Source organism: Serratia sp. CY76391, from assembly GCF_052166695.1.
Lineage (GTDB): Bacteria > Pseudomonadota > Gammaproteobacteria > Enterobacterales > Enterobacteriaceae > Serratia > Serratia nematodiphila.
Window position 1 is genome coordinate 57,031 of the sequence record NZ_JBJNOJ010000013.1, and the last position, 57,671, is coordinate 114,701.

The 57,671-nt window shown below is 57.7% G+C and carries 50 protein-coding genes and 1 tRNA gene (2 of these 51 only partly in view); 33 read left to right on the forward strand and 18 right to left on the reverse strand.

The window, feature by feature from the left end:
• Together ACJ8PN_RS21165 and ACJ8PN_RS21170 are read right to left on the reverse strand one after the other, a co-directional pair.
• A protein-coding gene (locus tag ACJ8PN_RS21165; RefSeq protein WP_442535197.1) for a DUF4214 domain-containing protein crosses the window boundary here: on the reverse strand, positions 1-2,727 show its 5' portion. The gene continues 426 nt to the left of window position 1, outside the view; only the first 2,727 of its 3,153 coding nucleotides appear in the window; its start codon is at positions 2,725-2,727; the stop codon falls past the left edge of the window.
• 219 nt (positions 2,728-2,946) lie between these two features.
• Positions 2,947-3,555: an HD domain-containing protein gene (locus ACJ8PN_RS21170; RefSeq protein ID WP_033632167.1), complete on the reverse strand. Its 609-nt coding sequence runs from the start codon at positions 3,553-3,555 to the stop codon at positions 2,947-2,949.
• A 183-nt stretch (positions 3,556-3,738) separates the two neighbouring features.
• On the opposite strand from ACJ8PN_RS21170, the gene trhA reads away from it, so the two are divergent.
• On the forward strand, positions 3,739-4,413 hold the full coding sequence (trhA, locus tag ACJ8PN_RS21175) for a PAQR family membrane homeostasis protein TrhA (protein ID WP_021505704.1): 675 nt from the start codon (positions 3,739-3,741) through the stop codon (positions 4,411-4,413).
• 150 nt (positions 4,414-4,563) lie between these two features.
• Positions 4,564-5,061 (forward strand): DUF2165 family protein, encoded by a 498-nt coding sequence (locus tag ACJ8PN_RS21180; RefSeq protein ID WP_413713671.1) that lies wholly within the window; start codon positions 4,564-4,566, stop codon positions 5,059-5,061.
• A gap of 38 nt (positions 5,062-5,099) precedes the next feature.
• On the opposite strand, the gene ygfZ is transcribed toward ACJ8PN_RS21180, so the two are convergent.
• Positions 5,100-6,092: a tRNA-modifying protein YgfZ gene (gene ygfZ / locus ACJ8PN_RS21185; RefSeq protein WP_015378968.1), complete on the reverse strand. Its 993-nt coding sequence runs from the start codon at positions 6,090-6,092 to the stop codon at positions 5,100-5,102.
• Positions 6,093-6,412: 320 nt separating this feature from the next.
• Here ygfZ and sdhE point away from each other — a divergent pair, with 320 nt between their 5' ends.
• Both sdhE and ACJ8PN_RS21195 read left to right on the forward strand, forming a co-directional pair.
• Positions 6,413-6,679 carry an FAD assembly factor SdhE gene (gene sdhE / locus ACJ8PN_RS21190; protein WP_004931679.1) on the forward strand — a complete coding sequence of 89 codons (267 nt, stop codon included), beginning with the start codon at positions 6,413-6,415 and terminating at the stop codon, positions 6,677-6,679.
• Complete coding sequence (locus ACJ8PN_RS21195; protein WP_004931681.1) at positions 6,660-7,082, forward strand: protein YgfX; 423 nt, start codon at positions 6,660-6,662, stop codon at positions 7,080-7,082. Before sdhE ends, ACJ8PN_RS21195 begins: the two co-directional genes overlap by 20 nt.
• A 63-nt stretch (positions 7,083-7,145) precedes the next feature.
• Here ACJ8PN_RS21195 and fldB read toward each other — a convergent pair whose 3' ends face one another.
• The gene (gene fldB, locus ACJ8PN_RS21200) at positions 7,146-7,664 is read right to left on the reverse strand and encodes a flavodoxin FldB (protein WP_442535198.1); all 519 of its coding nucleotides are present in this window, start codon (positions 7,662-7,664) and stop codon (positions 7,146-7,148) included.
• A gap of 106 nt (positions 7,665-7,770) precedes the next feature.
• Between fldB and xerD the strand changes: the two genes are divergently transcribed.
• The 6 genes from xerD to ACJ8PN_RS21230 all read left to right on the forward strand — a co-directional run bounded on the left by xerD (position 7,771) and on the right by ACJ8PN_RS21230 (position 14,166).
• Positions 7,771-8,670 carry a site-specific tyrosine recombinase XerD gene (gene xerD, locus ACJ8PN_RS21205; protein WP_004931685.1) on the forward strand — a complete coding sequence of 300 codons (900 nt, stop codon included), beginning with the start codon at positions 7,771-7,773 and terminating at the stop codon, positions 8,668-8,670.
• Between the two features lie 26 nt (positions 8,671-8,696).
• A complete protein-coding gene (gene dsbC, locus ACJ8PN_RS21210; RefSeq protein ID WP_004931688.1) occupies positions 8,697-9,413 on the forward strand; it encodes a bifunctional protein-disulfide isomerase/oxidoreductase DsbC in 717 nt (238 codons plus the stop codon).
• A gap of 6 nt (positions 9,414-9,419) precedes the next feature.
• Positions 9,420-11,153, forward strand: coding sequence for a single-stranded-DNA-specific exonuclease RecJ (gene recJ, locus ACJ8PN_RS21215; RefSeq protein WP_015378966.1), 1,734 nt, complete (start codon positions 9,420-9,422; stop codon positions 11,151-11,153).
• Between the two features lie 166 nt (positions 11,154-11,319).
• A protein-coding gene (gene prfB / locus ACJ8PN_RS21220) for a peptide chain release factor 2 (protein WP_442535199.1) occupies positions 11,320-12,418 on the forward strand; the annotation gives its coding sequence in 2 pieces (ribosomal slippage) (positions 11,320-11,394 and positions 11,396-12,418; 1,098 coding nt in all).
• Positions 12,419-12,427: 9 nt separating this feature from the next.
• On the forward strand, positions 12,428-13,945 hold the full coding sequence (gene lysS / locus ACJ8PN_RS21225; protein ID WP_004931697.1) for a lysine--tRNA ligase: 1,518 nt from the start codon (positions 12,428-12,430) through the stop codon (positions 13,943-13,945).
• A gap of 147 nt (positions 13,946-14,092) precedes the next feature.
• Positions 14,093-14,166: transfer RNA gene (locus tag ACJ8PN_RS21230), tRNA-Gly, on the forward strand.
• A 201-nt stretch (positions 14,167-14,367) separates the two neighbouring features.
• On the opposite strand, the gene ACJ8PN_RS21235 is transcribed toward ACJ8PN_RS21230, so the two are convergent.
• Both ACJ8PN_RS21235 and ACJ8PN_RS21240 read right to left on the reverse strand, forming a co-directional pair.
• Complete coding sequence (locus ACJ8PN_RS21235) at positions 14,368-15,678, reverse strand: MFS transporter (RefSeq protein WP_171454692.1); 1,311 nt, start codon at positions 15,676-15,678, stop codon at positions 14,368-14,370.
• Between the two features lie 85 nt (positions 15,679-15,763).
• Positions 15,764-16,714: a 2-hydroxyacid dehydrogenase gene (locus ACJ8PN_RS21240; protein ID WP_442535200.1), complete on the reverse strand. Its 951-nt coding sequence runs from the start codon at positions 16,712-16,714 to the stop codon at positions 15,764-15,766.
• Between the two features lie 570 nt (positions 16,715-17,284).
• Between ACJ8PN_RS21240 and ACJ8PN_RS21245 the strand changes: the two genes are divergently transcribed.
• The 4 genes from ACJ8PN_RS21245 (at position 17,285) to ACJ8PN_RS21260 (ending at position 21,760) form a co-directional block, all read left to right on the forward strand.
• On the forward strand, positions 17,285-17,755 hold the full coding sequence (locus tag ACJ8PN_RS21245) for a YhcH/YjgK/YiaL family protein (protein WP_033639481.1): 471 nt from the start codon (positions 17,285-17,287) through the stop codon (positions 17,753-17,755).
• Positions 17,756-18,129: 374 nt separating this feature from the next.
• Positions 18,130-18,717, forward strand: a complete 588-nt coding sequence (locus ACJ8PN_RS21250; protein WP_154871753.1) for a sugar dehydrogenase complex small subunit — start codon at positions 18,130-18,132, stop codon at positions 18,715-18,717.
• A complete protein-coding gene (locus ACJ8PN_RS21255) occupies positions 18,714-20,366 on the forward strand; it encodes a GMC family oxidoreductase (protein ID WP_025304112.1) in 1,653 nt (550 codons plus the stop codon). The genes ACJ8PN_RS21250 and ACJ8PN_RS21255 overlap by 4 nt, the downstream gene beginning before the upstream one ends.
• Positions 20,363-21,760 carry a c-type cytochrome gene (locus ACJ8PN_RS21260; RefSeq protein ID WP_442535201.1) on the forward strand — a complete coding sequence of 466 codons (1,398 nt, stop codon included), beginning with the start codon at positions 20,363-20,365 and terminating at the stop codon, positions 21,758-21,760. The genes ACJ8PN_RS21255 and ACJ8PN_RS21260 overlap by 4 nt, the downstream gene beginning before the upstream one ends.
• A gap of 119 nt (positions 21,761-21,879) precedes the next feature.
• Here ACJ8PN_RS21260 and ACJ8PN_RS21265 read toward each other — a convergent pair whose 3' ends face one another.
• The 5 genes from ACJ8PN_RS21265 to ACJ8PN_RS21285 all read right to left on the reverse strand — a co-directional run bounded on the left by ACJ8PN_RS21265 (position 21,880) and on the right by ACJ8PN_RS21285 (position 26,307).
• Positions 21,880-22,872, reverse strand: a complete 993-nt coding sequence (locus tag ACJ8PN_RS21265; protein ID WP_031300612.1) for a LacI family DNA-binding transcriptional regulator — start codon at positions 22,870-22,872, stop codon at positions 21,880-21,882.
• A gap of 287 nt (positions 22,873-23,159) precedes the next feature.
• A complete protein-coding gene (locus ACJ8PN_RS21270) occupies positions 23,160-24,392 on the reverse strand; it encodes a cysteine desulfurase-like protein (protein ID WP_442535202.1) in 1,233 nt (410 codons plus the stop codon).
• On the reverse strand, positions 24,389-25,003 hold the full coding sequence (locus tag ACJ8PN_RS21275; RefSeq protein WP_243750840.1) for a 2OG-Fe dioxygenase family protein: 615 nt from the start codon (positions 25,001-25,003) through the stop codon (positions 24,389-24,391). The genes ACJ8PN_RS21270 and ACJ8PN_RS21275 overlap by 4 nt, the downstream gene beginning before the upstream one ends.
• A gap of 260 nt (positions 25,004-25,263) precedes the next feature.
• Positions 25,264-25,602 carry a hypothetical protein gene (locus tag ACJ8PN_RS21280; RefSeq protein ID WP_015378954.1) on the reverse strand — a complete coding sequence of 113 codons (339 nt, stop codon included), beginning with the start codon at positions 25,600-25,602 and terminating at the stop codon, positions 25,264-25,266.
• A 135-nt stretch (positions 25,603-25,737) separates the two neighbouring features.
• Positions 25,738-26,307, reverse strand: a complete 570-nt coding sequence (locus ACJ8PN_RS21285) for an HdeD family acid-resistance protein (protein WP_171454688.1) — start codon at positions 26,305-26,307, stop codon at positions 25,738-25,740.
• A 149-nt stretch (positions 26,308-26,456) separates the two neighbouring features.
• Between ACJ8PN_RS21285 and actS the strand changes: the two genes are divergently transcribed.
• Positions 26,457-27,212 (forward strand): amidase activator ActS, encoded by a 756-nt coding sequence (actS, locus tag ACJ8PN_RS21290; RefSeq protein WP_253718494.1) that lies wholly within the window; start codon positions 26,457-26,459, stop codon positions 27,210-27,212.
• 34 nt (positions 27,213-27,246) lie between these two features.
• On the opposite strand, the gene ACJ8PN_RS21295 is transcribed toward actS, so the two are convergent.
• Entirely contained in the window at positions 27,247-28,104 is an 858-nt protein-coding gene (locus ACJ8PN_RS21295; RefSeq protein ID WP_049240075.1) for an AraC family transcriptional regulator, read from the reverse strand.
• A 180-nt stretch (positions 28,105-28,284) separates the two neighbouring features.
• Here ACJ8PN_RS21295 and ACJ8PN_RS21300 point away from each other — a divergent pair, with 180 nt between their 5' ends.
• On the forward strand, positions 28,285-30,054 hold the full coding sequence (locus ACJ8PN_RS21300; RefSeq protein WP_411261770.1) for an ABCB family ABC transporter ATP-binding protein/permease: 1,770 nt from the start codon (positions 28,285-28,287) through the stop codon (positions 30,052-30,054).
• 15 nt (positions 30,055-30,069) lie between these two features.
• Here ACJ8PN_RS21300 and betI read toward each other — a convergent pair whose 3' ends face one another.
• The gene (betI, locus tag ACJ8PN_RS21305; protein ID WP_442535203.1) at positions 30,070-30,666 is read right to left on the reverse strand and encodes a transcriptional regulator BetI; all 597 of its coding nucleotides are present in this window, start codon (positions 30,664-30,666) and stop codon (positions 30,070-30,072) included.
• A 158-nt stretch (positions 30,667-30,824) separates the two neighbouring features.
• Here betI and ACJ8PN_RS21310 point away from each other — a divergent pair, with 158 nt between their 5' ends.
• Positions 30,825-32,369 carry a BCCT family transporter gene (locus ACJ8PN_RS21310; RefSeq protein WP_442535204.1) on the forward strand — a complete coding sequence of 515 codons (1,545 nt, stop codon included), beginning with the start codon at positions 30,825-30,827 and terminating at the stop codon, positions 32,367-32,369.
• Positions 32,370-32,375: 6 nt separating this feature from the next.
• On the opposite strand, the gene ACJ8PN_RS21315 is transcribed toward ACJ8PN_RS21310, so the two are convergent.
• The gene (locus ACJ8PN_RS21315) at positions 32,376-32,807 is read right to left on the reverse strand and encodes a VOC family protein (protein ID WP_171454684.1); all 432 of its coding nucleotides are present in this window, start codon (positions 32,805-32,807) and stop codon (positions 32,376-32,378) included.
• Positions 32,808-32,946: 139 nt separating this feature from the next.
• A complete protein-coding gene (locus tag ACJ8PN_RS21320; protein WP_171454683.1) occupies positions 32,947-33,864 on the reverse strand; it encodes a TIGR03571 family LLM class oxidoreductase in 918 nt (305 codons plus the stop codon).
• 669 nt (positions 33,865-34,533) lie between these two features.
• On the opposite strand from ACJ8PN_RS21320, the gene ACJ8PN_RS21325 reads away from it, so the two are divergent.
• Together ACJ8PN_RS21325 and ACJ8PN_RS21330 are read left to right on the forward strand one after the other, a co-directional pair.
• Positions 34,534-35,799, forward strand: a complete 1,266-nt coding sequence (locus tag ACJ8PN_RS21325; protein WP_442535205.1) for an MFS transporter — start codon at positions 34,534-34,536, stop codon at positions 35,797-35,799.
• 36 nt (positions 35,800-35,835) lie between these two features.
• Positions 35,836-36,645 carry a MoaF C-terminal domain-containing protein gene (locus tag ACJ8PN_RS21330; RefSeq protein WP_171454682.1) on the forward strand — a complete coding sequence of 270 codons (810 nt, stop codon included), beginning with the start codon at positions 35,836-35,838 and terminating at the stop codon, positions 36,643-36,645.
• 1 nt (position 36,646) lies between these two features.
• Here the strand turns inward: ACJ8PN_RS21330 and lldD are convergent, their stop codons facing one another.
• From lldD to ACJ8PN_RS21345, 3 genes are all read right to left on the reverse strand, one after another.
• On the reverse strand, positions 36,647-37,786 hold the full coding sequence (lldD, locus tag ACJ8PN_RS21335) for an FMN-dependent L-lactate dehydrogenase LldD (protein ID WP_033632193.1): 1,140 nt from the start codon (positions 37,784-37,786) through the stop codon (positions 36,647-36,649).
• Positions 37,787-37,828: 42 nt separating this feature from the next.
• The gene (locus ACJ8PN_RS21340; protein ID WP_442535206.1) at positions 37,829-39,412 is read right to left on the reverse strand and encodes an L-lactate permease; all 1,584 of its coding nucleotides are present in this window, start codon (positions 39,410-39,412) and stop codon (positions 37,829-37,831) included.
• A gap of 323 nt (positions 39,413-39,735) precedes the next feature.
• Positions 39,736-40,656: a LysR family transcriptional regulator gene (locus ACJ8PN_RS21345; protein ID WP_016929942.1), complete on the reverse strand. Its 921-nt coding sequence runs from the start codon at positions 40,654-40,656 to the stop codon at positions 39,736-39,738.
• A 425-nt stretch (positions 40,657-41,081) separates the two neighbouring features.
• Between ACJ8PN_RS21345 and ACJ8PN_RS21350 the strand changes: the two genes are divergently transcribed.
• The 14 genes from ACJ8PN_RS21350 to ACJ8PN_RS21415 all read left to right on the forward strand — a co-directional run.
• A complete protein-coding gene (locus ACJ8PN_RS21350) occupies positions 41,082-41,285 on the forward strand; it encodes a DUF4762 family protein (protein ID WP_171454680.1) in 204 nt (67 codons plus the stop codon).
• Positions 41,286-41,462: 177 nt separating this feature from the next.
• Positions 41,463-42,128, forward strand: coding sequence for a DsbA family protein (locus ACJ8PN_RS21355; protein WP_171454679.1), 666 nt, complete (start codon positions 41,463-41,465; stop codon positions 42,126-42,128).
• Entirely contained in the window at positions 42,128-43,072 is a 945-nt protein-coding gene (locus ACJ8PN_RS21360; RefSeq protein WP_351109336.1) for an ABC transporter, read from the forward strand. Before ACJ8PN_RS21355 ends, ACJ8PN_RS21360 begins: the two co-directional genes overlap by 1 nt.
• A 19-nt stretch (positions 43,073-43,091) precedes the next feature.
• Positions 43,092-45,215, forward strand: coding sequence for a peptidase domain-containing ABC transporter (locus ACJ8PN_RS21365; protein WP_351109334.1), 2,124 nt, complete (start codon positions 43,092-43,094; stop codon positions 45,213-45,215).
• Positions 45,216-45,255: 40 nt separating this feature from the next.
• Positions 45,256-46,383, forward strand: coding sequence for an efflux RND transporter periplasmic adaptor subunit (locus ACJ8PN_RS21370; RefSeq protein WP_351109374.1), 1,128 nt, complete (start codon positions 45,256-45,258; stop codon positions 46,381-46,383).
• Positions 46,373-48,331 carry an ABC transporter permease gene (locus ACJ8PN_RS21375; protein WP_351109332.1) on the forward strand — a complete coding sequence of 653 codons (1,959 nt, stop codon included), beginning with the start codon at positions 46,373-46,375 and terminating at the stop codon, positions 48,329-48,331. The genes ACJ8PN_RS21370 and ACJ8PN_RS21375 overlap by 11 nt, the downstream gene beginning before the upstream one ends.
• Complete coding sequence (locus ACJ8PN_RS21380; protein ID WP_253718492.1) at positions 48,328-49,707, forward strand: efflux transporter outer membrane subunit; 1,380 nt, start codon at positions 48,328-48,330, stop codon at positions 49,705-49,707. The genes ACJ8PN_RS21375 and ACJ8PN_RS21380 overlap by 4 nt, the downstream gene beginning before the upstream one ends.
• Before the next feature lie 2 nt (positions 49,708-49,709).
• Positions 49,710-50,963: a beta-ketoacyl-[acyl-carrier-protein] synthase family protein gene (locus ACJ8PN_RS21385; protein ID WP_033645646.1), complete on the forward strand. Its 1,254-nt coding sequence runs from the start codon at positions 49,710-49,712 to the stop codon at positions 50,961-50,963.
• Positions 50,964-50,974: 11 nt separating this feature from the next.
• Positions 50,975-51,217 (forward strand): acyl carrier protein, encoded by a 243-nt coding sequence (locus ACJ8PN_RS21390; RefSeq protein ID WP_033632204.1) that lies wholly within the window; start codon positions 50,975-50,977, stop codon positions 51,215-51,217.
• A 540-nt stretch (positions 51,218-51,757) separates the two neighbouring features.
• A complete protein-coding gene (locus tag ACJ8PN_RS21395) occupies positions 51,758-52,306 on the forward strand; it encodes a tyrosine-type DNA invertase (protein WP_004931783.1) in 549 nt (182 codons plus the stop codon).
• A 480-nt stretch (positions 52,307-52,786) separates the two neighbouring features.
• Positions 52,787-53,308: a fimbrial protein gene (locus ACJ8PN_RS21400; RefSeq protein ID WP_351109329.1), complete on the forward strand. Its 522-nt coding sequence runs from the start codon at positions 52,787-52,789 to the stop codon at positions 53,306-53,308.
• 97 nt (positions 53,309-53,405) lie between these two features.
• Positions 53,406-54,083: a fimbrial biogenesis chaperone gene (locus tag ACJ8PN_RS21405; RefSeq protein WP_033632205.1), complete on the forward strand. Its 678-nt coding sequence runs from the start codon at positions 53,406-53,408 to the stop codon at positions 54,081-54,083.
• Between the two features lie 106 nt (positions 54,084-54,189).
• A complete protein-coding gene (locus tag ACJ8PN_RS21410; RefSeq protein ID WP_351109327.1) occupies positions 54,190-56,739 on the forward strand; it encodes a fimbria/pilus outer membrane usher protein in 2,550 nt (849 codons plus the stop codon).
• A gap of 7 nt (positions 56,740-56,746) precedes the next feature.
• Positions 56,747-57,671, forward strand: partial view of a fimbrial protein gene (locus ACJ8PN_RS21415; RefSeq protein WP_351109325.1) — the 5' portion only. It continues 137 nt past the right edge of the window; the window shows 925 of its 1,062 coding nt (coding positions 1-925); its start codon is at positions 56,747-56,749; its stop codon lies beyond the right edge, outside the window.

Here is a 57,671-nt window from a genome sequence, read left to right on the forward strand (position 1 = left end):
GCTGCTGTTTTCGTAATCGTTAAAGGTGACCATGTTATCAATGGTACTGTGGCTGAATACCACCGTATCCGCGCCTTGGCCGGTTGCCAGACTTGTATTGCCCATTACGTTGTAGAGATGATTAGCCTGGATGCCGTTGGTCGTGGGGGCGTCGTTAGCGATCGACAGTTGGTAACCGGCCATTTGGGACATGATGGTAGCGTATCCCGTCAGTCCGCCTAATTGTTTTAGCACCTGATAGAACAACCCGCCGCCGGTTCCCCCTTGTTCCAGGGTCAAATTCAGTGGTGCGCTATTAGCCATGTGACTGGTGATAGATTTCAATTCTTCGCTGAAATTGTTTTTGATGGTGAGGTTAAGCGCCTTATCACCAGTAATGTTAATTTCACTGATATGGTTGTCATGGCCCTCAAGGCGTAGGGTATTTTCCGCATCCCCTTTAGATGAAATTTCCAAAAACTCTCTGACCTCCGGAATGTCAGAGTCAATATAGACAGTATCGGTTTTGAACGATAAGGTACCGGCATCAGCGTGAGTGATATTCTTTGCATCAAAAGTGATGGTCATCACTGGCGAAAAGTTTTTATAGCGGTAATCGGGAGCGTACTCAAAGGTAATATGGCTGTTTTCACCGGCATTACCGGTGATTTCCAGGGCGCGTTGGCTAAAAGGGGCATCCATAAATGAATCTACCGGCACATTAATCACCGTAACGTTATCGGCAAAGCCAGACAGCGCAAAACCGTATGAACCCGTAAAGCCGTTTGGCATTCCCCACGCAGGATCCCAAAGTTCGGGGGCTTTCAGGTCGGTGACATGCGTATAATCCTTGTTGTGTATGTTAGCGATAGAGGGATCGGCCAAGAGGCCTATATCAAATACATGCCTGCCCTCGTTGCCGACTAATTGTCCGTCAACGTAGATAGAACCCGTACCTCGATAACCCGCCAAATCGATCTGGGGAAAAAGCGTAAAGTTACCTACATTGGTGGCAATCGTGCCGGAAAGCGCACCATCGACACCCGTAGTGAGATAAACATTCTTGGTGATAAGGTTAGCCGCTAATACCGAGCCTTGATCATACCCCTTAATTTTGAACGTATCGCTAACGCTATTGGCGCCGTCATTGATGCTATTGCCTTGCCATTGCACATTGATATTTTTTGCAAAATTGAATCGAAGCACACCGGTGGCATGCACCATATCTGCATCTGCTGTGATGATGATGTTTTGATTGTTTCCAGTAATAGGACTGACCAAGGTGACATTCGGGTTTTTCAGGAATATATTAATATTATTGAGTGCTTGAGCGAACAACTTCAGCAAAACACTTTCAGTACCGTCGATGGTAAGAGTATGCCACCCATTGAATCGACTAATATCGATAGTGCCTGATTTTACGACGTTCAGCGTAATGTCATTCAGCATGGATAACTCAGCGTTGGAGATAATATGTTCGACGCCATGATTATTTATTATCCCTGTTAACTCTCCGTTTTCACCACTTTTTGTCAGTATGCCCTGTTTGACATAGTTTAAGTTGGCTCCGATCTTTTGTTCGAATTGTTGGACAGCATAACTGCCTGGTGCTCCGCCATTGCCTGCAATAATACTCTCATTAGCACGGAAGTGCGCCAATACAGCCAGTGTCGCCTTCAGTGCATCGTTGCCACTTTCGTTCATAATTGCGACAGACTCGGCTGTCGTCATGGGTCTTCCCCATAGGTTATTGAATATTATCTGGTACGAGGAGGCTTTGGCGAAAGCAGGTTGCTTAGAGAACATGGCGAGGATGTCACTCTCAGATCGCCCAGCGGCTAATTGCTTACTGTAGGTATCCAATGCATTGGCATCAATATAATAACCGGCAATGCTCAAGTATATTGCAGTTATGGCTTCCTGATACTTCGGTGCGGGTAACTCTCCAGCAGCATAAACATGAGTGTTAGCCAAAAAAATTGCTTTAGCATCAGCATGAACGCTGGTTTCATCATTGCGGATATCATTAATCATGCGTACTATGACATCACCACGGCTTTCCGTATTGATATTTAATTCGGTAATATATTTTTGTAGTTGGTCGTTATCGGGGGCTGATCCAAAAATATTTTCATAGATTTTGATGACGAAATCATTGTCGCTAAGGTTAGACAACGTTTTTTTACCTTCGACAAACTTTTGTGCAATCAAATTTAACTGTTCAGGGTGACTGTTTATCACATTACCCCAATAGTTTATGCCATCGGACGTCATCGTGGATTTCACTGCATAATAAAAACCTTGCACCCATTCAGCCCCGTCTGATACTGAGCTGTTAAAAGAGGGGAATAGCGTTTGATTAACGGTTTCAATCAACGCAGTTTGTTGTTCTTGCAAGAGGCTTTCTTGCCCGGAGTAGTGCAGAAGATCGTTGCTCATGTAAGCGGCAAGGCTACCGAGATCACCTCTTCTCTCCAATAGGCTGAGAAGATAAGTGAGTGTTTTCTCTGATGCGTAGGTACCATGAATATTGTGATAAATAAACTGTACTTGTTCGCGTTCATTTAACTCTGACAGGCGTGATTGACCTAATTCAGAATTGATTAATTTATTGGCTAATACAGAAAGGGAGAGGTTTTCTTGAGTTAGTTTTTTTGAAAAATAATCAATATCTTTAATGTCGGCTTTTTTTCCTATAATGGCATAAAATAATGCGGCGACATCGCGTTGAACGAATATTGAGCTCATGAATTTCCCCAAAGAAATGGATTCGCAAAAGGTAAGTAAAGGAGAGAACCTTGGGATAAGCAAGTATGAGACAGGCTACGTGCCGGGGCTGGGAGTATAAGTGGTTTTGCCTTGTACTGACCGTTACGATGGAGGCTAAAAGCAAGCTATGGCGCCTCCGGGGATGAGGCGGCACTGTGAAATCAATAGGCTGCAGTGTACTCACTGCAGCAGATACAATTACTTCAACCAGCCTTTGCGCTGCGCGTCCCGCAGATGTTGCTCCATATGGTGCCACAGCTCGGGGTGTACGTCGGCGATCGACGCATTGCGCGCCAGCACCTGCTCCAGACTGATGCCGTTTTCTACCCAGCTCTGGCCTTCATTGTGCAGGTTCATCAGCATCGGCATGGTGCGATCCAGCAGCAAGGCAAAGCGGGCATCGGCGCTCTCGCCGTCTTCATATTCCTGCCATAAAGCGGTGAAATACTCGCGCTGAGCCTCCGGCAACATGCCGAACAGACGGCGCGCCGCCGCCACTTCCTGATCGTGGATCGCCGCGCGGGCAGCCAGATCGTAGACCAGCACGTCGCCGGCGTCGATTTCCACGATGTCATGCAGCAGCGCCATCTGGATCACGCGCTGAATGTCTACGTCATCACCGGCGTAGGGCGCCAGACTCATGGCGGCGATGGCGAAATGCCAGCTGTGTTCGGCGGAGTTTTCCTGGCGCTGGGTGCCCAGTACCTTGGTGCGGCGTTGTACGCCTTTTAACTTATCGATTTCCATCAGGAACTGGATGGCCTGGGTCATTGAACCGAAATCTAACGCGGGTACAGCGGATGACATGGTGTAAACCTCAAGGTGGGTGGGTTGAAGCCTGACGATTGTAGACCAGCGGGCGGGGGATTTCGATGGTTACACGTGTTCACATTTTTATTTTAGCGTACACGTGTACACTGGAATTATTCTCAGTTAAGCTGCTTTGCGTTAATTTCGCACAAAGCAGGGCATTTTGAGGGGTTGCGCGTTATGGGGAAAACGGACGTAGTGAAAGCCGGGAACAATAAGATTGTCACCGCGGCTTATCCGTGGGCGGAAGAGATCGCCAACAGCATCAGCCACGGCATTGGGCTGGTGTTCGGTATCGTCGGCCTGGTATTGCTGCTGGTGCAGGCGGTGAATACCGGCGCCGATGCGACGGCCATCACCAGTTACAGCCTGTACGGCGGCAGCATGATCCTGCTGTTTCTCGCTTCTACGCTGTACCATGCGATCCCGCATCAAAAGGCCAAGCATTGGCTGAAAAAATTTGACCACTGCGCTATTTATCTCCTGATTGCCGGCACTTACACCCCGTTCTTGCTGGTAGGGCTGGATTCGCCGCTGGCGAAGGGCCTGATGGCGGTAATCTGGGGGTTGGCGCTACTCGGCGTGCTGTTCAAACTGGCCTTCGCCCACCGTTTTGAAGCTCTGTCGTTGGTGACCTACCTGACGATGGGCTGGCTGTCGCTGATCGTGATTTATCAGCTGGTTACGCGGCTGGAGGCCGGCGGCGTCACGCTGCTGGCGATCGGTGGGGTGGTCTACACCCTGGGCGTGATTTTCTATGCCTCCAAGCGCATTCGCTTTGGCCACGCCATCTGGCACGGCTTCGTGCTCGGCGGCAGCGCCTGCCACTTCATGGCGATCTACCTGTACGTCTAAGCGTTGCCGCTACGTCTGAATGCGTATTGAACTAGCGCCTCTTTTGTTTTAAAAAAGAGGCGCTTGCTTCTTTCGGGTATCCAGCAAGCCCGTTCCTTCATTTCTGAGCCCGCATACCGTTTCTTTAACCTCTGTTCAGGACTCACCAAGATGATCGTTCGCTTATCCAAAGCGCTGCTGGTCTGCGCTATCGCCTTGTTCGCTTCGCTGGTGGCCTTCGGTAACCTCACCGACTACGGCTCCAACTTCGCCTTCGTGCGCCACGTCTTTATGATGGACACTGTATTCCCCGAGGCCACCATCGGCTACCGCTCGATACAGACGCCGTGGCTGCATCACGCCGGTTATATTTTCATCATTGCGTTGGAGAGTCTGACCGCGCTGCTGTGCTGGATTGGTGGCCTGCGCCTGCTGGGCGGCCTGAAACTGCCCGCCAACGCCTTCAACGGCCGCAAAAAATGGGCGGTAGCGGGGCTGACGCTGGGCTTCCTTACCTGGCAGGTCGGTTTTATGTCGATTGGAGGGGAGTGGTTCGGCATGTGGATGTCGCAGCAATGGAACGGTGTACCGAGCGCGTTTCGCTTCTTCGTCACCATCATCTTGGTGCTGATCTATCTGGTGCAGCGCGACGGGGAGTTGGACGAGTAACAAAGATGGCCGCAGGCAGGGGGCCTGCGGCCGACGGATTATTTCTCTTCAGCCAGCGAGTAGGGCAACGGTTTGATCGCCAGCTGGCTGGCGGCATCGTCGCGCACCCGCAGCTTGCTGTCGGCATCCAGATCGTTGTTCATCACCACCTGCACCCACAGCGTACCGTCGGCTAACTGGCTCGACGCCAGTACGGTGCCGGTGCGGCGCCAGTTTTCCCCCAGCTGCAGCTCCAGATCTTCCGCCGCCTGCGGGGCGCGGGCCGCTTTACCTTCCAGCCAGTAGAGCGCACGTTTGTTGGCGCCGCGGAACTTGGCGCGCGCCACCATCTCCTGGCCGGTATAGCAGCCCTTGCTGAAACTGATGCCTTCCAGCGCCTGGAGGTTGGTGGCCTGCGGGATCAGCTGCGCGCTGTTGGCGGCGTCGATAACCGGATAACCGGCTTCGATCTCCAGCGCCAGCCACTGGTTGCTGTCATTCCGTTCCGCCTGGTCATGCAGTTTGCCGATCAGCTGTTCGGCTACGGCGGGGCGGGTCACCAGCAGAAAACGCTCCGCCGGCGCATTGAAGTGCAGAATCGTGGTCTCGCCGTCCTGCACCACCGGGTGCTCGGCGCTCGGCAGCGTGGCGAACAGGCCCGCCAGCGCGGCGCGCGCCTGGAAACCGGCGACGCCCAGCAATACCGCGTCATTATCGGCGGCGATGGTGACTTTGGAGAACACCGCATATTTTTTGATTTCCGCCAGTTGGCTGTCCAGCACGCTGCGGCGTTCCAGATAGGCGAAGCCTTCGCCGCGGTGGAACAGACGCAGGTTGCTCCACATTTTGCCCTTGGCGTCGCAGTGGGCGCACAGCACGTGTTGATCGGCCGCCAGCGCGTCGATGTCCGCCGTCACCTGGCCCTGGAGATATTTCACCGTGTCCGGCCCGTTCAGCGTCACCAGCGCCCAATCTTCCAGCGAGATCAGCGTCAGGGGCAGATGGGTGGAAGCGGAGGGCTGACGGGGTGGGAATGGAATGTTATGCGCCATAGTAAGTTCCTGCTCAACGTTTAGCTTACCTGAAGGGTATTGAGTCCATGGTAAAAGAGGCGGCGGGCTTTGCAAACTGTTATTCGCGCCGCGGCGCCGGGGGGCGCTTTTTTTGGCATTTTGCGCTTTATTGCGTTTTCCGCCACAAAGCGCCTTCCCGGCGTGTATGTCAAATTGTTACTCTATAGACTTGTGGCCAGGGCACCCTTGCACACAGACCCCCGGCTGATGGAATTATATTGCGACGGCGTTGCCATACAGTGTGTCATTTGAACCCTGCGCTGGCGCTGCCGCGCTGAAAAGAGGTGAGTCATAACAACATGGATATTAACAACAAAGCACGTATTCACTGGGCTTGCCGCCGTGGCATGCGTGAGCTGGACATCTCCATCATGCCGTTCTTCGAATATGAATACGACAGCCTGAATGACGCGGACAAGGCGCTGTTCATCCGCCTGCTGGAGTGCGACGATCCCGATTTGTTCAACTGGCTGATGAATCATGGCGCGCCGCAGGACGGCGAGCTGCAGAGAATGGTGACCCTGATCCAAACGCGAAATAAAGACCGTGGCCCAGTGGCGATGTGATATCCGCATTTCCTGGCGCACCCAGCTGTTTTCACTGTTGACCCACGGCGTTCTGATCCTGCTGATCCTGATTTCGCCCTGGCCGGAAGGCTTTGGCCCGCTCTGGCTGGTGCTGCTGACGCTGGTGGTGTTTCAGTGCATCCGCAGCCAGAAACGCATCGCCGCGGTGCAGGGCGAGCTGCGGCTGCTGGCGGATCGGCGTTTCAGCTGGCACGGCCGCGAGTGGCGGCTGGCGAAAAAACCGTGGATGCCGGGTTACGGCATGCTGTTGACGCTGCAGCCGATGGAAGGCAAAAAGCGCCGCCGGCTGTGGCTGGCTTCCGACTGCATGAGCAAAGAGGAATGGCGCCACCTGCGGCAGCTGTTGTTGTATCCGCCGGCGGGTGACGGCGAACAAGGTTGATAGGGGGCGCCGGCGCGAATCATGCCGCCGGCGCTCGGCGTTGGGGGGAACGCCCGATAGCGGCTACAGCAGCGGCTCCATTTCCAACAGGATCTGTTCGCACCATTGCTGCAGGCGCTCTTCGCTCAGATCGTATTGGTTGACCTCATCGAGCGCCAGGCCGACGAAGTGTTTGCCGTCGGCGCTCAGCGGTTTGGGGCTGGTGAACTCGAAACCCTCTGTGGGCCAGAAGCCGATGAACTGTACGCCCAGCGGCGCGATGTGATCGTGCAGCATGCCCAGCGCATCGAGGAACCACTCACCGTAACCGAGCTGATCGCCCATGCCGTACATGGCGACGATTTTGCCTTTCAGATCCAGCGTCGCCAGCTGCGGCCAGATCGCTTCCCAGTCTTCCTGCAGTTCGCCGAAATCCCAGGTCGGGATGCCGAGGATCAGAATGGAATAGTCCTCCATCAGCTTGGGCGAGACGTCTTTCAGGTTGTGCAGGTCGACCAGGTCTTCACCCAGAATCTCACGGATTTTTTCTGCCGCCATTTCGGTGTAGCAGGTGCTGGAGCCGTAAAACAGACCAATCTTCATGTGTAAACCGTTACGTTGCTGTTTAGAGAATTGCAGCGAGTATACCTGATTTGCCCCGGCTTAAGGCATAATGGCGCGGGTGGAAATGCAACAAAGAGAGGACCGCGTGCAACAGCAAGACAATGCGCTGATTGAACAATTCCTGGATGCGCTGTGGCTTGAGCGCAATCTGGCGGAAAATACGCTGGCCTCCTATCGGCTGGATTTGCAGGCCCTGGGCGCCTGGCTTGGCCAGCAGAAGACCGATTTGCTGCAGGCGCAGGCGCTGGATCTGCAGGCGTTTCTCGCCGAGCGGGTGGATGGCGGTTACAAGGCCACCAGCTCCGCGCGTTTGTTGAGCGCCATGAGGCGCCTGTTTCAATATCTGTACCGCGAAAAGCTGCGCGCCGACGATCCCACCGCGCAGCTGGCGTCCCCCAAACTGCCGCAGCGCTTGCCGAAGGATCTGAGCGAGGCGCAGGTCGATGCGTTGCTGCAGGCGCCCTGCGTCGATCAGCCGCTGGAGCTGCGCGACAAGGCGATGCTCGAAGTATTGTACGCCACCGGGCTGCGGGTTTCCGAGCTGGTGGGGCTGAACATCAGCGACGTCAGCCTGCGTCAGGGCGTGGTGCGGGTGATCGGCAAGGGCAACAAGGAGCGGCTGGTGCCGCTGGGCGAAGAGGCGGTCTACTGGATCGAAAATTATCTGGAGCACGGCCGCCCATGGCTGGTCAACGGCCAGACGCTGGATGTGCTGTTCCCCAGCACCCGCTGCCAGCAAATGACCCGACAGACGTTCTGGCATCGCATCAAACACTATGCCATCCTTGCGGGCATCGACAGCGAGCGTCTGTCGCCGCACGTGTTGCGGCACGCGTTCGCTACCCATTTGCTGAACCATGGGGCCGATCTCCGTGTCGTGCAGATGTTGTTAGGGCACAGCGATCTCTCGACCACGCAAATTTATACTCATGTAGCGACCGAACGACTGAAACAGCTACATCAACAGCATCACCCGCGCGCCTGAGCGGCGGGTTCGAAAGGATTGGAATAATGAAAAAAGGTTTAATGCTGCTTTCACTGCTGGTGGCCTCGGTGGCCGGCGCCGCCCATGCCGATGACGCGGCGATCAAAAAAGCGCTCGCCAGCCTGGGCATCCAGCAGGCGGACGTGCAGCCTTCACCGGTCAACGGCCTGAAAACCGTGCTGACCGACAGCGGCGTGCTGTACGCCTCCGAAGACGGCAAGCACATCCTGCAGGGCCCGCTGTTCGACGTCAGCGGCAAAGAGCCGGTCAACGTGACCAACCAACTGCTGAGCAGCAAGATGGACGCGCTGAAAGATCAGATGATCGTCTACAAGGCGCCGAAAGAGAAACATGTGATCACCGTGTTCACCGACATCACCTGCGGTTACTGTCACAAGCTGCATCAGCAGATGAAAGAGTACAACGATCTGGGTATTACCGTGCGTTACCTGGCATTCCCGCGCCAGGGGCTGGCATCCCAGGCTGAAAAAGACATGCAGTCGATCTGGTGCACCGCCGACAAGGCCAAGGCGTTCGACGCCGCCATGAAGGGCGACGCCGTTTCTCCGGCGACCTGTAAAACCGACATCAGCAAGCATTACGAGCTGGGCGTACAGTTCGGCATTCAGGGCACGCCGGCCATCATCCTGGAAAACGGCATGATGATCCCGGGCTATCAGGGGCCGAAAGAGATGGCCGCCATGCTGGATGCGCACCAGGCCGCCACCAAAGCCGGTGGTTAATCGCCGGTGAGTATCAAAACGCAACTACGCCGCCGCCCGGCGGCGGACGACACGCATCTGCCCGCCAGTTTGCCGCCGCTGCTGCGTCGGCTTTACGCCCTGCGTGGCGTGCAGGCTGAGCAAGAGCTGGAACGCAGCGTCAAGGGCATGCTGCCCTGGCAACAGCTGGACGGTATCGATGACGCCGTCAGCCTGCTGCAACAGGCGCTGGCCGACGGCCGCCGCATCATGGTGGTGGGCGATTTCGACGCCGACGGCGCCACTAGCACCGCGCTGACGGTGTTGGCGCTGCGCAGCATGGGCGGCGCAGCCGTCGATTATCTGGTGCCAAACCGCTTCGAAGACGGCTACGGCCTGAGTCCTGAAGTGGTGGAGCAGGCGGCGGCGCGCGGCGCAGAACTCATTGTCACCGTCGATAACGGCATCTCCTCCCACGCCGGCGTCGATGTGGCGCACGCCAAGGGCATGCAGGTGCTGGTGACCGATCACCACCTGCCGGGCGAGACCCTGCCGGCGGCCGAAGCGATCGTTAACCCCAACCTGCGCGGCTGCGCCTTCCCGTCCAAATCGCTGGCTGGGGTAGGCGTCGCGTTCTACCTGATGCTGGCGCTGCGCGCCCGCCTGCGGGACAGCGGCTGGTTCGAGCAGCGCGCGCTGGCGATGCCCAACCTGGCGGAACTGCTGGACTTGGTGGCACTCGGCACCGTGGCCGACGTGGTGCCGCTGGACGCCAACAACCGCATTCTGGTGTATCAGGGGTTAAACCGCATCCGCGCCGGGAAATGCCGCCCGGGCATCCGCGCGCTGCTTGAAGTGGCCAACCGTGACGCCCGCCAGCTGGCGGCCAACGATCTCGGTTTCGCCCTCGGCCCGCGCCTCAACGCCGCCGGCCGGCTGGACGACATGTCGATCGGCGTGGCGCTGCTGCTGAGCGACGACATTGCGCAGGCGCGCATGCTGGCCAACGATCTCGATGCGCTGAACCAGACGCGCCGCGAGATAGAGCAGGGCATGCAGGTGGAAGCCCTACAGCTGTGCGATCAGCTGGAGCGCACCAGCACCGAGCTGCCTTACGGGTTGGCGATGTATCACCCGGAATGGCACCAGGGCGTGGTGGGCATCCTCGCTTCGCGTATCAAAGAGCGTTTCCACCGCCCGGTGATCGCGTTCGCGCCGGCGGGTGACGGCATCCTGAAGGGCTCCGGCCGTTCGGTGCCCGGCCTGCACATGCGCGACGCGCTGGAGCGGCTGGATATGCTGAATCCCGGGCTGATGATGAAGTTCGGCGGCCACGCGATGGCGGCCGGGCTGTCGCTGGAAGAAGCCAAATTTGACGAGTTCCGCCAGCGTTTCGGCGAGCTGGTGGGGGAGTGGCTCGATCCGGCGATGCTGGAAGGGGTTATCTGGTCCGACGGCGAACTGGCGATGCAGGAGCTGTCGCTGACCACGGCGGAGCTGCTGCGCGAGGGCGGCCCGTGGGGCCAGGCTTTCCCGGAACCGACCTTCGACGGCAAGTTCCGCATCCTGCAGCAGCGGCTGGTGGGCGAGAAACACCTGAAGCTGATGGTGGAACCGCTCGGCGGCGGCCCGCTGCTCGACGGCATCGCGTTCAACGTGGACACCACGCTGTGGCCGGACAGCAGCGTGCGCGAGGTGGAACTGGCCTACAAGCTCGACGTCAACGAGTTTCGCGGCAACCGCAACGTGCAACTGCTGATCCAGCATCTTTGGCCGCGCTGAGGCGAAATTGAACACAATTCGGGGATTGGGCTCTCCAATCCCCGGCATCCTTCCCGATCGCCACAAAAACTGACCAACTCGCTATAAACTGCCGCCCGGATCCGTTAGAATTAGCGGTTCCAATGGCATTCCGCCATCGACGACATCAACGTAAAAGAACGAAACCATGTTTGAAATTAACCCGGTAAAAAACCGAATTCAGGACCTGTCCGAGCGGACTGCGGTTCTTAGGGGGTATCTTTGACTATGATGCCAAGAAGGAACGCCTAGAAGAAGTCAACGCCGAGCTGGAGCAGCCGGACGTCTGGAACGAGCCGGAGCGCGCGCAGGCGCTCGGCAAAGAGCGCGCCGCGCTGGAAGCCATCGTTGAAACCATCGATCAACTGGAGCAAGGCGGCGAAGACGTCGGCGGGCTGCTGGAACTGGCGGTGGAAGCCGACGATGAAGAGACCTTCAACGAAGCGGTCGCCGAGCTGGATCAACTGATTAGCAAGCTGGATCAGTTGGAATTCCGCCGCATGTTCTCCGGCGAATACGACAGCGCCGACTGCTACCTGGATATCCAGGCCGGCTCCGGCGGCACCGAAGCGCAGGACTGGGCCAGCATGCTGCTGCGCATGTACCTGCGCTGGGCTGAAGCCAAGGGCTTCAAGACCGAAGTGATCGAAGAGTCCGACGGCGACGTCGCGGGCCTGAAATCGGCCACCATCAAGATCATCGGCGACTACGCGTTCGGCTGGTTGCGCACTGAAACCGGCGTGCATCGCCTGGTGCGCAAGAGCCCGTTCGACTCCGGCGGCCGTCGCCACACCTCGTTCAGCTCGGTGTTCATCTACCCGGAAGTCGACGACGATATCGATATCGAAATCAACCCGGCGGATCTGCGTATCGACGTGTACCGCGCCTCCGGTGCGGGCGGTCAGCACGTCAACAAAACCGAATCCGCTGTACGTATTACTCACCTGCCAACCAACATCGTGGTGCAGTGCCAGAACGATCGTTCTCAGCATAAGAACAAGGATCAAGCGTTTAAACAGCTGCGAGCCAAGCTGTACGAGTTTGAGATGCAAAAGAAAAATGCTGATAAGCAGACGATGGAAGACAACAAGTCCGACATCGGCTGGGGCAGCCAAATCCGTTCTTACGTGCTGGATGACTCCCGCATCAAGGATTTGCGCACCAACGTCGAAACGCGTAACACGCAGGCCGTACTGGATGGCGACCTGGATAAATTCATTGAGGCAAGTTTGAAAGCCGGGTTATGAGGAATAGAAATGTCTGAACAACAAGTACAGGGCGCCGATCAGGCGCTGGATCTCAATAACGAACTGCAGTCCCGCCGCGAGAAACTGGCCGGCCTGCGTGAGAACGGCATTGCGTTCCCGAACGACTTCCGTCGCGACTCCACCTCCGACAAACTGCACGCCGCGTACGGCGATAAAGACAACGAAGAGCTGGAAGCGCTGGGCGTAGAAGTGACCGTCGCCGGACGCATGATGACCCGCCGCATTATGGGCAAGGCATCCTTCGTTACGCTGCAGGACGTGGGCGGCCGCATTCAGCTGTACGTCGCGCGCGACGATCTGGCTGAAGGCGTGTACAACGAGCAGTTCAAGAAGTGGGACCTGGGCGATATCCTCGGCGCGCGCGGCAAGCTGTTCAAAACCAAGACCGGCGAACTGTCGATCCACTGCACCGAACTGCGTCTGCTGACCAAAGCGCTGCGCCCGCTGCCGGACAAATTCCACGGCCTGGCGGATCAGGAAACCCGTTACCGCCAGCGTTACCTGGATCTGATCGCCAACGAAGAATCGCGCAACACCTTCAAGGTGCGTTCGCAGGTGATGTCCGCTATCCGTAACTTCATGGTGGAACGCGGCTTCATGGAAGTCGAAACCCCGATGATGCAGGTGATCCCGGGCGGCGCGTCTGCGCGTCCGTTCATCACCCACCACAATGCGCTGGATATCGACATGTACCTGCGCATCGCGCCGGAACTGTATCTGAAGCGTCTGGTGGTCGGCGGCTTCGAACGCGTGTTCGAAATCAACCGCAACTTCCGCAACGAAGGCGTTTCTCCGCGTCATAACCCAGAGTTCACCATGATGGAACTCTACATGGCTTACGCGGATTACAAAGACCTGATCGAGCTGACCGAGACCCTGTTCCGCACCCTGACCGAGAAAGTGCTGGGCACCTCTCAGGTGCAGTATGGCGATGAAGTGTTCGACTTCGGCAAGCCGTTCGAGAAGCTGACCATGACCGAGGCGATCAAGAAATACCGTCCGGAAACCGATCTGGCTGACCTGGCCGACATGGGCAAAGCGGTGGCCATCGCCGAATCCATCGGCATCAAGGTTGAGAAGAGCTGGGGCCTGGGCCGCGTCGTGACCGAGATCTTCGAAGAAGTGGCGGAAAGCCATCTGATTCAGCCGACCTTCATCACCGAGTACCCGGCTGAAGTGTCGCCGCTGGCGCGCCGCAACGACGTGAACCCGGAAATCACCGACCGCTTCGAGTTCTTCATCGGCGGCCGTGAAATCGGCAACGGCTTCTCCGAGCTGAACGACGCCGAAGACCAGGCGCAACGTTTCGCCGATCAGGTGAATGCTAAAGACGCCGGCGACGACGAAGCGATGTTCTACGACGAAGACTACGTCACCGCGCTGGAGCACGGCCTGCCGCCGACCGCCGGTCTGGGCATCGGTATCGACCGCATGGTGATGCTGTTCACCAACAGCCACACCATCCGTGACGTGATTCTGTTCCCGGCGATGCGCCCACAGAAATAATCCCGTTTAGCGTGCAACAACCGGTGCAGGCGACTGCGCCGGTTTTTTTTCGTCTACGGGACTTAACCGCTTAAAACATCGACAGTTACGCGCCATCTCCGCTTGCCCGCCGCCGATAACCGGTTATAATGCCTGTCGCACACCGATGCGGGTGTAGTTCAATGGTAGAACGGCAGCTTCCCAAGCTGCATACGAGGGTTCGATTCCCTTCACCCGCTCCAATCTCCCTATGCATCACCCCCATTGAGCTATAACCGTTTTTAGAAAAGCTGATTCTCAACGATTGCATCACCGTTTGGTGCGGGTTGGCGTGTGAGTCGCTCAAGCCATTGGCCTGGCATTTAACCGCGATAACACAACGCGCCGCCCAATCCTGATGCGGGTGTGAGCCGCCGTTGCTGCCCACAGCGCGCCATTACCGTTTAACTCCACTTCTGTTTAACCCCGGATGGCAGGCGGTTGTCCGTTTCTTCGCAGGAGCGGTCGCATTCTTTCGGCAGCAGGAAGGTGATACTTCCTGCCAGCAACAGCGATGCCGCCAGCGCGCAAACCGCGACGTTCTGTCCGTACAGATAAATCATGACGCCGACCAGATAGGGGCCGCAAAACCCACCGAGGTTGCCCAGCCCGTTGATCACCCCGCGTGCGCTGCCCGCCACTTCCGCCGCCGCAATGCGTCCGGGAATTGACCAGAAGGGGCTGGTCGCCGCTTTAAGGAAGAAGCCGCACACCACCAGCGCGATATAGGCGGCCACCACGTGCTCATGCAGGATCACCGAGGCTATCAGCGCCGCTGCAAAACAGTACAGGGAGATCCTGACCCACAAACGGCGTTTACCGCTGCGATCGCTGAGCATCGAAATCACATAAATCCCCGCCAGAGTGGCAACAAACGGCAGGATTGCCAATACCCCAACATTGGCCATGCTGCCACCGGTCAGGTTTTTCAAGATGGTGGGCAGCCACAACGTATACCCATAGTCCCCGGTCTGGTAAAAGAAATTCAGCACGACCAGGCGCATCAATCCCTTGTTGCGAAACACCGCTTTTAACGGCGCTTTGGCCGCCGGCGTCATCCCTTCCCGCGCTTTGCGCTCCCGGGCCAGTTCGGTCAATAAATAGTCGCGTTCCTTCGCCGGCAGCCAACGCGCTTCTTCCGGACGGTCACTGATCACCAGCCACCAAATGGTCAACACCACGACCGACAACAAGCCTTCGATAATGAACAGCCAGCGCCAGTCGAGAGTGGCAATAATGGCGCCGGAAACCGGGGCGGTCAGCATCCCCCCTAGTGGGGCAAACATCATGACAAAGGCATTGGCGCGCCCCAGTTCTTTTTCCGGGAACCAATTGCTTACCATGGTCAGCACGACGGGCAACATTCCCCCTTCGGAGATCCCGAGAATAAAACGCAGCACGAGCAGTTGATATTCATGGGTGACGAATCCGGTGGCGATAGAGACAATCGCCCAGGCCACGAGCGACCAGGCGATAAAACGTTTCCCGCTACCGTAAACCGCAAGTCGTCCGCCAGGGATTTGCAGAAATAAATAACCAATAAAAAAGATACCGCTGGCCACGCCAGCCATCTGGCTGGTAATGCCTAAATCCTGTTCCATACCGCCCGGCAGAGCAAAGCTGATATTAACGCGATCCATAAATGAAATAATACAGGTGATAAGGATCGGCGCGATAACCCGCAGCCAGCGAGTTCCTGGTATTTTATCGGTCATAATAGCGTCTCGATGATATCCGCCATTCACAGAGGATATTGTGTTGGCGGATAAAAATGATTATTCGTAACTCAAACGATCATTTTTATTTAATTAACCCAGGAATATCCTGATGTGAAAAATAACCTGCCAGATTATCCAAAACGGATTGGCTCATTCCCTGACGAGTTTCTACGGTAGCGCTGGCCACATGGGGTTGAAGCAGAACATTCTCGAGAGCAAAGAACGCTGTCGGGACATGGGGTTCGTTTTCAAAGACGTCCAGAGCGGCCCCGGCGATAACATGATTTTGTAACGCCTTTATCAGCGCCGCCTCATCGACCAGGCTGCCGCGGGCGATATTGATAAGCCAGGCGCGTTCGGGCATGGCGTTAAATACGCTGGCATCAATAATCCCGCGGTTTTCCGCACTGCCGGATGCCGCGATCACCAGGAAATCACTCTGTGCTGCGAGCGTGTGCAGATCGGCGCACCACTGGTAATCCAGGCCGTCTTTGCGCTGGCGATCAGTATACAGGATGGTCATATCGAAGCCTTTCGCCCGGCGGGCGATGGCTTGGCCGATATTCCCCATGCCGAAAATACCGATGCGTTTGCCGCTCACTTTGGTCGCCAGCGGTGGCGGCGTCGTTTCCCAGCGGCCTTCGCGTACAAATCGGTCCCCTTGGCAGAGGCGGCGGCTGGCGGACAGCATTAGCCCCAGAGCCAGATCTGCCACATCATCGGTCAGCACGCCGGCGGTGATCCCGACGCTGATATGGCGTTCCCGGATGTAGTTGAGATCGATAGCGTCGGTTCCCACGCCAAAGACAGCAATCATGCCCACCTGCGGCAACTGCTCCAGCGTCTCTCGGGTTACCCCCACATCACCACGGGTGACCACCGCCTGAACGTCTGCGCCATGGCGAACCAGGAAGGCTGGAATATCTGATTGTTCATAGAGACGGAATACCCGGTAGCGGGCGTCCAACGCGGCTTGCAAAGCATCCATCACCGGCGCGATAAGTAAAATGGTAGGTTGAGTGTCAGTGTGCATCGTTGCGATCCTGTCTGAAAATAGGGGATACCCTGTATCAGACGTTTTTTTACCGCTTATTTTTGCGATCTGCATCACGCCAAAGAGTGTTAAAAAAGCATGTTACTGCTGGCGTGATCTCGTGTGCAATTTCGTGGTTTCTGTCAGTGACTATCGGGGAAAATAACCCATTATGCCCGTAGGGGAAGAAGGCGGAATCGATCGATTTTGGTGAGAGCGGTGAATATCCAGTGATTTTCTGCCGTGGATCACAGGATAAGTAACGTCGTTTCGTAACACTTAATTAAGTGACTTTTGTCACAGTTTTAAGCGGCTAAAAACCGTGAGATAGGCCATGACTTATTTCACCATACCGAATAGCCTTTCAGGTGGAGTTTACTCACAGTGGTGATAGGTTGTAAATATTAACAACAAAGCGGTTTGCTTTGTTGCTTATTCATAGTGGCGCCCGTAGAACGATCTAATAGCGATTCTACCGTAATTACACCGAGATTGCCTGTTGCCATAAAAATACCCAGTTATTGTTCTTGTCGGTGAAATGCCGAATCGATATCTACCAGAGAAAATATTATGATCATTGATGCCTTAACCACTGCCGTAAATAATAGATTCTATCCGGCAGCCATTCGAAAAATGCTGGCCAGCATTATTGAAAGTGAGCCGTACAATTTACCTGTCGGCCACTATCAGGTGCAGGGTAAACAGATGTTCTTTAACGTCGTTGAAGGGGAAACCAAACTATTGGCCGACCAGAAGCCGGAGTTTCATCGCCAGTATCTGGATATCCATCTTGTCCTGGAAGGGAGAGAAGTGATTGGCGCCGGGGTTCTGGGGCTGCCTTTGCCCCTGAGTGAGCCATTTAACGAGGCGCACGACCTTGGGTTTAGCCCGGCGATCCCCGGTGAGACTCTCATCCATCTGCAACCCGGTGAACTGGCCGTTATCTTTCCGGGGGAGCTGCATCGCCCGATGAGTACCTGCACAACGCCGGCAGTTCTGCGTAAAATTGTGGCGAAAATCGACGGCGCCCTGCTGACGTAGCAAGACGTTCAGCGGCGGCTGGTATCGCTACTTCAGGCTGCCCGGCGGAAAGCCTTGCTCATCCGCCGTCTGCAGCGACTCTGAAGAATACGCCTTTCCCGTCAAAGCCATAGCCCTAACTTTTAAAAATTGAGTTGGGTTGAATAAATGTACGGCAGAGATTACACCGTATTATTTACAGGGATATTTGCTTCAGGTTCAGATTACATCATTAAAGGCCGGAGTTTACCTCTGTAGTCGATGTAGCCAATCTCATAACGCCTTGATCTTTTAATGCGGTTCCTCCCCATTAGCACAATTTTTGATTTTGGTTTGCCTGCGTTCTGATAGATATTAAAAAAACTATATAAAAATAAATTATTTCGGAGCTAATAATGTCGTTGCAAATCGTGCTTACCCGCAGGGAGGCGCTGGGGAAAATGGTGGGCGTCATCGTCGCCGCCAGCCTGTTGCCTTATTCAAATATAACCTATGCCGAACGGGCGCAAATTGCTGCCTCGCCCGTTGAATACGCGCAATTTTTGCAAATTTCGAGAAAAATTACCGAGTTTGACGATTTGGACGTCACACTCTCCGCCCGCTATTTTTCCGCACTGCGCGAACATTTTCCGCAGTTGAACTCGCAACTCAACGCCCTGTTCATCCTGAGCCAGCAAGCCACCGATGCGGAAGCCTTGAACCGACATGCGATTGAACAGGGGCAGAGGGAGCTTATCCAGGCGATCGTGACCGCGTGGTATACCGGAACCGTAGATCCTTCAAACGCTGAGCAGGGTCAGTTGATTAGTTATAAAGAGGCGCTGATGTATCGCACGGTTCAGGATGCCCTGATTGTGCCGACCTGGTGCAATTTTGGCCCGCTGTGGTGGACCGGCTTGCCGCCGGGCGTTACCCGCCAACCTTCCATTCCCGCAACAGATTTACCTGCCGTAGCCGATAAAAAATATGAGGACCGCGTGTGAAAAGCCCAATAATTAATGCTTCCGGCGATGCAGAGGCCGATGTCGTCATTGTCGGTTCCGGTATTGTGGGCGGTCTGATGGCGGATGCTTTGGTGAGCCAGGGCTACTCGGTGCTGGTACTTGAGGCAGGCCCGCGCATTGAGCGCGCACAGGCTGTGGAAAACTGGCGCAATATGCCACTGCACAATCGTGCGGGGTCGGATTTTCAGGGGCTTTACCCGCAATCGGAGTACGCCACCGCGCCGCTCTATTTCCCGGAGAACGACTATATCAAACTGACCGGCCCCAATGGCTCAGGCTTTAAACAGGGCTATTTGCGTGTGGTGGGGGGAACCACCTGGCACTGGGCCGCTTCTTGCTGGCGCAACCATCCCAATGATTTTCGCATGAAATCCCTCTATGGCGTGGGGAGAGACTGGCCTATTTCCTACGAAGATATCGAACCGTGGTACGCGAAAGCCGAAGAGGAAATAGGCGTTGCCGGCCCGAATAATCCGGAGTGGCAGTCCCCTGCGGAACGCAGCGGGCCTTACCCGATGGACATGGTGCCCTGGGCCTACGGCGACAGACGCATTGCTGAGATTGTTAATCCTCACGGTTTTAAATCGGTGCCCATTCCGCAAGGCCGCAGCACCCGGCCCTGGAACGGACGGCCCACCTGCTGCGGCAATAACAATTGCCAGCCGATTTGCCCGATCGGGGCGATGTACAACGGCATTCACCACGTTGAACGGGCCGAACACAAGGGGGCGAAGGTGATCCCCGAGGCGGTGGTGTACAAAATTGACACCGACGACAATAACCGCGTCACCGCCGTTCACTGGTACGACACGGCGCATAACTCCCATCGGGCGATCGGTAAAACGTTCGTTCTGGCCTGCAATGGGATTGAGAACCCGCGCTTACTGCTGCTGGCGGCCAACGAAAAGAACCCGAACGGCATCGCGAACAGCTCGGATCAGGTGGGGCGCAACATGATGGATCACTCTGGCCTGCACTGCTCCTTCCTGGCGCGAGAGGCCCTGTGGGTTGGCCGCGGCCCGGCGCAGAGCAGCTGCATGGTGGGGTATCGTGACGGCGCGTTCCGCAGCGACCACTCCGCCAACAAGATCATCATCAACAATATCAACCGGGTGATCCCCTCCGCCCTTGAAGTACTGAAAACGGGCAAGGTCGGCAAGGCGCTGCAGGATGAAGTGCGTGACCGCGCCAGCCGCTCGGTGGATCTCTCCATCAGCCTGGAACCGCTGCCGGACCCGAACAACCGTCTGACCCTGAGCCCCACCCGCAAAGACAAGCATGGCCTGGCCTGCCCGGACATACACTACGACGTCGGCGATTACGTGCGCAAAGGGCTGGAAGTGGTCAAAACCCAGCTACGGCAGATTGGCGACTTGTTTGATGCGCAAGAGTTTGTGATTAACGACAAGCTGAATGCCAACAACCACATTATGGGCGGCACGATCATGGGCAGCGACCCCACGAACTCGGTGGTGAACGGCAATTGCCGCGCCCACGATCATGACAACCTTTGGATCCCGGGTGGAGGCGCCATGGTTTCAGCCAGCGTTGTCAACACCACGTTGACAATGGCGGCGCTTGGACTCAAGGCGGCCAATGACGTACTGCGCGCCCTGGAGAGCAAATGAATAAAATCACCCACTCGCTGGCAGCGACGCTGCTGCTGGGAAGCGGCTTCGCGGCGCATGCCCAGGACGGCGATCTGATCGCTAGAGGGCAAGCGCTGGCTATCGCCTCGGACTGCATGGCCTGCCATACGAATACGCAGCAGCAGGGCAAGCCTTTTGCCGGGGGATACGGCATTGCTTCTCCCATGGGCACTATCTACGCCACCAATATAACCCCATCGGTAAAATACGGCATCGGTGGCTATTCTGAAGCGGCGTTTGCCGAGGTTCTGCGCTCTGGGATCCGGCAAGATGGGACGTATCTCTATCCGGCAATGCCTTACACCGCCTATACCCGTCTGAGTGATGACGAGATCCACGCGTTGTATACCTATTTCATGCATGGCGTTGCCCCGGTCGATGAGCCGGCCAAGCGCCAAACCGATCTGCCGTTTCCGTTCAACATCCGCCTCTCCATGGCGGTGTGGAACATGCTTTATTTGGACGATCGGCGTTTCACCCCGGATGTGACGAAAGGTGAGGCGTGGAACGAGGGGGCCGCGCTGGTGCAGGGCCCGGCTCACTGCGGAACCTGTCATACGCCGCGTAATGTGCTGATGGCGGAAGACAATTCGCGCTTCCTGATGGGGGCATCGTTGGGGGCTTGGTACGCGCCGAATATCACCGCCGATCGCCAGGAAGGGATCGGCGACTGGAGCGAGCAGGAGTTAGTGGACTACCTGAAAACCGGTCGGGCGGAAGGGCGTGCACAAGCTGCGGGGCCAATGGCTGAAGCCGTTGAGCACAGCTTCCAATACCTGACCGACCGGCAGCTGCGGGCGATTGCAACTTACCTGAAGACCGTGCCGTCACAGGGCGAGGGGCGCCAGGGCAATGGCCTTGGTCAGGCGCACTACAACGTTGAGCACCATCTCCGCGGCATGGATTCGCCCAACGCCAACCACACGCTCAATAGCGGCGAGGCGCTCTACAGCGGCTACTGCGCCAGTTGCCATCAGCCTGACGGCAGCGGCAGTTTGAACCAGGCCTATCCTTCGCTATTCAACAACTCCACCACGGCCGCGAGCAATCCGTCAAACCTGATTGCCGCCATTTTACAGGGAGTTGATCGCCGGGTTGACGGCAAGCACGTCCTGATGCCGAGCTTTGGCGCCGGTTCCTATGTCGGAGAACTGACGGATAAGCAGGTTGCCGATATCGCTAACTTCGTGCTGCAGAAATACGGCAACAGCGCGCTGAGCGTGAGCGAGGCCGACGTGAGTGAAGTTCGCGCCGGGGGCCCGAAACCGCTGTTGGCGCGCGCACAGCCGATGATTCTGCCTGGCATGGCCGTCGCGGCGGTCGTCATTATTCTGCTGGTCCTATTCTGGCTCCGGCGCCGCAAGACACGTTAAGGGGGCGTTCGGTCAGGTGGGTGGCGCCATCTGGCCGAATTTCTGGTCGGGATAGCGAGTGACGTTCTTCTGACGGCGCGGGTAGCTATGGCCAGTGCTGAAGTCACTGGCGGGGAAAGCTATATTGTCTCCCCCATTGACAGGCGGAAGTGGAGATCGACACGTTCAATGGTCGGCAGCCCTTTAATTTTTTTTATTATGATTTCTGTCGCCACTTTCCCCATCTCATAGCGTGGCGTCAGTACGCTGGCTAACCGAGGGGTGATGATCTGCCCGATCTCAAGACCGTGAAATCCGGCAATGGCAATTTGCGCTGGAACGCTGATACCGTTTGCCAGGCATTCCTGTAACACGCCAACGGCCAGATCGTCGTTGGTACAGAGAATTCCATCCATATCCGGATACATCTGGCTCGCAAGCGTCATCATGCCTGTCCCAATCGAAATGGAAGAGATCTTATTGGGGGAAATACGACCGGTAGGTAAATCATGGTTAGCCATTGCCTGACAATATCCCGTGTAACGCTGTTCATCGCGGATATCAGACATTGAACCAAAATAGATAATGCGTTTTTTACCGCTGGCCAGCAACATGGTGGTCATATCGTAGCCGGCTTTCACATTATCAAAACCCACGTTAATTCGATCTGCATTGCCTGACAGCCCCATGATTTCAGCAACGGGTATTTTTGCCGTCTTCAGGAATTTTTCCGCCCGCAGACTATGGACCGACTCGGTCAGCAGCAGCCCTTTGATCTTAAAAGCCAGGATCGCGGCAATTTGCTCCTCTTCGCGTTTGCTGTTGTAGTCATAATTGACGACCAGCGTCTGATAACCCTGTACAGACGTCACGGATTCAATGCCGGCGAGGACATCAGCAAATATCAGATTGTTAAAAGAGGGAACCAGAACGCCGATGAGGGGAGGGCTATTGGAATAGAGGGCGGGATTGTCAGGATCGGCCTGATAGCCGACTTCCTCGATCACGGCGGCGATGCGCGCAGCGGTTTCCGGTTTAACCCTGTCCGGCGTGCGCAGATAGCGGCTGACCGTCATTTTGGTGACACCAGCCAGTACAGCAATGTCATTTAACGTAATGCGCTGCGACTTCACCATTCATACTCATCTGATCCAGACCGTGTTTGTCATTATGCCCACTGCCGAGTCAAAAGAGAATGCGCGCAATGTGCTGCCTCCGCCGTATCCGGTGACAACCGCACGATGCGCCGATCCCGGTCTCTTTTCCCGTTCCGGCATTATATGTTCGTTATCTTCGCATTTCGTAACGCGGGAAAAGAAAGGCACGCATCTGTGCGCCGTGGACGCGGTGGAAGAAAAGACCGGCAGTTTGATACCTTATTCGGCCCGCCCAATAAGATGAACGGGCCGATATGGCCGGGTTAACTGAGAATATCTTCGGCGATCACGTTGAACAGCGTATCGATCTCGCCCTGAGTGTTGTAGTGCATCATGCCGATGCGCAGCACGCCGCCGTCCTGCAGCCCCAGCTGTTGCACCAAGCCCAACGCATAGAAATGCCCGCTGCCGGCGCAGATGTTGTGCTGCCCCAGGCGGCGGGCGATCGCGTCAGGCGTATGGCCGCTGAAGGTCAGGGCGAAGGTCGGCGTGCGGCGTGCGCTGTCCGCCCGGGGGTTGCCATAAAGCCGCACGCCGTCGAGTTGCTGCAGCCGTTGCAAAAAGTGACTGCACAGCGCCTCTTCATGCCGGTGGTAGGCGGCGAAGCTCTCCTGCAGACGCTGCCTTAACGGCGCACCGGGCGTGCCCCACTGCGCCAGATACTCGATAGCGGCCGCGACGCCGGCCAGCGCTTCGAAGCTTTGCGTGCCGGTCTCGAAACGGCCGGGACCGACGTCGGTGGCCGGCTCGACCTTGTAAGGGCGCAGGCGCTGCAACCACTTTGGCGCGATGTAGGCCATGCCGACGTGCGGGCCAAAGAACTTGTAGGCGGAGCACACCAGGAAGTCACAGCCCAGCGCCTGCACGTCAATCAGGTTGTGCGGCGCATAGTGCACGGCGTCGACATACACCTGCGCGCCGACCCGATGCGCGGCTTCGACGATGGTTTTGATATCGACGATGCTGCCGGTGACGTTGGAGGCGTAGCTGACCGCCACCAGACGAGTGTTGGTGTTGATGCGCTCGCACACTTTCGCGGCATCCAATGCGCAGTCGGCGCTCTCCAGCGGTATCTGATGCACCGCGGCCCCTTTGTCGGCGGCAGCCTGCTGCCAGCTGGAGACGTTGGCGTAGTGATCCAGTGCGGTGACGATGACTTCATCGCCGGCCTGCCAGTCGCGGCTGATGATGCGGCTGAGATGGAAAGTCAGCGTGGTCATGTTCATGCCGAAGACGATGTTGTCGGGCGACGGCGCATTTAACAAGGCGCGCACCGATTCCCGCGCCTGGCCCATCACCTCGCCGGTGACCCGGCTCGAGAAATAGTGGCCGCCCAGGTTGGCGTTGTACCTTCCCAGGTAGTCGGTCATTTTTTCCAGCACGCCCCGTGAAACCTGCGCACCGCCGGGGCCGTCGAAAAAGATGGCCGGTTTGCCGTCGATCTGCTGTGACAGCGCGCTGAACTGGGCGCGGGCGAGCTCGGGGGTAAAGGTCATGCTTTCTCCCCCCGCGCGGTGAGGACAAAGAGATCCAAATGACCTTCTTCTTCCGGGCTCACGGCGTTGATCGGCGTGGCGTTGTGCCACAGTTTGCTGTCCGCCAGCAGCACGGCTTCACCGTCCGCCAGCGCTTTTTTAAAGAAAGGGGCGTGGTGGCTGTCGTCATACAGCATGATTTCACCGCCGACGATGTTGTGCCGATGAATGGCGATCATTGCGATATGGTCGAAACCGTCCTGGTGAATGCCTTCCGGCGCCACCTGGGTGTCTTTCTCGATGGCGACCACGCGCATCTGGTGGATCTCTATCTCGGCGCCTTCCGGCAGTTCGTTGCTTTCTGCAAACAGGTTGCACATCTCCGCCATGCCGGCGCTCTGCAACACGGCGCTGTCGATAGGTTCGAAGCGGCGTACCACATTGCCCTGGAAGTGGTTGATCTGATCCGACTGCATGAAGGTGCGCGGCCCCACTTCGGCGACGTTGGGGTTGAGGTATTTAACGACCGAATAACGGCGCAGGCGATATTTGCCGTCGGCGTGTTGCGTGTGGGGCAAGGAGGAGAACGATGGCATCAGCTGTTGGGTGGCTTGCGGGCTTAGTACAGTCATACTTATTACGTTTTCGTGTTTCTGTAACATAATCACCTCTAATAATAATAATTTCTGATGTTGTAGGGGGTAATTCGATTGAATTGTAGACGACTCTATAACCAACGCAATTTAGCGGTGGCGAGGTGTGACGGCGGTCGTAAAGTGGGGTGAAAAGCAGAGAGATAAAATAGCGAAAAGTCGGTTGGCTCTACGATGAAACGGCGCGGCAGCTTGCCCGCACCGACAGGTATGAAGCGATGAGCGCGCGGCCCTTATGCTTAGAACGTCTCGAAATACAGCTCACGCAACAGCCAGGATATTTCGTTATTGGTGCGGTTTAGGACGTCAATTCTGTGAACCCCTATCGCTTCTGCGCGCAGATCGAGCAGCAAGTTGCGAATCTGCCGGAATAACGGGGTTTGCGGGTTGGGTTTAGCCAACTGCTGGCCGCACAGTTTGATACCGGCGTCGCAACCGGTGGCGATGTCCGTCAGGCAGCACGGGCAGGTGGTATTTTGGCGCGCCATATTGCGGCATTGTTGCCCGATTACCTGATTGAAATGGCGTAATTGCAGGCAGACTTCCCGCGAGTTCAACGGGTTGGAATGGGTTGTCATCGGTTTCAGCTCCCTTGTCTGCGCCTATATTGGCACTTACCGATGAAGATAACCACGGACAAGCCGAGGGGGTATCGCCTTGTTTTGTCTGGAAGCAACAAAAGCGATGAGGCCCGCGATGGCGGGCCGGTAGCGTCAGGCGCGTTTAAACAGATTCGCCGCCTGGAACAGTGCAAAGGAGCTGACCAGCATTTCGATGCCGACGATCGCCGTCACCAGCGTGACCGACGCCGCCGGGCCTGAGCCGATCAGCATCCAGGCGATGATCAAATCGAGTACGCCAATGACGAACTGCAGCCAGTTGCCCGGCAATCCGCGGCGTATATAGCCGGCCGCCAGGCGCGCGATGCCGCCGAGCGCGAACAGCACGGCAAGGTAGACCGCCAGCGCCAGAATGCCCGCCAGCGGGCTGGTGATGAACACATAACCGATAATCAGGTAGGCCACGCCCAGCAGAATGCCGCCGATCATCGGCCAGGTATTCTGCGCCCGGTTGGCGATCATGGCGATAATCAGCCCGGCGCCGCTCAACAGCAGCAGGACGCCGACCACGATGCTCAACGCCGCGCCGGAGGCGAAAGGGTTGACCAGGCACAGTATGCCGCCCGCCAGCAGCAGGAAGGCGATGATCAGCAGGGTGGTGCGTTGCTTTTTGAGCAGTTCTTCGCTCAGGAGGGGCAGATTATTGCGGTCGAGGTTCAACATGACAGTACTCCATTTCGTCGTTGTGTAATTAATCAGTCATCCTTACCTGTTTAGCATAGACCGTCTGGGGGTTTTTGACTGACCCGGCGCAAATGTTACACTGTGCGGCTGACGCGTATCAGAACCGAAAAGACGATTGGGGACAGGATTTGAGCACAGGAAGCAAGCTGGCGAGGTGGCGCCGCATCGCGGTGTGTCTGACATTGGGGCTGCTGTTGGCCGGATGTTCGGGTAAAAACACCTACAACCGCGACTACGACAAACTGCCGAAGGGCAGCTACACCGGCAAGTCCTACACCGTCAAACGGGGCGATACGCTGTATTACATCGCCTGGATCACCGACAGCGAAGTCAGCGATCTGGCCAGAATCAACAAGATACGCCCGCCCTATAATCTGGAAGTGGGGCAAAAGCTGCGGCTGAGCGGCGGCGCGCCGACCAAAACCGCCGCCACGCGCCGTAAAACATCCTCGTCTTCCGCCGCGATCGCCAAGCAAACGCCGCCGCCGGGCGCCGCACGTTGCTGGCGCTGGCCGACCAGCGGCCGGATCGTGCAGGCGTACTCCAATGCCGATGGCGGCAACAAGGGCATCGACATCGCCGGTAAACGCGGCCAGCCGATCTATGCTTCCGCCAAGGGCAAAGTGGTGTATGTCGGCAACCAGCTGCGCGGCTACGGCAACCTGATCATGATTAAGCACGGCGAAGACTTCATTACCGCCTATGCGCACAACGACACCACGTTGGTGCGCAACGGCCAGGATGTGAAAGCGGGGCAGAAGATCGGCACCATGGGCAGCACCGGCACCGATTCGGTGTTCCTGCACTTCCAAATCCGCTACCGCGCCACCGCGCTCGATCCGCAGCGCTATCTGCCGCCGCAGGGTTCGTCGCCGTCCTGTTAACGTCAATCCGGCTCCTTGCGGAGCCGGATGTCAGCTATTTCAGCGGCAGATAGAGATCGGTCACCAGTTCATATTCCGCCACCTCGTGCACGAAGTTGTGGTAGTGGAAATAGAGCGGAAAATCGCGCAGCTCCTCGCCGCTGGCCGGCAACCACTCGCTGTAAAGATAGCGGGCGCTTTCCGAGAGCCCATCCAGCGATCCGAGATGGCGCAGCACCGCGCAGCGCCCGGCCGGCAGCGTGCCGTTCACCACGCCGAAGGCGTTGTCCTCCGGGATCGGCGCAGTGACCTCCCCGCAGATGTAGAAGCGGAAGTCCTGCGCTTCGGTGGTGGCCGGATCGTGCGGTGCGATACCGTAAGTGCGGCTGCTTCTGACCGGCGACAGGCCGCTGGTTTTGCGCCACTCGATAAAGCGTGCGGCGGTTTCGTTGACCAGCGCGGACGGGCCGCGGTGTTCGATCATCGCCACCGGCGTGGCCGGGAAGTCGAGAATGTCTACCTTCATGGGTTGTTTCCTTTTGTGTTTCGGCTCGGGAAAGCGCTGTTGCCAATCGATCCAGGCCGGCCGTTTGCGAAACTGGCTTGGCGTTTGGCTGAACGCCTGTTTGAAGGCGCGGCTGAAGGACTCCGGGTTTTGAAAACCGGCGTCCAGCGCGATGTCAATCACCGGCTCCAGCGGGTTATACGCCAGGCGGTACGAGGCGCGTTTGAGCCTCATCCACTGGATATAACGCCACACCGAGATGCCACAATACGCGCTAAACTGGCGTTGAAAGTGAAAGCGCGAAAAGTGGGCCACTTCGCTCAGTTTTTCGACGGTGAGCGCCTCGTCCAGGTGGCGGTCGATATAGTCAAAGACCAGCGCAAAGCGCTTTGCATACGTCTGGGTCATGTGATTGTCTCCTCCATGCCTGAACTTTGCCCGAGCCGCCGCCGCTTCTCCTGACGGATGATGCTGAGTTATCGCTGCAGGAAAACGAAATGGTGCGGCGTTTGCCGCCGGCCAGGCCAAACTCATAACCCCCGCGCGGCTGTGCGCCGCGATCCCGACCGAGAAGATGAATATTACATGATGGATCGTTCCCGTTTGCTGAAATTCCTGCTGCCCTATCTGTGGCCGAAAGACAACCCGCGGCTGCGGGGGTATCTGGTGGTGGCCTTCGTGTTCATGGTGGCGGCCAAGGTCAGCACCACGCTGGTGCCGCTGGCCTACAAAGCGATGGTCGATGCGCTGAGCGGCGAGACGGCGAAAATGCTGGCGGTACCGCTGGGGCTGATCGTCGCCTACGGCGTGGCGCGGGTGGGCGGCGCGCTGTTTGAGGAACTGCGCAACGTGATGTTTATCCACGTCAGCCAGAACGCCACACGCCTGTTGGGCGTGCGGGTGTTCCGCCAGCTGCATGCGCTGAGCCTGCGTTTCCATCTGGAGCGCCAGACCGGCGGATTATCGTTGTCCATCGAGCGCGGCACTCAGGCGGTGTCCACGGTGCTGTCGCGGCTGCTGTTCTCCATCGTGCCGATCCTGTTCGAGCTCTCGCTGGTCACGGCGATCATGTGGCATATGCTGAACGGCTGGTTCGCGCTGGCGATCCTGACGACGGTCGGCTGCTACATCCTGTTCACCGTGTTGGCGGTCAGCTGGCGCACCCGCTTTCGCCGCGAGCTCAACAAGGCCAACGCCGACGCCAACAGCAAATCCATCGACAGCCTGCTGAACTATGAGACCGTGAAGTACTTCGGCAATGAAGAGTTCGAGGCCGAGCGTTTCGACCTGTCGCGCCGGCTGTACGAATACGCCGCCATCAAGAACCAATTCAGTTTTACGGCGATCAACCTGGGGCAAACCGCCATTATTTCGATCGGACTGATCGTGATGATGACCATGGCGGCGCGGGGCATTACGCAGGGGACGATGACGGTCGGCGACTTCGTGCTGGTCAACGCCTATCTGCTGCAGCTGTATCAGCCGCTGAACTTCTTCGGCTTTATTTATTCCGAGGTGCGCCAGGCGCTGATCGACATGGAGAACATGTTCGATCTGCTGCAGGAACCGCGTGAGATCGTCGATAGCCCGGATGCGCAGCCGCTGCGCCTCGATCGCGGCGAAGTGAGGTTCGACGCGGTCAGCTTCGGTTACGACACGCGCCGGCCGATCCTCAAGCAGGTGAGTTTTACCATTCCGGCGGGCCACACGGTGGCGGTGGTCGGCGCCTCCGGCGCGGGCAAGTCCACGCTGTCGCGCCTGCTGTTCCGCTTTTACGACGTGCAGGGGGGCGCTATTACCCTCGACGGCCAGGACATTCGCCAACTGACCCAGGCCAGCCTGCGTCAGGCGATCGGCATCGTGCCGCAGGATACGGTGCTGTTCAACGATACGTTGCGTTATAACATCGGTTACGGCAAAACCGGCTCCAGCGATGAAGATATCGAGCGGGCGGCGCGGCTGGCGCATATCCATGATTTTATCGTCGGTCTGCCCGACGGTTATGACACCCGGGTGGGTGAGCGTGGGCTGAAGCTGTCGGGCGGGGAAAAGCAGCGGGTGGCGATTGCGCGTACCATTCTGAAAAATCCGGCCATCCTGGTGTTTGACGAGGCGACCAGCGCGCTGGATACCCAGACCGAGCGCGAAATCCAGGGGCACCTGCGCGAGGTGAGCCGCAACCACACCACGCTGGTGATCGCCCATCGGCTCTCCACCGTGGTGGATGCCGATGAAATTATCGTGCTGGAGGCGGGGGAGATCGTCGAGCGCGGGGGGCACGAGGCGTTGCTGGCCGCGAACGGCCGCTACGCCGCCATGTGGCAAACCCAGTACAGCGAAGAGCAGGAACCGCACTGACGGAGCCGTTCACGTTCACCTCAGCGGCTGAGCGGCGTTGAGCCGCTGCGCCACGTAGTCGCAGGCGATGCGGCAGTCCTGCTTTAGGTCTGTCTCGTCGCCGGCCAGGCTGCCGCGCAGCCAAAGCCCATCGATCATCGCCGCCAGCCCGCGCGCCGCGTCGCGCGCCTGCTGCAGCGGCAGCTCGCGGCGGAACTGGCTGCATATATTGGAATAGAGCCGCCGATCGTTGGCGCGCTGCAGGCGGCGCAGCACCGGCTGATGCATGCTGGCGGCCCAGAAGTCGAGCCAGGCGCGCATGGACACGGCGTTGGTTTGGCTGGGGTGGAAGTTGCCCTGGATAATGGCGAACAGCTGTGACTGGCTGTCGCTCGCCGCTTGCGCGCGGCACTCGGCCACCGCGTCGCGCAGATCGCGCAGGGTCTTGCGCATGGTGGCGCTCAGCAACCCCTCTTTATCGCCAAAATAGTGGCTGACGATGCCGGTCGACAGCCCGGCTTCTTTCGCGACCTGAGACAGGGTGACGCCGGCCAGCCCGACGACGTTTATGGTCTCGAAGGCGGCGTTAATCAACTGCTCCTTACGCTGCTCCGGAATGTCTCTTCGGTACATATTTTCCTCAACTGATAGGCCAATCACACTTTGGATTTGATTGATTGAACGGTCAATCAATACTCTCTATGCTGCGAAAATGTCAAATAAATGGCGATAAAATGTTAATTAAAAGTTGCATTTAAATCGTCTGTCTTTCGCATCATGGAAGCCTGCCAATGACAACAAAAACTCCTCCATCGCTTGACGAAGAACCTGTCAGATTGAATGTCCCGGTATTTTTCGGCTCGGCGGCGGTGATCCTGCTGCTGGGATCGCTGGTCGTGCTGTTTCCCGCAGCCAGCAAACAGTGGTTGAACGTCGCGCAAAGTTGGGTTGCCGACGTGTTCGGCTGGTACTACATGCTGTTGATGGTCGCCTGCATGGTGTTCGTCTTCTGGCTGGCGCTGTCGCGCTTCGGCCATATTCGCCTCAGCCAGGATGACGAACCGCCGCAGTTCAGCTATCCCTCGTGGGTGGCGATGCTGTTCTCATCGGGCATCGGCATTGCGCTGGTGTACTACGGCGCCTATGAACCGCTGGATCATTTCTTGTCGCCACCGGAAGGCAGCGGCGGCACCGTGCAGGCGGCACGGCAGGCGATGGCGCTGACCTTTTTGCACTGGGGGCTGCACGGCTGGGCGCTGTATGCGCTGATCGCCACCGCGCTGGCCTATTTCGCCTATTGCCGCGGCCTGCCGTTGGCGCTGCGCTCTGCGTTATACCCGATCTTCGGCGAGCGCACCCACGGCGGCGCCGGCCATCTGGTGGACAGCTTCGGCATTCTGGTGACGGTGATTTCGATGGTAACCAACCTGGGGATCGGCGCGCTGCTGGTTAACTCGGGGCTGTTTTATCTGTTCGCTATTCCGCAAAGCACCGGCGTGTTGCTGGCGCTAATCGTGGTGATGATGGTGGTGGCCACGCTGGCGGCGGTCACCGGCGTCGAGAAGGGCATTGCGATGCTGTCGAACATCAACGTCGGCTTCCTGTGCCTGTTGCTGCTGTTCGTGTTTCTGGCCGGCCCGACGCTGAATCTGCTCAACGGCATGTTGCAGAACCTCGGCGATTATGTCACTTCGCTGGTCAGCCGCAGCTTCGATATGTATCTGTACGGCAAGGCGCGCCAGTGGCAGGGCGCCTGGACGTTGTTCTATTGGGCCTGGTGGGTGGCGTGGGCGCCGTTTGTCGGGCTGTTCATCGCGCGCATTTCCAAAGGGCGCACCATTCGTGAATTGATCTTCGGTGTGTTGCTGATCCCGCTGGGCTTCACGCTGGCGTGGCTGTCGATCTTCGGCAATACCGCCATCAGCCTGGTGTTGGAAGGCGGGCAGGCGATCCTCGGGCAGGTGGCGCAAAGCGATCCGCCGATGGCGGTGTTCAAGCTGTTCGAATACCTGCCCTATACCCAGCTGACAGCCGGTTTTGTGGTAGCGATCAGTTTCGTGCTGTTCCTGACGCCGGTTGATTCCGGCACGCTGATGATAGCGAACCTCTCCTGCCAGGGCGGTTCCGCCCACGATGACGCGCCGGCCTGGCTGCGGGTATTTTGGGCGGCGGTCACCACGTTGATCTGCGCCGGGTTGCTGTACGCCGGCAGTTTCAGCGCGATGCAGACCGCGGTGGTGCTGTGCGGCCTGCCGTTCTCGGCGGTGATCGTGTTGTACATGGTCAGCCTGCGCAAGGATCTGCGCGGTTACGCCATGACGCCGGCGCTCCCTTGAGGCGGCTTATTCGTCCGCGCGCGGCCGGTGATGCACGTATTCGATAATCGTGCCGTCCGGCAGGCGCGCATTGAAACAGGCGCCGGTGGGCACTTCCACCGGGCCAAAGAAGATATCGGCCCCGGCGGCCAGCAGCCGCTGGTGGTAAGGATAAATGTCATCGACCAGCAACGTGCCGACGGTGCTGCGGAAAGGACGCAGGCTTTCTTCCGAGCCTTCCAGGATCAGAAACGGCCCCACCGCCGCCAGTACCAGCCGATGTTCGGGAAAGTCGAAACGCATATCCGCTTCCACGCCGTGCAGCTGCTCGTAAAACGCGATGGCGCGGTCAATCTCGCCTTCGTCGACGTAGACCCGGATCAGCACGCGCGGCTCGCGCAGCGATGAAGAGTCGGCAGTTTTGCGCCAAAAACCCGCTTCTGTCAGTTTTGCCGTCATTGCTCATTCCTCATGGTGGCTCGTTGCCCCGTCATCATGCCGCCGTTTGGCCGCAGGGATTAGACTGAGTTGTTATGAACTAGCAGCGGCGGAAATAAAAAAGCCCCGCTCAGGTCGGAATAGCGGGCTAAAGCGGGTGTCAGGCGCGATGGAATTCCGGCAACACCAGTTGACCGATCTCCTGCATCGTCTCTTCCAGCGGCCGCTGGTTGCGGCGGAAATGCAGGCCGATGTGGTTGACCCCGGCGTCACGCATGGCGCTCAGTTCCTGAATCAATCCATTGCGGCCGCTCTTGATGCCGAAGCGATGGCGCTGAATCGGCGCGTCGGCGTTATCGGTAAGGTCGAGATGAATAAAGCTGACGTAGGGCTTGTCACCGGCTACGTTACGCCAGAGTTTGACTCGCGAAACGTGGTCCGCAGGCGTGCCGGGATACGACAGCCAGCCATCCATATTTTTGCCCACCCACTCGGGCGTTTGTTGCGCCAGCCCGGCGACCAGCAGCGGCGGCGGCGGCGTGGCCGGCAGCAGGCGCAATCCGGGCTGGAGCGCGCTGTCGGCTTCACCTTTGAGAATGCCGACGCTGGTGCGGAAGTTTTCACCGCGCGCGGCGTAATCGGCGCCGAACAGCGGGTACTCCACGGGGCGATCGCCGCTGGCGACGCCGAGCAGCAGACGATCGCCGCTCAGCGTTTGCAGCGTGGCAGCCGCTTTGCGCACCAGCCAAGGCTGGCGCAGCGGCAGCACCACGGCCGCGGTGCCCAGCAGAATATTGCGCGTCAGGCTGGACAGGTAGCCGAGGTAGGTAAAGGTCTCAAACACCTGCGCGGCGTCGCCGAAGTCAGGATCGTACAGCGGCACGTCGCGAACCCAGGCGGCGCGAAAGCCGAGCTCATCGGCCAGCTTGATGCGCGCAGCGTGTTCACTCATGTCCGGCACGCCGAACGGCCGCCCGTCCTGCTGGCGTTTCAGCTGTCCGCTGGTGGACCAATCATTGTCCAACGGCAGCTCAATACCGATGGAAAGCGGCTCCCGGGTTAGTCTTTCGATGCTCATGTGTCACTCCGTCTCAGGCCTTGCGGCGCGGTGTCGAACGATGGCACGAAGTGTTGCATGACGATTAATTGAGATAAACAGCCCTAATCGCAATAGATAATTGCTGTTGCGAGCATAATTACTTTGCAGGATACGGCATGATTGCCGTGATTTACGTCACGCTCTGCGCTTTTGCTATTGTCCAGATGAAATTATGTAACTCTGCCAATAGCCTTTCCCTCATAAGAGTTAGTTTGTTGTACGGCAATAAAATAAAACTAAATGATTCAATAGATAAAAATAAGACTGAATATTCCCCAGCGTTCATTCAACACGGGTAAAAAATTAATAAGCCTGAAGAGTGATCGCTGAGATTATTCGAAAATGGCGTGAAAATAGGCGTTTTTAACCGAAGAAAAATACCCGTTATTATTTTATTGCCTGTAAAAACAGAGGGGTAAAATATCTTTTTGTGATAATACGATTTTAAAATAGTACCGAACAAAAACTTCATTCGTCTCTAAGAAAGCGCCGGTTGACAGACCGCCGGCTTACGATAATTTTATGTCATTAACATGTTAATGAGTTGTTGCTGTGACGGAGGGCCAATATCTCTCTTGGCCGTGCGCTTAACATACTTATGCCATGGCGGCTTGCCATTCATAAGTTAACTTATGGACAAATGACGCTATGAATACATCGCCAGCGGCACGCAGAGCATTAAGTGAAGAGAACCGGTTGCTGATTATTTTATTTTTCGTTTTCGGCTGCGTGTTTGTCGACCGTCTGACCATCTCGTTTCTGTTTCCGATGATTGCCGCCGACCTCAAGCTCAGCAACGTGCATCTCGGCACCCTGTCGGCGGTGCTGGCGTTAACCTGGGCGCTGTCTGGTGCCGGGCTGGGGGCGATAGCCGATCGCTTTAATATCCGTAAGCCGATGCTGATCCTGTCGATCCTGGTGTTTTCGCTGTTCTCCGCGCTGTCGGGGCTGGTCAGCGGGTTTGCCATGTTATTGATCTTCCGGGCGCTGATGGGGATTGCTGAGGGGCCGGTATTGCCGATCGCGCAATCGTTGATGGTGGAAAAATCGCAGCCGCAGCGCCGCGGTTTCAACATGGGATTGATCCAGGGCGCGGCGCCGGGATTGTTGGGCGGTATTATCGCGCCGCCGCTGATCATCTATCTGGCGCAGAAGTGGGGCTGGAGCATGGCGTTTCACCTGACCGCCGTGCCGGGCATCATTCTGGCGTGGCTGATCTATCGCTATGTGAACGGCAAGAAGTATCCCGCTTTCAGCGCCGCGCCGGCGGCCGACAAGGCGGCGAACAAAGGTGCTTACGGCGAGTTGTTCAAAATCAAGAACGTGGCGCTGTGCATTCTGATCTCCTGTGTGTTCGTCACCTGGTTCATGATCATCATTACCTTCACCCCCAACTTTTTGGTGACCGACCGCGGCTTCGGTGAAGGCACGATGGGCGGCATCATGAGCGCCATCGGCGCCGCCTGGGTGTTCTGGGGCGTGGCGGTGCCGGCGATTTCCGATCGCTTCGGCCGCAAGCCGACGCTGATCTTCTTTTCGCTGCTGGCGGTGTGCTGCCCGCTGTTTTTGAGCTACGTCGCCAATCCGTGGCTGCTGGGCGTGCTGGTGTTCCTGTCTTATACCGGCCTTGGCTGTTTCACGCTGTTTATGGCCACCATCCCGTCTGAAACGGTGTCGCCGGCGCGCATCGCTACCGCGTTGGGGCTGGTGATGGGAATTGGCGAGGTGATTGGCGGCTGCCTGGCGCCGTTTATCGCCGGGCTGATCGCCGATCGCTACGGGCTGGTCAGCGTGATGTGGCTGGCGGCCGCCGGCGCCGTGTGCGCCGGCGTACTGAGTTGTTTTCTCGATGAAACCGCCCCTGCCGTGGTGAACCGCCGAGCGGTGAAACCGGCGGGCGTCGCCGACGTCTGAGGCGATTTTCATCCCATTTAATCAAGGAGAGCGAAGATGTCAGCAGAACCATCCGTACTGAATCAAAATGCCGAACCGGACTGGAAGAATTACGACGATTTCGCGCGCGGCATCGACACCAATCGGCTGCCGGGCACTCAGGACTGGCGCGGCAAAACGTTGCAGATCGCCTTTGAAGACGGCGGGGAAATCACGCTGCGTTTCAGCGCCGATCGGCAGCGGGTGCTGTGGGCCTGGGGCGGGGAGAGCGGCGAGGACGCTTACGAAGAGGTGCAAACCTCCGCCGCGCGCTATTTCTTCAATATTCCGCTGCAGACGCCGGGCAACGAATGCCTGACGCTGGTGCTCAACCGCGACAGCGGCCGGGCGCTGCTGGTGCGCAGCTCGTTGCTGCCCGAGCAAACGGTGGAAAAGGGATCCCGCCTTAAGCAAAGCTTCCACGTTGGGCAGATTGCCGGCGTCACGCCGGGCGGCGTCGCGCCGCATCTGACCCGCGAGCTGATCGGTTATCGCACGCTGAATGTCTACAGCCCCAACCACTATTACGAACACTTCTACGTCAACACCGAGCGCTACGCCTGGCAAAACCTGCGCGGCGAACAATTCGGCCACGGCGACATGGACTACGCCACTTACTACAAATTTGAGGACGAGATGTTCCTGTTCACCTTCCGGGAAAAGATTATCCCGGTGTGCTCGGTGTTCTTCTTCGACTTTATCTCCGGGCGCTGCACCGGCACCTTCCTCGGGTTGGACGCCGCCGGCCGGGTGTTGGTGTCACCGGCCGGGGCGTTCATCAGCAAGATGAGCTACAACGCCTACCCGGAAGGGGTACAGCCGCTTTGATTCAGGCGTTTCTGACCAGCGATCCGGCGTTGATCTCCGCAATGGTTTTCGCGCCGGTGAGCGTCATGGCGACGCGCATCTCTTTGTCGATCAGATCCAGCAAGTTAGCCACCCCGGCTTCGCCGGCCGCCGCCAGCGCATAGACGAAGGCGCGCCCCAGCAGCACGCTGTCGGCGCCCAGCGCGATCATGCGCACCACGTCCAGGCCGCTGCGGATGCCGGAATCGGCCAGTAAGGTAATGTCGCCTTTCACCGCGTCGGCGATCGCCGGCATGGCGCGCGCGGTCGACAGCACGCCGTCCAGCTGGCGGCCGCCGTGGTTGGAGACGATGATGCCGTCGGCGCCGAAGCGCACTGCGTCTTTGGCGTCTTCCGGATCCAGAATGCCTTTGATGATCATCGGGCCGTCCCAGAATTCGCGGATCCACTCCAGATCTTTCCAGGAAATCGACGGATCGAAGTTGGCGCCCAGCCAGCCGATGTAGTCTTCCAGGCTGGTCGGTTTGCCGCGGTAGGCCGAGACGTTGCCCAGATCGTGCGGCTTGCCGAACAGGCCGACATCCCAGGCCCACTGCGGATGGGTAAACGCCTGCAGCACGCGGCGCAGGGCGGCGTTAGGGCCACTCATCCCCGAATGGGCGTCGCGATAACGGGCGCCCGGCACCGGCATGTCGACGGTGAACACCAGCGTTTTCACGCCGGCGGCCTTGGCGCGCTCCAGCGCGTTGCGCATAAAGCCGCGATCTTTCAGCACGTAGAGCTGGAACCACATCGGCCGATCGATCGCCGGCGCCACCTCTTCGATCGGGCAGACCGACACGGTGGACAGCGTGAACGGAATGCCTTTTTTGGCCGCGGCGCGCGCGGCCTGCACTTCGCCGCGGCGGGCGTACATGCCGGTCAGCCCCACCGGCCCCAGCGCCACCGGCATCGCCAGCTGCTCGCCGAACAGCGTGGTCTCCAGGCTGAGTTCGGACATATTGCGCAGCACGCGCTGGCGCAAGGCAATATCGGCCAGATCCGCGGTATTGCGCTTCAGCGTATGCTCCGCGTAGGCCCCGCCGTCGATGTAGTGAAACAGAAACGGCGGCAGTTTGGCCTGGGCGGCGGCCCGGTAGTCGGTTGACGCGGAGATGATCATAGTGTTTACCTTCTTGTCTTGCTTGCGATAACGAGTATTCAGTCAGAGCGTTAGGATCGCCGCCATGGCGGCGGCGATCCCGCCGTACGCCAGCATCGGCAGTACGGTCTTTCTGATGATTTTGCCTTCGGCGTTGCCGATCCCGAGGATCGAACAGACCGCGATAATGTTGTTCAGGCACACCATGTTGCCCATGGCGCCGCCGACGGACTGCAAGGCCAGCGTCAGGTTGACGTCAAGACCGCTGCTCTGGGCGATCGACTGCTGAATGCCGCCGAACGTCAGGTTCGAAACGGTATTGGAGCCGGAGAAGAACGAGCCCAGCGCGCCGAGGAACGACGAGAACAGCAGCCAGCTGTCGCCGGTCAGCGCCGCCAGCGCTTTGCCGATCAGGATCACCGGCGCGTTGTCGCCGCCCTGCATCATCAGGTTGACCATCACCAGCGCGCCGAACAGCGCAATAAAGGGCCGCGCGATGCGCCCGCCGGTTTCGCTGAACATTTGCCGCACCTGGCCGCCATTCAGCCGGAACAACGGAATGCACAGCAGCACCACCAACAGGAACGGGATCAGCGCCGGGACATACAGCGTTTTGTAGCCGGCGGCGGCGGAGGTACCCAGCACCTGCTGCAGTTCGACGATCAGCGCCCGGCTGATGCGGAGCTCTCCGAGCCAGCCGAGGTTTTCCCGCCACAGCAGCGCGGTGTTGTTGAGCAGCGCTTTGAGGCCCAGCTGGTGGACGCGCGTCACTATCAGAATAGCAATCAGCAGCAGGGTCGGGGTCATGGCCTTGACCACCTGCATGAACGGCACCGCCTGCCCGGTGCTCTGCGGTTTGTCGCCGCGGGCGAGGCCGATGCCGCCGCGCGCCAGCAGCACCGAGAGCGCCAGGCCGATCGCGCCGCCGACCAGCGCCGGGAACTCATAGTTCACCTGGGCCAGCAGCAGATAGGGCACAGTGCAGCTCAGCACGCTGAGCAGGATAAACGGCAGGTTACGGCAGATATCCCGCCAGGAAACGATAAAGCGCAGTGCCAGCAGAGGAATGACGAAGCCGGCGACGAAGTGGATCAGCGCGGTTTGCCGGCCGATCTCCAGCAGGCTGGCGTCCGACAGGCCGAGATTGGCAAAGCCGAACCAGGTAGGGGTGCCCACGGCGCCGAAGGAGACCGGTACCGAGTTCATCACCAGCGTCAGCAGGGCGACGCGCAGCGGGTTGAAGCCCAGCCCGACCAGAATCGGCGCGGCGATGGCGGCCGGGGTGCCGAAGCCGCTGGCGCCCTCGATCATAAAGGCGAACGCCCAGCCGATAATCATCAGTTGGGCCACGGGATTGGGGCTGATGGTTTCCAGCCAGCGGCGCACCACGTTTTCCGCGCCGCTTACCTGCATCAGTTTGTTGAGCAGGATGGCGCCGGCAATGATGGTGATCGGCGTCAGCGTCGACACCAGCGCGGTGATGATATTGGCATGCAGCAGCCGCAGCGAGGCATCGAACCACAGGAGCTGTACGGCATACACCACGGCGGCCGTCAGCGGCAGAGCGAGGTAAGAGGGCACGCCATTCCTTTTGGTCATCATCCAAATCAGCAGGACGATGGGCGCAATACTGAAAAGCAGGGGCATAAGATCCTCAGGGTTATTATTTTTATGGGCAGAGATATGTAGCTGAAAGGTTAATTACCGCAACATTTTCATTCTAATCACAACGTTGGCGACGACGCCATGCGGTAATTTTTTAACATCGGTGAACGGCGCCGGCGGTGGGAAACTGGCCGGCAGGAGGCGTTAAATTAACTGCTTTAAAATCAGTTTGATAGGAAGCGTTTTTGTGTGATGAATGCGTGAGTTCACATTAATTAAGCGGTAATGTTCAATAGTTCATGTCCAAAAATGCGGTAATCCCCGCGTCTTTTTACGGCCGCAGGGAAATAATCAGAGCAGGGAACTCAAAAATAATGGCTGATATTTTGGTAGGAACCGATGATATGTTCGATCAGCAGACGGGTTTTTAACGGCAGATTGCGGGTGTAAGGATAAACGGCGTAAATGCCCAGCACTTTGCCGCAGTGGCCGGCCAGGATCTCCGTCAGTTTACCGTCCTGCAAATCTTCATACACCATGCAGCGCGGCACCATGGCGATGCCGTGGCCGCCGATCACCGCTTTGCGGATCGCCCGCGCATTGTTGGCCGACAGGTTGCCGTTAACCTGCAGCTCGTAGATGTCGTTGCGCCCCGGCCGCTTCATCAGCCAGTTGGCGGTGCCGCTCTCCTGGTAGGTGTAGGTCAGGCAGTTGTGGCTCAGCAGATCGTCGGCGCTGCGCGGTTCCGGGTGGCTTTCCAGGTAGCCCGGCGAGCAGACGATCACCCAGCGGGAATCGAAGATCGGCCGGGCAATCAGGCTGGAGTCCGGCATGGTGCCGGTCCGGATCGCCAGATCGATGCCTTCTTCTACCAGATCGACGAAGCGGTTTTCCAGCCGCATTTCGACCTTCAGGCTGGGATGCAGGGCGCAAAATTCCGCCACGCTTTCGCTCAGCAACAGCTCGCCCGAAATGGTCGGCACCGACATACGGATGGTGCCGGTCAACTCTTCGCTCTTTTCGCTGACGGCGTACAGCGCCTCCTGCACTTTGGCGCCGATCTCTTTGGCCTGCTGGTAGAGCGCCTGGCCGCTTTCGGTCAGCGTCAGGCTGCGGGTGGTGCGGTACAGCAGGCGGGCACCCAGCGATTTTTCCAGCCGCCCGATGCGTTTGCTGACCACCGAGCTGGTGATGCCGGCGCTCTCCGCGGCCTTGCTGAACGACCCGCAGTCGACAATCAGGGCAAACAGAATCAGGTCGTTGGCGTATTCGTGAGTGGCGAGCATGGGCATCCTAAGAGTGAGAGTCCTGTTGCCCAGTGTAAGTCCGGCGCGGCAGGAAGCAATCTTTTCAGCCTGTTTCCAGCGCCGATTAACTGGTCGGATCTGAATTTTTCTTGGTTAATTACCTCTTAAACTGAGAATTATCCTTCAAATAAATCATGGCTATTCCTGGGGTGGAATTAACTTTTATGTTTTTATAAGCGATTAAATTAGAATAATCCTTGTATCAAGCGTTACTTATTTCACTAAGGCTGCGTCCTGGTGTAAATAATTGTATTGATCTGCTTGTATGAGAGGGCTATTATTTTTTTCGCAGCGCTCTCATTGTTATCAATTAAATGTTTTTCAATGTATTGAAGAATTACTCTGTCTTGCAGGCAGAGTGATGGGTAGTGTTTTTATCTTTTAATGTATATAAGGATATTGTAATGAAGAAAATCAATCTGTCTGAAGCGGAAAACATCGTCGGCGGTACTTTTGTGTGTACCAAGGAATTCGCCTGGGTGGGCAGCGGCAACAATAGAACCTGCCAACTGGTGAAAACCTGTGCGAATAAATTCGGTGGTGTCCAGAAGTACTACTATCCGGCACCGACGGCGAGCTGCCCGACTAATCCAACCACGCCAAGCTAAGGCGGGTAGACCACCTGCATTTGGATGAGTGGTGGGCAGGCGGGCAGCGTTCACGCTGTCCCGCCTGATATCGGGCGAAGCAGTCGTCTTTAGCTTTTTATTATTTACGGTGTTAATTCTTTTACACACGTTCACTCTGCCAAGTGAATATTAACTAATGCGCAGGATGCGTCCGTTATGTATAAACGTCCCTTGCTTTTTATCAGCTACACGCTCGTTATTATTTTCGCCTCTTCTTTTTTGACCGCGCTTTATTTCCAGCATTACGTTATGGCCTCGCCGGCGGCGGAAAGCCTGAGTTTTCTCTCTTCGGAAAAAGTCGAGCAAAGCCCGTTGCAAGACGACAATACGATTGTCGAAGTGTTCTCTTACGCCTGTCACTATTGTGAAGTCAACGAAAGCGGCGTAGCCGAGCTGGAAAAACGCTTACCGGCGGGGGCCAAATTGGTGCGTTTGCATCTCAGCGACGACGATCACGCCGGCATGGCGGCCTTTGCGCCCCTCTTCGCCACCCTGACGGTCATGGGGATCGAGGCGCAGCACCGTCCCGCCGCTTACCGCGCCATTATCAAAGAAAACCTCAATCTGGCGGATGAAAAGCAGCTCAGCGCCTGGTTGGTAGCCAACGGCATCGACGAGGCCGCTTATCAGCGGGCCAGAGATTCAGAGCGGGTCAAGGAACTGTTGGCGTATATGACGGCGGTGAGTCGTTATTACCAGGTCAACGCGACCCCCAGCTTTATCGTCAATCGCAAATGGCTGGCGTTGCAAGACCGCGAGTTTTCCGCTTTCAGCCAGCAACTGCTGTCGCTGTTGCAGCACGATAAGCCGCTGGCCCCCTGATGCGCCTGCTCGCGGTTCGAGGCTATCTGGCCTGGCGTAACGGCCTGGACACCGTGGCGCGTCTCTCGGCTGTCCGCACCGGGGTGAGCCGGAGTCTGACGTGTGCTCTGCTGCGGCGCATGGATTATCGCCTGTGGCTGGAGATGCAGAGGCGGTTGAGGTGGGGTCTGCAGCAACGCCGTTTTCGCCACCGGCAAGCGGTCGCTGAAGCGAATCGCCAAAGTCTGTTGGGCGACGGCCGGCTGGACTTCGCCTGGCTGATGCAGCGGCGGCAATGGCTGGATTTGGCGGCGCTCCAGGCCCGCAACGCCGCGTTGATGGAACGTTTGGCGCAGTGCACCTCACAGCTCAATCAGGTGGTGGAGCCGCTGCATCGCGCCGGGGTGCCGGTGTTGTTGGCGCCGATGCACACGGTTTCCGACGTATTGGCGACGCTGGTCGGCGCGGGCGTTTATCCCGGGCGGGCAACGGTGATCGTTTCCGGCGACGTACAGACGTTAGCGCGGCGAGCGCCTGAGGGGGAATGGCGACAGCGGCTCGACTATTGCTCGATTCACGACGATCCCCGGCATATTGCCGGCACCTTGTCGCAGGCGCTGTTGGAGGCGGCGGAGCATCGGCGCAACATCATCCTCTTCCCCGACATCACGCCGGATTACACCTTGAACAGCACCCGGGACGCCTCGGCCAAACTGGCTTGCCGTTTGTTCAACCGGCCGGCGCATTTGCACAGCGGCATCGTTCGATTATCCCGGGCGATGCGGGCTCGGGTGGTGTGCTATTCGCTTTATTACGATCGCGGCGTTCGTATTCACATAGAGGAACCGATTGCCACAGAGCAGGTCGGCCGCGCCGTGCCGGAAATCGTCGAGCGCACCCTGCGGCGACATGCTGATGATTGGCTGCTGTGGCATTCGCACTCTTTATTTTTTATCAACGAATAAGTCAGGGATATCACTACGCATGGAAAACACCCTCCCTACGCCGGTCTTGCAGAGCGAAATCAATGAATGCGGGCTGGCCTGCATCGCCATGCTGGCGGAAACGCAGGGCGTTCGCGCGCCATTGACGGAACTGCGTGAGCGTTACCCCGCTTCGCAACACGGCACTTCGCTGGCGACGCTGTGCGCCATTTTAGGGGAGCTGGCGTTGCCGGCTTATCCGGTGGCGTTCGAGCACCGGGATCTGGCGGCGCTGCCTCTACCGGCGATTCTGCATTACGGCGCGGGCCACTATGTACTGCTGGCATATCGTCAGGGCGGTTACGTTTGCGTAATGAATCCGGCGTTGGGGCAACAGCTGCTGCCCTACGCCGCCCTGAAAGCGGAAATCAGCGGCTACGCATTGGTGCTCGAACGCGACGATTTACCGTCCACCGCCCCAGCCGTGCGGAGCCGCCGACGGGGCGCTTTCGCCAGTTTAAGCCTGAAGGATACCGCCGGCATCGCCGGCATTTATCGCCTGGCGGCGATGACGTTTCTTATCTCGCTGACGCTGTTCATCATGCCGATGATGGTCGCCAGCGCGATCAATCAGGTGTTCGCCATGGCCGGTGAGATCGCATTCCCTTACGCCTACTATCTGCTGGCGTTTGTGGCATCCACGGCGCTGGCTCTGATGGCGCGCATCATCACCGAGCGTTTTATCAAAAACTTCGTGTTGCTGCACGGCGCCGCCGGCTTTTCCCGCCTGTTGGAAAATTCGCTGAATTTCTTCAGCAAGCGCGCGCCCGGCGAGATTTTCAGCCGTTTCACCAGCTGGCAGATGGCCGCCGGCCAGAAAATCGAACTGGATAACGGCCTGCGTACCGACTGGATCATCGGAGCTATCGCACTGGCGGTGATGGGCTATTTGAGCCCGGTGCTGGCGCTGGTGCCGGTTGTCGGCATGCTGCTGATGGGGGCGGTCAGCGTTTGGGCCATTTATCGCGATCGCCACTTCACCCAGCAGTTGCAGGTGAGAGGGGCGGCGCAGAATGATTTTATTCTGGAAACCATTCAAGGGTTTTCGACCATCAAGTCCGCCGGTTTGGCTGGCCAGCGGCAGGAAGGGTTCGCCGAACATGCCCGTTCGCTGTTCAACTGCCTGCAGCGGCAAAAGATCTATGAGCAGGTCAAAGGCAGCATTTATCAACTGATTGGCAGCCTGGAAATGGTGGTGTTCATGCTGCTGGCGTTGCCGTTGCTCAAAGGGGGCGAGCTCAGCTTGGGGGCCTTCTTCGCCTACAGTTTTCTGCGCGAAATCTTTACCTCTTACACCAGCAAGATCTTTTTTGCCGTCCTGCAGAAAAACCAACTGCACGTTATCGATGAACGTGCGCGGGATCTGTTTCCTGCCGTATCTCTGCGTACCGGGTCTGGCGACGAAAGCGTGAACCATTTTGATGTGCAGTTGGCGTATCGGGGGGTGAGCTTCGCTTACGACGCCGGCCAACCGGTTTTACGCGACCTGTCGTTGACGCTGGAACGAGGCGAGTGCATCGCTATCTGCGGCGGTTCCGGCGCGGGCAAGAGCACCTTGCTGAAGGTGCTCGCCTGTCTGCTGACGCCGCAGCGGGGGGAGCTGAGTCTGGATGGGCGCACACTGGCAAACGCCGCCGCGCAGCGGCTGTTCTTCCTGCAAAGCCAGGAGGACATTCTGTTCAATGCCTCTGTGTTGCAGAACATCACGCTGTTCGCGCCGTCGGCGCCGGGCCAGCAACGGCAGGTGGAACAGGTGCTGCGCAGCTTGGGGCTGGCGGACGCGGTGGCGCAGCTGCCGGGCGGCGTGAACGCTCTGGTACGGGAGAGCCATGCCGGGCTGTCGCTGGGGCAGCGGCAGCGTCTGTTGCTGGCGCGCGCCATGTATAGCCGTTGCCCGGTGTTGGTGCTGGACGAGCCAACGGCGAATCTGGATGAAAAGACCGCGGCGGCGGTGATGTCGGCTCTGGTAGCGCATTGCCGCGAGAAGGGTAAAACCCTGGTGACCGTGACACATAACCCGCGGCTGTTGCCGTTGTTTGGTCGGGTTTTACGCATGTCTCAGGGCAGGCTGGTGGCTGAAGCCACCGTCGATGCCAGGGCAAATGATTGTGCTGAGGCAGGGTGACGTGGCTGGAAAGAGACGCTGGGGACGAGCGGCATGGCTGATGGTTGTCTTGCTGACGCTGTTGTTGGGCGGGCTGTCTTTGTTGAATCGCGCCCCTGAGCCCGAGGTGCCGCAGACGGCGCGCGTCGATCGCGGTGACATCGAAAAAAGCGTCTTGGCGACCGGGATTCTGAAACCGCTTCGGCAGGTGAACGTTGGCGCGCAGGTCAACGGTCAATTGAAAAAACTGTATGTCAAACAGGGGGACAGGGTGACTCAGGGGCAGCTCTTGGCCGAGATAGATCCGACGCTGCAACTTAACGAACTGCGCAAGTCGCAGGCCGAATTACGCAGCGCGCAGGCGCAGAAATTGGCGAGTCAGGCGCAGCTCAAGCAGTACCAGTTGGAGCTGACGCGGCAAAGGGCGCTGGCGCGCGACCGCGCCGGCGTGGCCAGCGATTTGGAAAAAGCGCAGGCGCAGCGCGACGCGCAACTGGCGCAGTTGAAAGTGAACGAGTCGCAGATCGTCCAGGCCGAAGTGGCGCAGGAAACCGCCAGGGCCAATCTGGCTTTTACCCGTATTACTGCCCCTATCGACGGCGAGGTGCTGGGCATCGTCACCCAAGAAGGGCAAACCATCGTCTCGTCGCAAAGCGCGCCGACCATTTTAGTGATGGCAGACGTGGATACGATGATGGTGCATACCCGCATATCGGAAAATGACATCTTGCAGGTGAAGACGGGGCAGCCGCTGTGGTTTTACGTCGCCGCCGATCCCCGCCGCCGATATGAGGGGGCCATGGGCGCGATACAGCAGGCACCGCCGGAGGCGCTGGAAACCGACCCACTGGGCAGGAATTCAAGCCAGCAAACGGCGGCGGTGTATTACAACGGCGTGTTTGCCGTCGCCAATGGCGAACGTCGACTGCGCACCTCGATGACGGCGCAGGTATTTATCATTACCGAACGTGCACAGGGAGTGGTGCGGGTGCCGATGGCTGCGCTGGGTGCGGCATTGGATGAAGGGGGTTACCAGGTCAAGGTGTTGGAAGGTGAGCAGACCGTGGTACGCCGAGTGCGTATCGGTACCCGCGATCGTCGCTATGCCGAAGTGCTGGAAGGGCTGAGCGCAGGGGAACGGGTGCTGCTGGAGCAGCAGCCTGATGCGGAGGACGACCATGTCAGCTAGCACGGATCCCATTATCGTTTTGGATAACGTTTCGCGCGAGTTTCAGACCGGGGAGCAGAAAATTGCGGTCCTCAAACGCGTTTCCCTGAGCATTCAGCGGGGGGAAATGGTCGCTATCGTCGGCGCCTCCGGTTCTGGAAAATCGACGCTGATGAACATTATCGGCTGTCTGGACAAGCCTTCTCAGGGCGATGTGCACATCAACGGGGTGGATATTGGGCAAGCCGACGGCGATCGCCTGGCGCAGCTTCGCAGCCGGCATATCGGCTTTATCTTCCAGCGCTATCATCTGATGCCTTACCTGACCGCCTGCGAGAATGTGGCGATCCCGGCGCTGTATACCGCCATGCCGGCCGCAGAACGTCGTCAGCGGGCAGCGCATTTGTTGACTCGGCTCGGGTTGGCGCAGCGCGGCGGTCATCGCCCGGCGCAGCTTTCAGGTGGGCAACAGCAGCGGGTCAGTATTGCACGCGCCCTGATGAACGGTGCGGAAATCATTTTGGCCGATGAACCGACCGGCGCGCTGGATAGCGCCAGCGGTCAGGCGTTGATGGCCATTTTGCACGAGCTGAACGCGGTTGGGCATACCGTGGTCATCGTGACACACGATCGGCGGATCGCCGAGCAGGCACGGCGGATCATTGAGATCGGCGACGGCGAGATCGTGGCGGATCGTTGCCATGATGCCGCCCGACAGCATTCTACGTTCGAACGGCCGCTACCGCTGGTGGCACCCCTGAAGCGCATGGCGCCGGGCGTGGCGCTGAAAGAGGCTGTCAGTATGGCCTGGCGGGCATTGCTGGGGCATCGTGGCCGGGCCGTGTTGTCGATGCTCGGCATCATTATCGGCATTGCGGCAGTGGTCTCCGCCATCGCCATCGGTGAAGGCACGCGGCGTAATATTCTCAATGAAATCAGTCAGCTTGGCACAAGCACGTTGGAGATTCGCCCTGGCCTCGGGTGGGAAAAATCGCGCCCCGATTTTGCGCGTTCGCTGAGCGCGCGTGATGCAGCATTGCTGGCGGCGATGCCTTACGTCGACAGCATCTCGCCGGTGATCGGCACCCAACTGCTGGCCGTTCGCGAAAGCAAACAGGTGCCACTCGCCGTGATGGGCGTCGGCGAGGGGTATTTCCGCACGCAGGGCATTCGGCTGCTTTCCGGTGGCCTGTTTACTGCGCAGGATCTGAGTGAGCGCGCACCGGTGGCGGTGATCGATCCCTTGCTGCAACAGGCTCTGTTTTCTTCCCGGCAAGATCCGGTGGGCGCGGTGTTGCTGATAACGGGTGTGCCTTATCGGGTGATCGGCGTCGCGCAGCGCCGCGGCGCACAATATGCCGGTTCTCAACCGCTTGCCTGGCTGCCCTATACCTCCCTGACTGGTCGCATCACCGGCGATATGCCGCTGGAATCCATTGTGATGCGAGTGAATGAAAAACTGACGCTGGAAGAGGCGGGGAGGGAGGTGACCCGGCGTTTGATGGTGGAACACGGGCGGCGGGATTTCTTCACTCTGACCGACGATCAGCTGACGCAATCCATTCAGCGTGCCTCAGACTCCATGCAGTTGCTGATTACCGCGATTGCTGCCATCTCGCTGCTGGTGGGCGGCGTGGGGGTAATGAACATCATGCTGGTCTCGGTGACGGAACGGACCCATGAGATCGGCATTCGATTGGCGGTGGGCGCCGCTGAGAAAGACATTATGCGGCAGTTTTTAATTGAGGCGGTGGTGATCTGCAGCCTGGGGGGCGTGTTGGGGATCGCCTGCGCCGCGCTGGTTAAAGGGGCTCTGAGCGGATTGGCGCCGCAGGTAACGATGATCTTTACCTGGCCGCCGTTGCTGCTGGCCTGCGGATTCTCGGCGTTGATCGGTGTCGGGTTTGGGTTCTTTCCCGCTCGCACCGCCGCGCGCCTGCAGCCGGTGGAGGCGCTGGCGCGAGAATGAGCCGACTTCTGGTTTGCGGGCTGGTGATGCTGTCGCTGAGCGCCTGCGGATGGCGGCCGATCGACCCCACGTCGCCACCGTCGCTGCCGCCGCAGTGGCGTGTGGTCGATGAACGTTCCGGTTCACTGCGGGCGGGCATCACCTGGTGGGAAAACTTCAATGATCCGCAACTGTCCGCGCTGATCGATGGCGTACTGATCGCGAATCAGGATCTGGCGCTGGCCGGATTGCAGTGGCGCGAGGCCGTGTTGGAGGCCGGATTAGCGCAGGGCAATTTGACGCCGGATCTGGCCGCCAGCCTGAGCGGCCGCAATACCCGAACGTTGCGGAGCACGGCTACGCCGCAGGAAAGCTACCGTGCGGGGCTTTCTCTGAGCTATGAGCTGGATTTATGGGGCAAGCTGGCACGTATTCGCGAACAGGCCGAATGGCTGGCCGTCGCCTCGGAGTTGGACCGGCGCAATACCGCGTTGACCTTGATCGGTGCGACCGCGCGCGGGTATTGGCAGATTGCCGATTTGAATCAGCACGTCACCCATCAGCAACAGGCGCTGGCGATCGCGTGTGAAACTTTGCGGCTGGTGAGGGCTCGTCACACCGCCGGCGACGTTGGCCAATTCGAACTGTTGCAGGCGGGACAAAGTCTGTTGGCGCGAGAGAATCAGCTGCATGAGCTGGAGCGACAGCGGGAAGATGCGCGTAACTCGTTGGCGTTATTGTTCGGGCGATCGCCGCTGCTGCGCTATAGCGAACGGCGTTCGTTGCCGCTTGAAGAGGTGGCTGTCGTACAGCGCCAGCCGGCGAAGGTGATTGCGCGCAGGCCGGATGTTCAGGCGGCAGAGCGCCGCCTGAGAGCGGCGCTGGCCGGAGCGGAGGCGGCCAGATTGAGTTTTTATCCGGCGCTGAGTCTGGAGGCTGGGTTGGATGCCGGCAGCGGGCTTTTCCGCCGGTGGTTCAGTGAACCTTCGCGTTCGCTGGGCGCAACGTTGACGCTGCCGTTTATCGAATGGCGCAAGATGCGTTTGTCCAGCGACAAAGCGGCGTTGCAGGCGCAGCGGGCGGAGATTCAATTTCGCGATGCGGTCTACCGCGCGCTGGCCGATGTGGACAACGCCATGCGACAACGTCTGGAAGCACAGCGGCAAATCGGCAACCAGCGGCGGCATCTGGCGATGAGCCGACAAGCCGTGGCGTTGGCGCGGCATCAATATCAGGCCGGTTCCGTCGCGCTGCAAACGCTGCTGGATGCGCAAGAAGCAGTGTTGACCAGCGAAAATTCGCTGTCGGCGCTGCAATATCGCTACCTGAACGCCACGATGCAGCTCTGGCTGGCACTGGGCGGCAACGAGGCTTTCGCATCGGGGCAAGGAGAATAAGCATGGAGAAAATAAGGCGAGTGGTGGTCACCGGTTACGGTGCCGTCACCGCGCTGGGAGGCAACGTGCAGCAAAACTGGCAGGCTATCATGGCCAGCCGCCTGGCCTATCGTTATCACGATAAATCGGCGGCGGGGATCCACGCGCGCTTTTTTGCTTTGCTGGAGTCTGAACCACCGCTGGAGGGCGTTGCCGCGCGGGTAAGCCGCCGCTTGCCCAGATTCGCCAGGTTGGCGCTTGCCGCAGCCGCGGAGGCGATCGAAATGGCTTTTTCATCCAGTTTTGTGGGGCCCGCGCACTTTTATTCGTCGTTGGAGTGCGGGGCGATTATCGGCAGCGGCTGGGGCGGCCAGGATGAGATCATGCAAAACAATGCGGACTATCTGCAATCCGGACTGGGGCAGCTGTTTGGCTGTTTTCACGCGATGCCCAATATCGCGACCGCCATATGTGGCCAGCATTGGTTGCTGCGGGGCTATCAAGGCTCGCCGGCGGCGGCCTGCGCGACCGGCGGCATTGCGATTGGCGATGCGTTTGAGGTGATACGCAGCGGTCGCGCTTCAATGATGCTGGCCGGTGCCTCGGAGTCGTTGCGCGGCAACGGCGCGATCTGGAATATGGATGCGTTGCGTTTGTTGAGCCGGGAGCAAAAGGATATCACTAAAGCCAGTTGCCCGTTTAGTCGGGAACGCAACGGTTTCGTCCTGGCGGAAGGTGCCGCCGTGTTATGCCTTGAGGAACGGGAAGCGGCTTTAGCGCGCGGTGCGACGATTTTGGGCGAAATCAAAGGATACGGCAACTTTTCAGATGCTTTTGATCTTACCGCGCCGTCGAAGGATCCTCAGGCTAAGGTGAAAACCCTACGGCGGGCTTTGGAGCAGGCGGGGCTCGGCAGCCATGAGATCGACTATATCAATGCGCATGGTACGTCTACGCCGCAAAACGACGTGAATGAAACCGAAGCGATCAAGGCGGCGCTGGGACGCGATGCTTATCGCATACCGATTTCCAGCACGAAATCCTATACCGGGCACCTGCTTGGCGCATCCGGCAGCTTTGAGGCCATCGTCTGCCTGCAAGCATTACAGCAACAAATGATGCCGGCAACCTGCCATTTGCACGAGACCGATCCCGAATGCGATCTTGATTATATTCGCGAAGGGCATCGGCACGGTCGTCTGCGTAATGTCATGAGCCTCAGCTTCGGTTTCGGCGGCGCCAATGCGGCGCTGATATTTGGCAATCACTATGGATAACGTTAGAACGTATGGACAAATATCATCGGTTATATGAGGCGATTTGCGGCCTGTTGCATGAGGCCAGAGGGCTGGAGAGAACGATGCTGTCGGCGGATATGCCGCTACAGCAGCTTGGGCTGGACAGCCTGGATTATATGGAGCTGATGTTGTTGGTTCGGCGAGAATTCGGCATTACGCTCACTGCGGAAATGCTGATCGAGCATCCTGAGTTGACCCTCGGCGAATTGTGCCACGTGATAATCCGTCAATAATTTCATCCCCCCAGGCGATCGCTTGTTGAGGTAAAGCCTGGGTTTTTCGTCTGTTGTAACTGCTATTTCATCCTTACCCTTCCTGTTTCACTCTATTATCGATATCCATAATTATTAATGCTTATTCGTCAGGTTAATATGAACCCGTGGTGGTTTTTTATTCACCTTTGGGCGGTGTTATAAATGGCGAGTGTTAATGACATGGCGATGTTTTTTTAGGAATATTCTTTGTTTTGCCGGTTAATTTATCAATCTTACTCTACATCGTGCCCGGTAGTGATAATGCAAGCTAAAGCAAACAGGGACCTGCGCGGTGATAATACCGGGGATCTGCGGAACCCATTCACAATAGCGCCTCACAGGGGCGGCTGGCGCCGGTGATAATAACGCCTGTCGCGCTGTTCGCATTTGGCAAATCCGCTATACTCCGCGCTGGATGCAGGAACCTATCCATAAGCCAGGGGCTACCCTGAGTGTCCATTGTGGTGATGTAAAAGGAAAATGACAGCCACATTTTTCCTCTCAAAGTAATGAGGTTGTATGTCTAATCGTAAACATCTGACGCCTTCCGAAGTGGAGAGACTGCTTGAGGTCACGCTGCATGGAAAGAATCCAGAACGCGATTATTGTTTGATTTACATGTGTTTTATTCATGGGTGTCGCGCCAGTGAAATAGGGGGATGGCGTTTGTCGGATATCGATCTGGAGGGCGGTAATATCTATGTGCATCGGTTGAAAAATGGCTTTTCCACCGTGCATCCGCTTTATCTGCGCGAAAGGCAATGTCTGCGGCGCTGGTTGGATAAGCGTCAGCGGCACCGCTGGGCCGATCGGGAGTGGCTGTTCCTTTCCAACCGTGGCGGCCGTCTGTCGCGCCAACGGATTTACGGGTTGATTCGCCATTACAGCAAGGCTGCCAAATTGGAGGTCAACGCTCATCCACATATGCTGCGGCATGGCTGTGGATTTGCATTGGCGGACCGCGGTATCGATACCCGTTTAATCCAGGATTACCTCGGGCACCGAAATATCCAGAATACGGTGATTTATACCGCCAGCAATGCGCAGCGCTTTAAGGAAATTTGGTAAGTATGATTTAAGTTAATAACGTTAAGGAGTCACTTTGAACTAAACTGAAACATACTGTAAGGACGCGTAAAAACAATGTCAATATTCCCATGCTCCCTTTCCTGTTTAAAGCTTAATTTCATTTAAAAACAGTGTATTGCGATTTAACCTCCTGTCATGCCTTCCCTCTGATTCTAAGTAAAATCCTAATCAAAGTTCCACGGCTTTAAATCATTGAGTTAACACCTTGGTTTTTTAGTCTGATTTGTCAGTCACTCATCACTATATTAGTTTTTAATTCCGATAAATTAATGTTTTTTGGTTTTAAAAACCAAAGGAGTCACTTTAGTTCAAAATGAATCGTTTGGATGAATGAGCTTGGTGCCATTAATCAGTCTGGCTAAAGCCCCCCATATTCATGGAACTAAATAAAAGGAATGACATTAAGGATATGTCGGAAATAAACCCATGCATATTTTGCATATTTTTAAGGAAAGTAGGATGAAAAAGAATCTGTTGGCTGTAGCTGTACTGACCGCGTCCGCATTTATCCCCTCTGCATTTGCTGCTGACGGCGCGCTGAATATCACTGGCACCATTACCGATCAGTCTTGCACTGTCGATCCGGATTCCCAAAACAAGCAGGTCGCTTTGGGCAAGATCGCCAAAAATGCCTTCACCCTGTCTAAAACCGCCGGCGCCAAAGCGTTCAATCTGGTGCTGAAAAATTGCCCGGCCACTGTCACCGGCGCCACCGTGCGTTTTGATGGTACCCAGGTGCAGGGGCAGTCCGGGCTGCTGCAACTGACCGGCGCCGGCACTGCCGGGGTCGCGGGCGGTATTGGCGTGCAACTGCTGGACGACGGCAGCAACGTGTTAAATATCGGCAACGATTCCCGCGTCTATACGCTGGCAGAGAACAAAGACAACGTTCTGGGCTTTGTCGCGCGTTATTTCGCTTATGACAGCGTTTCCGTCGGTAGTGCCAACGCTACGGCCAACTTCACCATCGTTTATCAGTAAGGCCATGCCGTTACGGCGGCGGAACAGCTAGAAAAATGAGCCAGAGAGCGTGTCCTCTGGCTCTTATTCATCGGTGATGGAAACGGGAAGAAAGAGAATGAAAGCTGGATACTTTGCGCTGACGGCGGCGTTGTTGATGACGCTTTGGGCTCCGGTACAGGCCGGCGTGGTCGTGGGTGGAACGCGCCTCATCTACGACGGCGGTAAAAAAGAGTCTGCTCTGAATATCAGTAATCCGGATGCGGTGCCTTATCTGATCCAATCCTGGGTCGATGCGCAAGAAGGCGATAGCGCGAAAGCGCCTTTTATCATCACGCCGCCGCTATTTCGTTTAGATGGCGGCCAAAATAACCTGCTGCGCGTGGTGCGCGCAGGTGGCAATTTACCGACGGACAGAGAGTCGCTGTATTGGCTGAATGTGAAGGCGATCCCTTCGGTGGAAAAGAAAGAAAACACGTTGCAGATCGCCATCAAGACCCGCATCAAGTTGATTTACCGCCCGCAGGGACTCGCCGGCAATCTGGAGGAGGCGGCCGGTAAAGTGACGTGGCGGCGCAGTGGCGATCGTCTGCAGGTGACCAACCCTTCTCCCTACTACCTCACCTTTTTCAATTTGAAGCTGAATGGCCACGCCATTACCGGCAACACCATGGTAGCGCCGCAGGCGAGCGCCAGTTTCCCGCTGCCGACGGCGAGCGGTGCAGGTGGCAGCCTGAGCTGGCAAATCATTAACGACTATGGCGGCACCGGCCAGAACTTTACCAGCACGTTATAACCGGGCAGCGGTGCGTGTTTTTTTGCTCCGGGATAACGCTGGAGCTGGGGTTCGGCTTACCTGATTTTTTGTCGGGCCGAGCCAATCGGGACAGGGAGTTAAAAGGATGAATAACCCGAATTGCATTGGTTTACCAGGAGCGCGATCGGTTCTTGCCGGCCTGATGTCTTGCCAGGTGGCGCTGCTGAGCTCGATCGGCACGGCTTATGCACGCGATTATTTCAACCCGGCGTTGCTGGAAATTGATAATCCGGCGCTGCGAGGCGCCGATCTCTCCGTGTTTGAGGAGAACAGCAGCCAGGCGCCCGGGAGCTATCGGGTCGATCTTTACCTGAATGGCGAACAGATCGACAGCCTTGACGTCGAGTTCCGGCTTATGCCGGGAGTCGGCGGTAAGCAAGCGCTACAACCTTGTTTCAGCACGGAAAAATTGGCTGAATTGGGCGTCAGGGTTGCTATGTTCCCGGCGATGGTGCCTGGGGATAGCTGCGTCAACCTTGCGCAGGCCATTCCACAGGCCTCTGCGGTATTCTTGTTCAATCAGCTGAGGCTGAATTTGAGTATTCCACAGGCGGCGTTGCGCTTGAATGCGCGCGACTACGTTTCCCCGGATAAATGGGATTCCGGCATACCGGCGCTGTTGGTCAATTACAACTTCAGCGGTGCCAATAGCCATATGCGCGACAGCGAACGGCAAAACAATAATAACTATTATCTCAATCTGCGTTCGGGCATCAACTGGGGTGCCTGGCGCCTGCGTAACTATTCGATCTGGAATCATTACACCGGCGGCTCTTCTTCCTGGCGCTCAATCAATACCTACCTGCAGCGCGATATCGTTGCGTTGCAAAGCCGCCTGATCCTGGGGGACAGCGCGACGTCCAACGATGTATTCGACAGCGTGCAGTTCCGCGGTGGGCAGTTGGCCTCTGAAGACGACATCCTGCCGGACAGCATGAAAGGGTACTCGCCGGTAGTACGCGGGATCGCACGCACTAATGCGCAAATAGTCATCCGGCAAAACGGCTACGTGATTTATCAAAGCTATGTGCCGCCGGGGGCATTTGAAATTACCGATCTGTATCCCACGGGCGGCAGCGGCGACCTGAATGTGAACGTGCGTGAGGCTGATGGCCAGGAGCAGCATTTTGTGGTGCCTTACGCCGTGGTGCCGGTATTGCAGCGCGAAGGGCGGTTTAAATACAGCCTGACCAGCGGGAAATACCGTTCATACAGCGGCGGCGTTGATGAACGCCCGTTCAGCCAGGCAACCGGGATCTACGGTCTGCCATGGGGGGCCACGCTGTATGGCGGCGTGCAGGCGGCCAGTAAATATCAGTCTCTGGCGTGGGGCTGGGGGCAGAACCTGGGGGCGATGGGCGCGCTGTCTGCCGATGTCACCCAAGCCTGGACCAAACAGGAAACCCGGCCGAAGGAACAGGGGCAGTCATGGCGCCTACGCTACGGTAAAAACTTCATTGAGACCGGCACCAACTTTAGCTTGGCCAGCTACCGCTACTCCACGCGCGGTTTTTATAACCTGCAAGAGGCGCTGGAGAGTTACGGCGGCAACAGTGCTATCTATAACGATCACAAGAAGAGCCGTGCCGAGCTGACGATGAGCCAGAGCCTGTGGGATTTGGGGGGAACGCTGTCGCTCAGCCTGTTTAACGAAGACTACTGGGACGGCAATCGCCGCTCGCAATCGGTCACCCTCAGTTACAACAACAGCTGGGAAGCTGTCAGTTACGGGCTGAATTACACCTTCAACCAGAATGGCTACGACAGTAACGGCAATCGAAGCAACATCCGTGACCATATCGTGGCTTTCAACGTCAGCGTGCCGCTCAGCAAATGGCTGCCAGGCAGCTATGCCACCTACAACATGAACACCAGCCGCAATGGTGCTACCAGCAACAACCTCGGATTGAGCGGTACTGCCCTGCCGGGCAACAACCTGAACTACAGCATCAGCCAGGGCTATACCGGCCGGGGCGTAGGGGCGAACGGCAATATTCAGGCGGATTATAAAGGCGCCCTCGCTGAGTGGAACCTGGGTTATGACTACGATCGCCATCGGCAGCAGGTGAACTACGGCGTGCAGGGCGGCGTTCTGGTGCACCAAAACGGCGTCACGCTGTCGCAGCCGTTGGGCGATACGGTGGCGTTGGTGCAGGCGCCCGGTGCCGCAGGGGTTGATGTCCTGAACCAGACCGGGGTCAGCACCGACTGGCGCGGTTATGCGGTTGTACCTTACCTGACGCCTTATCGGCGCAATATCGTCGGATTGGACGGTGAATCTTTCGCCGATGACGTCGACATGACGCTGAGCAGCCAAACGGTGATCCCAACCCGCGGCGCCGTGGTGCGCGCCCGCTTCAATCCGGACGTCGGTGCCCGCGTGTTGATGACCTTGCTGACGCGCAGTGGCAATCCGGTGCCGTTCGGCGCCACCGTCAGCAATCTCAACAGCCCTTCTGACAATGCCGGCATCGTCGGCGACGGTGGCCAGGTTTATCTGGCCGGCCTGGCGGAGAGTGGGCAGCTGCGGGTGAAGTGGGGCAATGACGCGGCTCAGCAATGTCAGGCCAACTATCAATTGGCTAATCAGCCCGAGAGCGGTGGGATTCGTCTCGTTAACGGGCAGTGTTTATAAGGTGCATATGATGACGACAGGAATATTGTTTCAACGAAGAATTATCGTCGGCGGACTATTGGCGTGCGCAATGCTGGGTGCTCAAAAGGCGCAAGCCGCTTTAGGGCAGTGTACCCCTATCGCGGGTACTCATGCATTTTCATTCTTCTTTTCCCCAAGTTTAACCGACCCGTCTCAGAACGTGACGGGGCGAATTATTAGTAATGCAGCCGGTAACAACTGGAACTTGTCTGGTTCGTATTACGTAAAATGCGAGTGCCAGCAACGTACGGCATCCTATGTTACCGCCAAGGTGGCGCTGAGCGATCCAGTATTCAGCGAAAACCAACTGACTTATTACGCACTGAATGAGTATTTGGGCGTTGCCAGTGAGGTCTACGTGGCGGGTTATCGTAACGAGTACATCCCCACACCGTTTGAAAATGAAACAAATAAAAAAACCGATATGGATGGAGATGACGAATCCTGCGCTAGCACACCTTACAACAGCGGGGCTCGCGGGCGAATTCACTTGTATTTCCGCCGTCCTTTCGTTGGCGTGACCACTATCCCCAGTACTCGCCTGGTGGACACCTACGTCTCCGTGGCGAGTGGCGTGAAAAGCGATGTGCCGGTCTCTACGGTTTCCATGAGTGGTACCGTCACCGTGCCGCAGAGTTGTGAAATCAGCCCGCAAACGATCACGGTCGATTTTGGCGACATCTTGACGTCGAATATCCAAACCAAGGGCGCGATACCGCCCCGTTTTACCCCAGAAGAGAGAACGCTGACGCTGGCCTGCCGCAATATTTCCGCCGGCGTCAAGGTCAGCCTGTCATTCCGTGGCGAGGCTGACGACAGCATGCCAGAGGCGCTGAAGACCAGCAATCAAGATATCGGCGTGATGATTAAGGATATGCAGGGCAATGTGATTCCACCACAAAGCGGGCGCT

Bases quoted from the DNA above. Each gene is read 5' to 3' on its own strand.
- ACJ8PN_RS21390 (WP_033632204.1), top strand. From the start codon at position 50,975: ATGGACAAATATCATCGGTTATATGAGGCGATTTGCGGCCTGTTGCAT.
- fldB (WP_442535198.1), bottom strand. From the start codon at position 7,664: ATGAAGATTGGTCTGTTTTACGGCTCCAGCACCTGCTACACCGAAATG.
- ACJ8PN_RS21345 (WP_016929942.1), bottom strand. From the start codon at position 40,656: ATGCTCGCCACTCACGAATACGCCAACGACCTGATTCTGTTTGCCCTG.
- ACJ8PN_RS21400 (WP_351109329.1), top strand. From the start codon at position 52,787: ATGAAAAAGAATCTGTTGGCTGTAGCTGTACTGACCGCGTCCGCATTT.
- ACJ8PN_RS21375 (WP_351109332.1), top strand. From the start codon at position 46,373: ATGTCAGCTAGCACGGATCCCATTATCGTTTTGGATAACGTTTCGCGC.
- ACJ8PN_RS21310 (WP_442535204.1), top strand. From the start codon at position 30,825: ATGACAACAAAAACTCCTCCATCGCTTGACGAAGAACCTGTCAGATTG.
- ACJ8PN_RS21360 (WP_351109336.1), top strand. From the start codon at position 42,128: ATGCGCCTGCTCGCGGTTCGAGGCTATCTGGCCTGGCGTAACGGCCTG.
- betI (WP_442535203.1), bottom strand. From the start codon at position 30,666: ATGTACCGAAGAGACATTCCGGAGCAGCGTAAGGAGCAGTTGATTAAC.
- ACJ8PN_RS21320 (WP_171454683.1), bottom strand. From the start codon at position 33,864: ATGAGCATCGAAAGACTAACCCGGGAGCCGCTTTCCATCGGTATTGAG.
- ACJ8PN_RS21340 (WP_442535206.1), bottom strand. From the start codon at position 39,412: ATGCCCCTGCTTTTCAGTATTGCGCCCATCGTCCTGCTGATTTGGATG.
- ACJ8PN_RS21235 (WP_171454692.1), bottom strand. From the start codon at position 15,678: ATGACCGATAAAATACCAGGAACTCGCTGGCTGCGGGTTATCGCGCCG.
- ACJ8PN_RS21275 (WP_243750840.1), bottom strand. From the start codon at position 25,003: ATGACTGTACTAAGCCCGCAAGCCACCCAACAGCTGATGCCATCGTTC.
- dsbC (WP_004931688.1), top strand. From the start codon at position 8,697: ATGAAAAAAGGTTTAATGCTGCTTTCACTGCTGGTGGCCTCGGTGGCC.
- lysS (WP_004931697.1), top strand. From the start codon at position 12,428: ATGTCTGAACAACAAGTACAGGGCGCCGATCAGGCGCTGGATCTCAAT.
- ACJ8PN_RS21295 (WP_049240075.1), bottom strand. From the start codon at position 28,104: ATGACCCAGACGTATGCAAAGCGCTTTGCGCTGGTCTTTGACTATATC.
- ACJ8PN_RS21405 (WP_033632205.1), top strand. From the start codon at position 53,406: ATGAAAGCTGGATACTTTGCGCTGACGGCGGCGTTGTTGATGACGCTT.
- ACJ8PN_RS21370 (WP_351109374.1), top strand. From the start codon at position 45,256: ATGGTTGTCTTGCTGACGCTGTTGTTGGGCGGGCTGTCTTTGTTGAAT.
- ACJ8PN_RS21395 (WP_004931783.1), top strand. From the start codon at position 51,758: ATGTCTAATCGTAAACATCTGACGCCTTCCGAAGTGGAGAGACTGCTT.
- ACJ8PN_RS21350 (WP_171454680.1), top strand. From the start codon at position 41,082: ATGAAGAAAATCAATCTGTCTGAAGCGGAAAACATCGTCGGCGGTACT.
- ACJ8PN_RS21285 (WP_171454688.1), bottom strand. From the start codon at position 26,307: ATGTTGAACCTCGACCGCAATAATCTGCCCCTCCTGAGCGAAGAACTG.
- ygfZ (WP_015378968.1), bottom strand. From the start codon at position 6,092: ATGGCGCATAACATTCCATTCCCACCCCGTCAGCCCTCCGCTTCCACC.
- ACJ8PN_RS21355 (WP_171454679.1), top strand. From the start codon at position 41,463: ATGTATAAACGTCCCTTGCTTTTTATCAGCTACACGCTCGTTATTATT.
- ACJ8PN_RS21170 (WP_033632167.1), bottom strand. From the start codon at position 3,555: ATGTCATCCGCTGTACCCGCGTTAGATTTCGGTTCAATGACCCAGGCC.
- ACJ8PN_RS21330 (WP_171454682.1), top strand. From the start codon at position 35,836: ATGTCAGCAGAACCATCCGTACTGAATCAAAATGCCGAACCGGACTGG.
- ACJ8PN_RS21380 (WP_253718492.1), top strand. From the start codon at position 48,328: ATGAGCCGACTTCTGGTTTGCGGGCTGGTGATGCTGTCGCTGAGCGCC.
- ACJ8PN_RS21365 (WP_351109334.1), top strand. From the start codon at position 43,092: ATGGAAAACACCCTCCCTACGCCGGTCTTGCAGAGCGAAATCAATGAA.
- ACJ8PN_RS21270 (WP_442535202.1), bottom strand. From the start codon at position 24,392: ATGACCTTTACCCCCGAGCTCGCCCGCGCCCAGTTCAGCGCGCTGTCA.
- ACJ8PN_RS21280 (WP_015378954.1), bottom strand. From the start codon at position 25,602: ATGACAACCCATTCCAACCCGTTGAACTCGCGGGAAGTCTGCCTGCAA.
- trhA (WP_021505704.1), top strand. From the start codon at position 3,739: ATGGGGAAAACGGACGTAGTGAAAGCCGGGAACAATAAGATTGTCACC.
- ACJ8PN_RS21240 (WP_442535200.1), bottom strand. From the start codon at position 16,714: ATGCACACTGACACTCAACCTACCATTTTACTTATCGCGCCGGTGATG.
- ACJ8PN_RS21300 (WP_411261770.1), top strand. From the start codon at position 28,285: ATGGATCGTTCCCGTTTGCTGAAATTCCTGCTGCCCTATCTGTGGCCG.
- ACJ8PN_RS21180 (WP_413713671.1), top strand. From the start codon at position 4,564: ATGATCGTTCGCTTATCCAAAGCGCTGCTGGTCTGCGCTATCGCCTTG.
- ACJ8PN_RS21250 (WP_154871753.1), top strand. From the start codon at position 18,130: ATGTCGTTGCAAATCGTGCTTACCCGCAGGGAGGCGCTGGGGAAAATG.
- sdhE (WP_004931679.1), top strand. From the start codon at position 6,413: ATGGATATTAACAACAAAGCACGTATTCACTGGGCTTGCCGCCGTGGC.
- ACJ8PN_RS21245 (WP_033639481.1), top strand. From the start codon at position 17,285: ATGATCATTGATGCCTTAACCACTGCCGTAAATAATAGATTCTATCCG.
- ACJ8PN_RS21260 (WP_442535201.1), top strand. From the start codon at position 20,363: ATGAATAAAATCACCCACTCGCTGGCAGCGACGCTGCTGCTGGGAAGC.
- ACJ8PN_RS21315 (WP_171454684.1), bottom strand. From the start codon at position 32,807: ATGACGGCAAAACTGACAGAAGCGGGTTTTTGGCGCAAAACTGCCGAC.
- lldD (WP_033632193.1), bottom strand. From the start codon at position 37,786: ATGATCATCTCCGCGTCAACCGACTACCGGGCCGCCGCCCAGGCCAAA.
- ACJ8PN_RS21385 (WP_033645646.1), top strand. From the start codon at position 49,710: ATGGAGAAAATAAGGCGAGTGGTGGTCACCGGTTACGGTGCCGTCACC.
- ACJ8PN_RS21410 (WP_351109327.1), top strand. From the start codon at position 54,190: ATGAATAACCCGAATTGCATTGGTTTACCAGGAGCGCGATCGGTTCTT.
- ACJ8PN_RS21325 (WP_442535205.1), top strand. From the start codon at position 34,534: ATGAATACATCGCCAGCGGCACGCAGAGCATTAAGTGAAGAGAACCGG.